The organism is Pseudomonas umsongensis (genome assembly GCF_012647205.1).
In the GTDB taxonomy this organism is placed as follows: Bacteria; Pseudomonadota; Gammaproteobacteria; order Pseudomonadales; family Pseudomonadaceae; genus Aquipseudomonas; species Aquipseudomonas umsongensis.
The window spans coordinates 4,399,505-4,454,375 of the sequence record NZ_CP051487.1 but is presented as its reverse complement, the minus strand read 5'-3'; the positions used below and the strand labels follow the sequence as shown (position 1 = coordinate 4,454,375).

Annotated in this window: 59 protein-coding genes (2 of these 59 cut by a window edge); 22 read left to right on the top strand and 37 right to left on the bottom strand. The window is 61.6% G+C overall.

The window, feature by feature from the left end; genetic code table 11:
• From HGP31_RS20065 to HGP31_RS20055, 3 genes are all read left to right on the top strand, one after another.
• On the top strand, nt 1-609 hold the end of the coding sequence (locus tag HGP31_RS20065) for a purine-cytosine permease family protein (RefSeq protein ID WP_033043508.1). The gene continues 891 nt to the left of window position 1, outside the view; the window shows 609 of its 1,500 coding nt (coding positions 892-1,500); the start codon falls outside the window, past its left edge; its stop codon occupies nt 607-609.
• Nucleotides 606-1,487 carry a nitrilase-related carbon-nitrogen hydrolase gene (locus HGP31_RS20060; protein WP_168758529.1) on the top strand — a complete coding sequence of 294 codons (882 nt, stop codon included), beginning with the start codon at nt 606-608 and terminating at the stop codon, nt 1,485-1,487. Before HGP31_RS20065 ends, HGP31_RS20060 begins: the two co-directional genes overlap by 4 nt.
• A 107-nt stretch (nt 1,488-1,594) precedes the next feature.
• A complete protein-coding gene (locus HGP31_RS20055; protein WP_083349374.1) occupies nt 1,595-2,698 on the top strand; it encodes a sterol desaturase family protein in 1,104 nt (367 codons plus the stop codon).
• Here HGP31_RS20055 and HGP31_RS20050 read toward each other — a convergent pair.
• The 8 genes from HGP31_RS20050 to HGP31_RS20015 form a co-directional block, all read right to left on the bottom strand.
• Complete coding sequence (locus HGP31_RS20050; RefSeq protein WP_168758528.1) at nt 2,601-3,323, bottom strand: L,D-transpeptidase family protein; 723 nt, start codon at nt 3,321-3,323, stop codon at nt 2,601-2,603. The genes HGP31_RS20055 and HGP31_RS20050 overlap by 98 nt on opposite strands.
• Nucleotides 3,320-4,081 (bottom strand): M15 family metallopeptidase, encoded by a 762-nt coding sequence (locus HGP31_RS20045; RefSeq protein WP_033043506.1) that lies wholly within the window; start codon nt 4,079-4,081, stop codon nt 3,320-3,322. Before HGP31_RS20045 ends, HGP31_RS20050 begins: the two co-directional genes overlap by 4 nt.
• A 38-nt stretch (nt 4,082-4,119) precedes the next feature.
• The gene (gene lipA, locus HGP31_RS20040) at nt 4,120-5,076 is read right to left on the bottom strand and encodes a lipoyl synthase (RefSeq protein WP_168758527.1); all 957 of its coding nucleotides are present in this window, start codon (nt 5,074-5,076) and stop codon (nt 4,120-4,122) included.
• Nucleotides 5,077-5,231: 155 nt separating this feature from the next.
• Entirely contained in the window at nt 5,232-6,500 is a 1,269-nt protein-coding gene (glyA, locus tag HGP31_RS20035; RefSeq protein WP_168758526.1) for a serine hydroxymethyltransferase, read from the bottom strand.
• A 129-nt stretch (nt 6,501-6,629) separates the two neighbouring features.
• Entirely contained in the window at nt 6,630-9,479 is a 2,850-nt protein-coding gene (gene gcvP / locus HGP31_RS20030; protein ID WP_168758525.1) for an aminomethyl-transferring glycine dehydrogenase, read from the bottom strand.
• Nucleotides 9,480-9,488: 9 nt separating this feature from the next.
• On the bottom strand, nt 9,489-9,872 hold the full coding sequence (gcvH, locus tag HGP31_RS20025; RefSeq protein WP_020796885.1) for a glycine cleavage system protein GcvH: 384 nt from the start codon (nt 9,870-9,872) through the stop codon (nt 9,489-9,491).
• A gap of 347 nt (nt 9,873-10,219) precedes the next feature.
• Nucleotides 10,220-11,728, bottom strand: coding sequence for a sigma-54-dependent transcriptional regulator (locus tag HGP31_RS20020; RefSeq protein WP_151142734.1), 1,509 nt, complete (start codon nt 11,726-11,728; stop codon nt 10,220-10,222).
• A gap of 69 nt (nt 11,729-11,797) precedes the next feature.
• Nucleotides 11,798-12,712, bottom strand: coding sequence for a LysR family transcriptional regulator (locus tag HGP31_RS20015; protein ID WP_020796887.1), 915 nt, complete (start codon nt 12,710-12,712; stop codon nt 11,798-11,800).
• Nucleotides 12,713-12,864: 152 nt separating this feature from the next.
• Between HGP31_RS20015 and speB the strand changes: the two genes are divergently transcribed.
• From speB to HGP31_RS19990, 5 genes are all read left to right on the top strand, one after another.
• Nucleotides 12,865-13,863 (top strand): agmatinase, encoded by a 999-nt coding sequence (gene speB, locus HGP31_RS20010; protein WP_020796888.1) that lies wholly within the window; start codon nt 12,865-12,867, stop codon nt 13,861-13,863.
• 71 nt (nt 13,864-13,934) lie between these two features.
• On the top strand, nt 13,935-15,446 hold the full coding sequence (locus HGP31_RS20005; protein ID WP_168758524.1) for an aldehyde dehydrogenase family protein: 1,512 nt from the start codon (nt 13,935-13,937) through the stop codon (nt 15,444-15,446).
• Nucleotides 15,447-15,628: 182 nt separating this feature from the next.
• On the top strand, nt 15,629-17,203 hold the full coding sequence (locus tag HGP31_RS20000) for a purine-cytosine permease family protein (protein ID WP_020796890.1): 1,575 nt from the start codon (nt 15,629-15,631) through the stop codon (nt 17,201-17,203).
• 17 nt (nt 17,204-17,220) lie between these two features.
• Nucleotides 17,221-18,909, top strand: a complete 1,689-nt coding sequence (betA, locus tag HGP31_RS19995) for a choline dehydrogenase (protein WP_168759201.1) — start codon at nt 17,221-17,223, stop codon at nt 18,907-18,909.
• Nucleotides 18,910-19,068: 159 nt separating this feature from the next.
• Nucleotides 19,069-19,527: a GNAT family N-acetyltransferase gene (locus tag HGP31_RS19990; protein WP_168758523.1), complete on the top strand. Its 459-nt coding sequence runs from the start codon at nt 19,069-19,071 to the stop codon at nt 19,525-19,527.
• Between the two features lies 1 nt (nt 19,528).
• Here HGP31_RS19990 and HGP31_RS19985 read toward each other — a convergent pair whose 3' ends face one another.
• Nucleotides 19,529-19,846 (bottom strand): NIPSNAP family protein, encoded by a 318-nt coding sequence (locus HGP31_RS19985; RefSeq protein WP_151144103.1) that lies wholly within the window; start codon nt 19,844-19,846, stop codon nt 19,529-19,531.
• Nucleotides 19,847-20,178: 332 nt separating this feature from the next.
• Entirely contained in the window at nt 20,179-21,084 is a 906-nt protein-coding gene (locus HGP31_RS19975; RefSeq protein ID WP_168758522.1) for a LysR family transcriptional regulator, read from the bottom strand.
• 130 nt (nt 21,085-21,214) lie between these two features.
• Here HGP31_RS19975 and HGP31_RS19970 point away from each other — a divergent pair, with 130 nt between their 5' ends.
• Nucleotides 21,215-22,045 carry an oxidoreductase gene (locus tag HGP31_RS19970; protein WP_083349367.1) on the top strand — a complete coding sequence of 277 codons (831 nt, stop codon included), beginning with the start codon at nt 21,215-21,217 and terminating at the stop codon, nt 22,043-22,045.
• Between the two features lie 189 nt (nt 22,046-22,234).
• On the opposite strand, the gene HGP31_RS19965 is transcribed toward HGP31_RS19970, so the two are convergent.
• From HGP31_RS19965 to HGP31_RS19955, 3 genes are all read right to left on the bottom strand, one after another.
• Nucleotides 22,235-22,717, bottom strand: coding sequence for a hypothetical protein (locus HGP31_RS19965; RefSeq protein WP_240963496.1), 483 nt, complete (start codon nt 22,715-22,717; stop codon nt 22,235-22,237).
• 186 nt (nt 22,718-22,903) lie between these two features.
• A complete protein-coding gene (locus HGP31_RS19960; protein ID WP_020796902.1) occupies nt 22,904-23,308 on the bottom strand; it encodes a cupin domain-containing protein in 405 nt (134 codons plus the stop codon).
• Nucleotides 23,309-23,363: 55 nt separating this feature from the next.
• Nucleotides 23,364-24,113: an SDR family oxidoreductase gene (locus HGP31_RS19955; protein ID WP_033045137.1), complete on the bottom strand. Its 750-nt coding sequence runs from the start codon at nt 24,111-24,113 to the stop codon at nt 23,364-23,366.
• 207 nt (nt 24,114-24,320) lie between these two features.
• On the opposite strand from HGP31_RS19955, the gene HGP31_RS19950 reads away from it, so the two are divergent.
• Nucleotides 24,321-24,710, top strand: coding sequence for a c-type cytochrome (locus HGP31_RS19950; protein WP_020796904.1), 390 nt, complete (start codon nt 24,321-24,323; stop codon nt 24,708-24,710).
• A gap of 120 nt (nt 24,711-24,830) precedes the next feature.
• On the opposite strand, the gene HGP31_RS19945 is transcribed toward HGP31_RS19950, so the two are convergent.
• The 12 genes from HGP31_RS19945 to HGP31_RS19890 form a co-directional block, all read right to left on the bottom strand.
• Nucleotides 24,831-25,715 carry a ChaN family lipoprotein gene (locus tag HGP31_RS19945; protein ID WP_168758521.1) on the bottom strand — a complete coding sequence of 295 codons (885 nt, stop codon included), beginning with the start codon at nt 25,713-25,715 and terminating at the stop codon, nt 24,831-24,833.
• Between the two features lie 26 nt (nt 25,716-25,741).
• Nucleotides 25,742-26,509 carry a heme ABC transporter ATP-binding protein gene (locus HGP31_RS19940; RefSeq protein WP_168758520.1) on the bottom strand — a complete coding sequence of 256 codons (768 nt, stop codon included), beginning with the start codon at nt 26,507-26,509 and terminating at the stop codon, nt 25,742-25,744.
• The gene (locus HGP31_RS19935; protein ID WP_168759199.1) at nt 26,509-27,492 is read right to left on the bottom strand and encodes a FecCD family ABC transporter permease; all 984 of its coding nucleotides are present in this window, start codon (nt 27,490-27,492) and stop codon (nt 26,509-26,511) included. The genes HGP31_RS19940 and HGP31_RS19935 overlap by 1 nt, the downstream gene beginning before the upstream one ends.
• Nucleotides 27,493-28,012: 520 nt before the next feature.
• A complete protein-coding gene (locus HGP31_RS19930) occupies nt 28,013-28,273 on the bottom strand; it encodes a transmembrane sensor/regulator PpyR (RefSeq protein ID WP_083349361.1) in 261 nt (86 codons plus the stop codon).
• Nucleotides 28,274-28,325: 52 nt separating this feature from the next.
• A complete protein-coding gene (locus HGP31_RS19925; RefSeq protein ID WP_020796911.1) occupies nt 28,326-29,528 on the bottom strand; it encodes an NAD(P)/FAD-dependent oxidoreductase in 1,203 nt (400 codons plus the stop codon).
• A 153-nt stretch (nt 29,529-29,681) separates the two neighbouring features.
• Complete coding sequence (locus tag HGP31_RS19920) at nt 29,682-30,056, bottom strand: response regulator transcription factor (RefSeq protein WP_033043392.1); 375 nt, start codon at nt 30,054-30,056, stop codon at nt 29,682-29,684.
• A gap of 98 nt (nt 30,057-30,154) precedes the next feature.
• The gene (locus HGP31_RS19915; RefSeq protein WP_083349358.1) at nt 30,155-30,808 is read right to left on the bottom strand and encodes a response regulator transcription factor; all 654 of its coding nucleotides are present in this window, start codon (nt 30,806-30,808) and stop codon (nt 30,155-30,157) included.
• Nucleotides 30,805-31,566, bottom strand: coding sequence for a sensor histidine kinase (locus HGP31_RS19910; RefSeq protein ID WP_083349357.1), 762 nt, complete (start codon nt 31,564-31,566; stop codon nt 30,805-30,807). The genes HGP31_RS19915 and HGP31_RS19910 overlap by 4 nt, the downstream gene beginning before the upstream one ends.
• 120 nt (nt 31,567-31,686) lie before the next feature.
• Nucleotides 31,687-32,115: a nuclear transport factor 2 family protein gene (locus HGP31_RS19905; RefSeq protein ID WP_033043395.1), complete on the bottom strand. Its 429-nt coding sequence runs from the start codon at nt 32,113-32,115 to the stop codon at nt 31,687-31,689.
• Nucleotides 32,116-32,296: 181 nt separating this feature from the next.
• On the bottom strand, nt 32,297-32,866 hold the full coding sequence (locus HGP31_RS19900; RefSeq protein ID WP_168758519.1) for a chorismate mutase: 570 nt from the start codon (nt 32,864-32,866) through the stop codon (nt 32,297-32,299).
• A gap of 103 nt (nt 32,867-32,969) precedes the next feature.
• Nucleotides 32,970-33,254, bottom strand: coding sequence for a DUF7693 family protein (locus tag HGP31_RS19895; RefSeq protein ID WP_168758518.1), 285 nt, complete (start codon nt 33,252-33,254; stop codon nt 32,970-32,972).
• A 138-nt stretch (nt 33,255-33,392) separates the two neighbouring features.
• Complete coding sequence (locus tag HGP31_RS19890; RefSeq protein WP_168757556.1) at nt 33,393-33,833, bottom strand: hypothetical protein; 441 nt, start codon at nt 33,831-33,833, stop codon at nt 33,393-33,395.
• Nucleotides 33,834-34,070: 237 nt separating this feature from the next.
• On the opposite strand from HGP31_RS19890, the gene HGP31_RS19885 reads away from it, so the two are divergent.
• Nucleotides 34,071-35,744, top strand: coding sequence for a tetratricopeptide repeat protein (locus HGP31_RS19885; protein WP_168758517.1), 1,674 nt, complete (start codon nt 34,071-34,073; stop codon nt 35,742-35,744).
• A 14-nt stretch (nt 35,745-35,758) separates the two neighbouring features.
• On the opposite strand, the gene HGP31_RS19880 is transcribed toward HGP31_RS19885, so the two are convergent.
• Nucleotides 35,759-36,451: an RES family NAD+ phosphorylase gene (locus tag HGP31_RS19880; RefSeq protein ID WP_083349353.1), complete on the bottom strand. Its 693-nt coding sequence runs from the start codon at nt 36,449-36,451 to the stop codon at nt 35,759-35,761.
• Nucleotides 36,445-36,849: an antitoxin Xre-like helix-turn-helix domain-containing protein gene (locus HGP31_RS19875; protein ID WP_033043897.1), complete on the bottom strand. Its 405-nt coding sequence runs from the start codon at nt 36,847-36,849 to the stop codon at nt 36,445-36,447. Before HGP31_RS19875 ends, HGP31_RS19880 begins: the two co-directional genes overlap by 7 nt.
• A 269-nt stretch (nt 36,850-37,118) precedes the next feature.
• Between HGP31_RS19875 and HGP31_RS19870 the strand changes: the two genes are divergently transcribed.
• Nucleotides 37,119-37,562 carry a hypothetical protein gene (locus HGP31_RS19870; RefSeq protein WP_083349352.1) on the top strand — a complete coding sequence of 148 codons (444 nt, stop codon included), beginning with the start codon at nt 37,119-37,121 and terminating at the stop codon, nt 37,560-37,562.
• 64 nt (nt 37,563-37,626) lie between these two features.
• Here HGP31_RS19870 and HGP31_RS19865 read toward each other — a convergent pair whose 3' ends face one another.
• Nucleotides 37,627-38,055: an MAPEG family protein gene (locus tag HGP31_RS19865; RefSeq protein ID WP_168758516.1), complete on the bottom strand. Its 429-nt coding sequence runs from the start codon at nt 38,053-38,055 to the stop codon at nt 37,627-37,629.
• A 15-nt stretch (nt 38,056-38,070) separates the two neighbouring features.
• A complete protein-coding gene (locus HGP31_RS19860; RefSeq protein WP_168758515.1) occupies nt 38,071-39,024 on the bottom strand; it encodes a diiron oxygenase in 954 nt (317 codons plus the stop codon).
• A gap of 183 nt (nt 39,025-39,207) precedes the next feature.
• Here HGP31_RS19860 and HGP31_RS19855 point away from each other — a divergent pair, with 183 nt between their 5' ends.
• Both HGP31_RS19855 and HGP31_RS19850 read left to right on the top strand, forming a co-directional pair.
• On the top strand, nt 39,208-40,164 hold the full coding sequence (locus tag HGP31_RS19855; protein WP_168758514.1) for an AraC family transcriptional regulator: 957 nt from the start codon (nt 39,208-39,210) through the stop codon (nt 40,162-40,164).
• Between the two features lie 95 nt (nt 40,165-40,259).
• Complete coding sequence (locus HGP31_RS19850; RefSeq protein ID WP_168758513.1) at nt 40,260-41,123, top strand: sensor domain-containing diguanylate cyclase; 864 nt, start codon at nt 40,260-40,262, stop codon at nt 41,121-41,123.
• A gap of 30 nt (nt 41,124-41,153) precedes the next feature.
• Here the strand turns inward: HGP31_RS19850 and HGP31_RS19845 are convergent, their stop codons facing one another.
• Nucleotides 41,154-42,071, bottom strand: coding sequence for a LysR family transcriptional regulator (locus tag HGP31_RS19845; RefSeq protein ID WP_020800698.1), 918 nt, complete (start codon nt 42,069-42,071; stop codon nt 41,154-41,156).
• Nucleotides 42,072-42,204: 133 nt separating this feature from the next.
• Between HGP31_RS19845 and HGP31_RS19840 the strand changes: the two genes are divergently transcribed.
• The 6 genes from HGP31_RS19840 (at nt 42,205) to HGP31_RS19815 (ending at nt 47,973) form a co-directional block, all read left to right on the top strand.
• Nucleotides 42,205-42,963, top strand: a complete 759-nt coding sequence (locus HGP31_RS19840) for a 5-oxoprolinase subunit PxpA (RefSeq protein WP_168758512.1) — start codon at nt 42,205-42,207, stop codon at nt 42,961-42,963.
• Between the two features lie 101 nt (nt 42,964-43,064).
• Nucleotides 43,065-43,310, top strand: a complete 246-nt coding sequence (locus HGP31_RS19835) for an acetyl-CoA carboxylase (RefSeq protein WP_020800700.1) — start codon at nt 43,065-43,067, stop codon at nt 43,308-43,310.
• A 15-nt stretch (nt 43,311-43,325) separates the two neighbouring features.
• Complete coding sequence (locus tag HGP31_RS19830; RefSeq protein ID WP_168758511.1) at nt 43,326-44,699, top strand: acetyl-CoA carboxylase biotin carboxylase subunit; 1,374 nt, start codon at nt 43,326-43,328, stop codon at nt 44,697-44,699.
• A complete protein-coding gene (locus tag HGP31_RS19825) occupies nt 44,696-45,568 on the top strand; it encodes a 5-oxoprolinase subunit B family protein (RefSeq protein WP_020800702.1) in 873 nt (290 codons plus the stop codon). The genes HGP31_RS19830 and HGP31_RS19825 overlap by 4 nt, the downstream gene beginning before the upstream one ends.
• Entirely contained in the window at nt 45,565-46,539 is a 975-nt protein-coding gene (locus HGP31_RS19820) for a 5-oxoprolinase subunit C family protein (RefSeq protein ID WP_033043893.1), read from the top strand. Before HGP31_RS19825 ends, HGP31_RS19820 begins: the two co-directional genes overlap by 4 nt.
• Before the next feature lie 111 nt (nt 46,540-46,650).
• A complete protein-coding gene (locus HGP31_RS19815) occupies nt 46,651-47,973 on the top strand; it encodes a purine-cytosine permease family protein (protein ID WP_168758510.1) in 1,323 nt (440 codons plus the stop codon).
• 66 nt (nt 47,974-48,039) lie between these two features.
• Here the strand turns inward: HGP31_RS19815 and HGP31_RS19810 are convergent, their stop codons facing one another.
• Complete coding sequence (locus HGP31_RS19810; protein WP_033043890.1) at nt 48,040-48,465, bottom strand: hypothetical protein; 426 nt, start codon at nt 48,463-48,465, stop codon at nt 48,040-48,042.
• Nucleotides 48,466-48,623: 158 nt separating this feature from the next.
• Between HGP31_RS19810 and HGP31_RS19805 the strand changes: the two genes are divergently transcribed.
• Nucleotides 48,624-49,274: a TetR/AcrR family transcriptional regulator gene (locus tag HGP31_RS19805; RefSeq protein ID WP_168758509.1), complete on the top strand. Its 651-nt coding sequence runs from the start codon at nt 48,624-48,626 to the stop codon at nt 49,272-49,274.
• A 266-nt stretch (nt 49,275-49,540) separates the two neighbouring features.
• Here HGP31_RS19805 and HGP31_RS19800 read toward each other — a convergent pair whose 3' ends face one another.
• The 3 genes from HGP31_RS19800 to HGP31_RS19790 form a co-directional block, all read right to left on the bottom strand.
• Nucleotides 49,541-50,425 carry a DUF2950 domain-containing protein gene (locus HGP31_RS19800; protein WP_168758508.1) on the bottom strand — a complete coding sequence of 295 codons (885 nt, stop codon included), beginning with the start codon at nt 50,423-50,425 and terminating at the stop codon, nt 49,541-49,543.
• 38 nt (nt 50,426-50,463) lie between these two features.
• Complete coding sequence (locus HGP31_RS19795) at nt 50,464-51,990, bottom strand: DUF3300 domain-containing protein (RefSeq protein WP_168758507.1); 1,527 nt, start codon at nt 51,988-51,990, stop codon at nt 50,464-50,466.
• A gap of 246 nt (nt 51,991-52,236) precedes the next feature.
• Nucleotides 52,237-52,638, bottom strand: coding sequence for a hypothetical protein (locus tag HGP31_RS19790; RefSeq protein ID WP_083349355.1), 402 nt, complete (start codon nt 52,636-52,638; stop codon nt 52,237-52,239).
• 264 nt (nt 52,639-52,902) lie between these two features.
• On the opposite strand from HGP31_RS19790, the gene HGP31_RS19785 reads away from it, so the two are divergent.
• Nucleotides 52,903-53,385, top strand: coding sequence for a cupin domain-containing protein (locus tag HGP31_RS19785; RefSeq protein ID WP_168758506.1), 483 nt, complete (start codon nt 52,903-52,905; stop codon nt 53,383-53,385).
• A gap of 138 nt (nt 53,386-53,523) precedes the next feature.
• Here the strand turns inward: HGP31_RS19785 and HGP31_RS19780 are convergent, their stop codons facing one another.
• The 3 genes from HGP31_RS19780 to HGP31_RS19770 form a co-directional block, all read right to left on the bottom strand.
• Complete coding sequence (locus HGP31_RS19780) at nt 53,524-53,844, bottom strand: isochorismate lyase (RefSeq protein ID WP_168758505.1); 321 nt, start codon at nt 53,842-53,844, stop codon at nt 53,524-53,526.
• 255 nt (nt 53,845-54,099) lie between these two features.
• Nucleotides 54,100-54,528, bottom strand: coding sequence for a GFA family protein (locus HGP31_RS19775; RefSeq protein WP_110754947.1), 429 nt, complete (start codon nt 54,526-54,528; stop codon nt 54,100-54,102).
• 55 nt (nt 54,529-54,583) lie between these two features.
• A protein-coding gene (locus tag HGP31_RS19770; protein WP_020800717.1) for a carbon-nitrogen hydrolase family protein crosses the window boundary here: on the bottom strand, nt 54,584-54,871 show its final stretch. Its footprint extends 654 nt past the window's final position; only the last 288 of its 942 coding nucleotides appear in the window; the start codon falls outside the window, past its right edge; its stop codon occupies nt 54,584-54,586.

The following is a 54,871-nucleotide window of genomic DNA, read 5'->3' as shown; positions in this document are numbered from 1 at the left end:
GTGTCGGTGGCGGGCTTCCTGCCGATCATTGCGCTGAACACCTACAGCGCCATGCTGACGCTGCTGACCGGTGTCGATTCGATCAGCAAGATCACCCCCACACCCCGCGCCCGGGTGCTGTCGATCAGTGCCATCAGCATCATCCTGCTGACCTGCGTGCTGTCGATCAAGGGTGACGGCATCGCGCTGCTGAACACCTTCCTCGTGTTGCTGTTGTACTTCCTCGTGCCTTGGACCGCCGTCAACCTGGTGGACTATTTCTTCGTGCGCAAGGGCGGCTACGCGATCCCGCATTTTTTCACGCCGAAGGGCATCTACGGCGCGTGGCAGTTTCGCGGCATCGTGGCCTACCTGATCGGCTTTGCCGCCATGGTGCCGTTCTTCTACATCTACGATGCCGCCGCCAGCAAGGAAGTCTTCGTCGGTCCTATGGCACGGGTGCTGGAAGGCGTGGACATCGCCTGGCTGGTGGGCCTGCTGGTTTCGGGCCTGACCTATTACCTGCTCAGCCGCTCCCTCGACCTGGCCGCCGAGCGCCGGGTCATCGAGGCGATCAGTGAAAACGAGATTATCGCCATGACCCATTCATCCACGGAGTCGGTGCGTTGAACACGGCAAAGAATATCCGGGTCGCCTGCTGCCAATTGGCGCCGAAAATCGGCGACCTCGCGTACAACCGCACGCTTACCGAACGCGCGATCCGTTCGGCGGCCCTGCAGGGTGCCCAGGTGGTGGTGTTGCCGGAGCTGGTGCAGAGCGGCTACCTGTTTGCCGACCGCGCGGAAGCACTGGCCCTCGCGGAAACCGCCGAGGGGCCGACGTTGCGCCTGTGGCAGGCGCTGGCCAGTGAATTGAACATGGTCATCGTCGGTGGATTCTGCGAGCGTCTGGCCGGGGATGAGCTGGCCAACAGCGCGGCACTGATCGATACCCGGGGTTTGCGCGCGGTGTACCGCAAGGCGCACCTGTGGGATGCGGAGAAAGAAGTTTTCACAGCCGGCACTGCCGCACCGCCGGTGATCGAAACGGTCCACGGGCGCATCGGCATGCTGATCTGCTACGACCTGGAGTTCCCCGAATGGGTGCGCCTGCCGGCGCTGGCCGGTGCCGACCTGCTCTGTGCGCCGGTCAACTGGCCCGACGGCCCGCGACCGCAATCCGAGCGCCCGGCGGAAGTCTTGCGGGTGCAGGCCAATGCCTCGGTCAACCGCATGTTCATCGCCGCCTGTGACCGTCATGGCGTTGAGCGCGGGGTGAGTTGGGTGCAAGGTTCGGTGATCGTCGACGCCGACGGTTATCCGGTGGCCGGTCCGGCGGAGCAGGGTGGAGAACAGATGCTGCTGGCCAACCTGAACCTGGCCGAGGCCCGCAACAAGCGCATCAGTGAGCGCAATGACCTGCACCGGGACCGACGGCCGCAGCTGTATGGCTTGAGCAGTGAAGTGACGTTTGGCCCAGAGGTTGCCGAAATCCCAAGACCTGAATAAGATACATCCGCAATAATGTCCCGCAGGAGCCGGCCCGCCGTGTTCCTGCGACCCGCGTTTTTCCATCCCACACACAACGCTCTACTTTCAGCAGGGGGCAGCCTTTCATGGATGTTCTCGCACTGATCGAGCAATACCTGTCCAGGTGGGTATTTATACCTGTCAGCAACCAGTTCCTCGGGCTCTTCGACCTCAATGGCCGTCTCTGCGTCGCCTTTCTTTTCATCTCCTACTCCGTTGCCTACGGCCTGTTCCGCTGGCGCCGAGCTCGCGGGCTGACGGACGCGCACAGCTTCTGGCAGTTCATCGGCGGCAACCGTGTGCATTTTCATCCCTCCGCGCTGCTCGATTACCGCTACTACTTCGTGCGCGCGATCCTCAAGGTCGTGCTGGTGGTGCCCATCGTCGGGCTAGTGGACCCCTATGTGTTGCGTTCCGGTGACTACATCCGCTTTTTCACTCAGCTGTGGGGTGCACGGGTGCAGGTCGAGGAGCACTTGGTCCTGACCTTGCTCTATGGCCTGGGTGTGTTCCTGCTGCAGGACTTCATCCATTATTGGGCCCACCGCGCTTACCATTCGCGCTACCTGTGGGCGTTCCACAAAGTCCATCATTCGGCGACAGTGCTGGTCCCGGCCACGGCCAGTCGGGTGCATTTCCTCGAGAAAGTGGTCGAGCGGTTGACTGACCTCGTGTTCATCAGCGCCTTTGCCGGACTCTTCTGGTACGCCTGTGGCGGGGAGATCAGCCGCTACACGCTGTTCGGCGTGACCTACATGGTGTTCATCCTCAATGCCTTGGCGGCCAATCTGCGCCATAGCCATGTCTGGCTGTCCTTCGGGCCTGTGGTCGAGCATGTGCTGAACAGCCCCGCCCAGCACCAGGTCCACCACAGCGATGCGCCGCGGCACTTCAACAAGAACTTCGGGGTCAACCTGTCACTCTGGGACTGGATGTTCGGCACGCTGTACGTCACCCAAACGCAACCGGAGCCCATCCGCTTCGGCACCTGCGAAGCGGATCATGGCCGTTACCTGACCGTCTACAGCCTGATCATCACGCCCTTTGTCGAAACGCTGGGCAAGATCCGCCTGGCCAGGCGCTCGCTTGCGGTCAGCGCGCAGGCAGGTTCCAGCGTTCGCGCAACTGCTCGTACTGCGTCTCGGGCAGTTGCACCAGCAGCGGGGACTGGCGTGGGTCCAGCCAACTGAGCAGGCGTGCGATATCCATCGGGTCCATCGCGGTGCAGCCCCGCGTCGGTAGTGTGGGGCCACGCCAGATGTGGAAGAAAATGCAGGAACCGGCGGCGGGGGATGCGGGTGTGTTGTGCTCGATGAAAATGCCCTGGCGGTACAAGTCATCATGGCGACGCATGCGTTCAGAGCTGTTCCAGTCTTGGGCCATCGTGGCGCCGTCGACCAATTCGTTGTAATGAGCGGACCGGCTGTCATCCACGCATTCGATGGTCGAGGTCAGTGCGAGGTAGGGCAGGCGGGTTTCACTTGGAGCGTCGTAGCCAAAAGCGCTGCCGAGTTTGAACATCCCGGCGGGTGCCTTTCCATCGCCTTCCTGTTTCACCGGCCCCTGAAGTTGCCCGGTGTCGAGCAGTCCCTTGCCCCAGCCCATGCCATTTTTTCCCAGCACGACGGCAAACGGCGCTTCGACTTTCTGGAAGCTGTCCCCGTGCCGTTCATAACGCTGGGCGCTGCCCTGGATGTCGTCCCAGTGCTTGCTGGTGACCACGATCAACTGGCCACTACCGTCGAGCCCTTGGGCCATTGCGGCACAGGGCAGCAACAGGATCAGCAACGCGCAGATTCTGCCAAGGCTGTTCATGGTGCCAGCGGGGTGATGGGGAAGTTCATGACGGTGTTCAATGTCGCATCCCGGGTATAGGTGAAGTGCCACCACTCGGCGGAGTAACCGGTGAATCCCTCCTGCGCCATGGCGCGGGTCAGTCGCTGGCGATTTTCCATGGCCGTCGCCGTGATCGACGTCGAATCGGTATGGGCGCGCTCGTCGAAGCAATCAAAACCGGTGCCCATGTCGACTGCGCCGTCGTGCCAACGCTGCCCATAAGGCGCCGTGCAATCGACTGGCGTGGCAGATGGCGTCCAGGTGTCGGCGGGCAGGGCGTCCGGTCCCGTCATGCTCAGGTCGACGGTGCTGCCTTTGGAGTGATTCGATACGCGCGCCACATAGCCCAGGCGCCAGAAGTCTTGCTTATCCACCCGTGGATAGAATTCGGCCTTAAGCGGATCGCCCGGCTCAGTGGCGAAGCGCCCCATGTCCGCGACCGCGCGACTGGGGCGATAGCAATCGAACACCTTCAGGCCATAGCCTTGCGCCCGCAGTGCCGTTTGTACCCGGGCGAGGGCTTTGGCGGCATCCTGCGACAGCAAGCACTCGGGCGCTTCATAACCCTCGAGCGGGTGCCCGGTGAAGTTGTGGGCGCTGGCATAACGAATGTCCTGTTCGATACCCGGATCGATCGTGCGTAAATACACCATGTGCTCGGGCCTGGGCTCGGCAGCGGCGACACCCGACAAGGCGAGACTGAGGAGCGGGAGCAATGTTCGAACGACAAATGGCATCGGGTCGGGCCTGTGTAATGGCAAGACAAGTCACTTCATCATGGCTTGAAATCGGCGGCACCTCCATGAAGTTGTTGATCGGCGTGATAGGACGAGCGCACCAATGGCCCGGACGCGACGTTCTTGAAGCCCATGCGCGCGCCTTCCTCGGCGAACCAGGCAAATACGTCCGGGTGCACGAAACGCTGGACCGGCAAGTGGCTGCGCGAAGGTTGCAGGTATTGGCCGAGGGTGAGCATGTCGACATCGTGCTCGCGCAGGCGCTGCATGACGTCGATCACTTCTTCGTCGGTTTCTCCCAGGCCCAGCATCAGCCCGGATTTGGTGGGGACCTGTGGCACCCGCTGCTTGAAGTTTTGCAGCAGATCCAGCGACCACTCGAAATCTGAGCCGGGTCGTGCGGCCTTGTACAGGCGCGGAACGGTTTCCAGGTTGTGGTTGAACACATCGGGCGGCTCAAGGGCGGTGATCGCCAAGGCGACGTCCATCCGTCCGCGATAGTCCGGCACCAGGGTTTCCAGTTGAATGCCCGGCGATAGCTTGCGGATTTCGCGCAGGCAGTCGACGAAGTGTTGGGCGCCGCCATCGCGCAAGTCGTCGCGGTCCACCGAGGTGATCACCACGTATTTGAGGCGCAGTTCGGCGATGGCCACGGCGAGGTTGGACGGTTCATCCACATCCAGCGGCTTCGGGCGCCCGTGGCCGACATCGCAGAACGGGCAGCGACGGGTGCAGATGTCACCCATGATCATGAATGTCGCAGTCCCCCCGGAAAAACACTCGCCCAGGTTCGGGCACGAGGCTTCTTCGCAGACGCTGTGCAGCTTGTGTTTGCGCAGCAATTGCTTGATCCGGTCGACCTCGGGGGAGGCCGGCATGCGTACCCGGATCCAGTCGGGTTTGCGCGGGAGGTCCTCGGTGGGGATGATTTTCACTGGAATACGCGCGACTTTTTCCGCGCCGCGCAGTTTTGTGCCGACTTGCACTGTGTTCATAGATGCTCCCAAGGTATGTCAGACAAGAACCGGAACTGTGGGAGCGAGCCTGCTCGCGAAGATGGTGGAACATCCAGCACAGATGTCGACTGACACTCCGCCTTCGCGAGCAGGCTCGCTCCCACAGGTTTTTCACAGGGGTTTGTGTTGTGTGATCAGTCGCGGTACACCGGGAAGTCCGCACACAGAGCGGCAGCCTGGCGGGCGACCTGGGCCTCGACATCGGCATCGCCGAGGTGATCGAGGATGTCGCAGATCCAGCCTGCCAGCTCGATGCTTTGGGCTTCCTTGAAACCACGGCTGGTGATTGCCGGCGTGCCGATGCGCAGGCCTGAGGTTACGAACGGCGACTGCGGATCGTTGGGCACCGCGTTCTTGTTCACGGTGATGCCGGCACGGCCCAGGGCGGCGTCAGCGTCCTTGCCGGTCAAGCCCTGGCGGATCAGGCTGACCAGGAACAGGTGGTTGTCGGTACCACCGGACACCACGTCATAGCCCCGTTCGATAAACACCTGCGCCATCGCCTGGGCGTTGCGGATCACTTGTGCCTGGTAAGTCTTGAACGCCGGCTCCAGCGCTTCCTTGAAGCACACGGCCTTGGCGGCGATCACATGCATCAGCGGACCGCCCTGGCCACCGGGGAATACGGCAGCGTTGAGCTTTTTTTCCAGTTCCGGATTGGCCCTGGCCAGGATCAGGCCACCGCGCGGACCGCGCAGGGTCTTGTGGGTCGTGGTGGTGACCACGTCGGCGTAGGGCAGCGGGTTCGGGTACAGACCGGTGGCCACCAGCCCGGCGACGTGGGCCATGTCGACGAACAGCCAGGCACCGACCTTGTTGGCGATCTCACGGAAACGCGGAAAATCCAGGGTCTTGGAGTAAGCGGAGAATCCGGCGATGATCATTTTCGGCTGGTGCTCGACGGCCAGGCGTTCGACTTCGTCGTAGTCGATCAACCCTGTCGCGGTGTCGATGCCGTATTGCACGGCGTTGTAGAGCTTGCCGGAAAAACTCACCTTGGCCCCGTGGGTCAGGTGACCGCCATGGGCCAGGCTCATGCCCAGCACGGTGTCGCCAGCCTGCAGCAACGCCAGGTACACGGCCGCGTTGGCCTGGCTGCCGGAGTGCGGCTGGACGTTGGCGTAGTCGGCGCCGAACAATTGTTTTGCGCGGTCGATGGCCAGTTGCTCGACCACGTCGACATACTCGCAACCGCCGTAATAGCGCTTGCCCGGATAGCCTTCGGCGTACTTGTTGGTCAGGCCGCTGCCTTGCGCCTCCATGACCCGTTGGCTGGTGTAATTCTCCGAAGCGATCAGCTCGATGTGGTGCTCCTGCCGCGCATCCTCGGCATTCATCGCCGCCAGCAGTTCGTCGTCGTAGCCTTTGATCTGGTCCTGCTTGCTAAAAAGGGTGCTGAACATGGTGAAAGTCCTCTGTTGTTCTCGAAATGGGGGGCACCTGTAGGAGCTGACGAGTGCAACGAGGCTGCGATCTTTTGATTTTTTAAAGCCAGATCAAAAGATCGCAGCCTGCGGCAGCTCCTACGGGGGTTATGCGTAGTCTTCGATGGATGGGCACGCGCAGATCAGGTTGCGATCGCCGAACACGTTGTCGACACGGCCGACCGGCGGCCAGTACTTGCCTTCGATCAGCGAGGCAACCGGATAAACCGCCTGCTCACGGCTGTAAGGATGCGACCACTCGCCGACCAACTCCGCCGCGGTGTGCGGGGCGTTTTTCAGTGGGTTGTCGTCCTTGTCCAGGGTGCCGTTTTCCACCGCGCGGATTTCTTCGCGGATGCGGATCATGGCGTCGCAGAAGTGGTCCAGTTCTTCCTTGGATTCGCTTTCGGTCGGCTCGATCATCAGGGTGCCGGCCACCGGGAAGGACATGGTCGGGGCATGGAAGCCGAAGTCGATCAGGCGCTTGGCCACGTCGTCGACGCTGATGCCGCTGCTGTCTTTCAGCGGGCGCAGGTCGAGGATGCATTCGTGCGCCACCAGGCCGTTGCTGCCGGTGTACAGCACCGGGTAGTGCTCTTCCAGGCGACGGGAAATGTAGTTGGCGTTGAGGATCGCCAGCTGCGAGGCGCGCTTGAGGCCGGCGCCGCCCATCATGCGGATGTACATCCAGGTGATCGGCAAAATGCTCGCGCTGCCGAACGGCGCGGCGCACACCGCGCCTTCCTTGCGCGCCATGTGCGCGTGGCCCGGCAGGAATGGCGCCAGGTGCGATTTCACACCAATCGGGCCGACGCCCGGGCCGCCACCGCCGTGGGGGATGCAGAAGGTCTTGTGCAGGTTCAGGTGCGACACGTCGCCGCCGAACTTGCCCGGGGCGCAGAGGCCGACCATGGCGTTCATGTTGGCGCCGTCGATGTACACCTGGCCGCCGTGCTCGTGGATGATGCCGCAGATTTCGCGGATGCCTTCCTCGAACACGCCGTGGGTCGACGGGTAGGTGATCATCAGCGCGGCGAGGTGCTCGCGGTGCTCGATGGCCTTGGCGCGCAGGTCTTCGATGTCGACGTTGCCGCGGGCGTCGCAGGCGGTGACCACCACGCGCATGCCGGCCATCTGTGCGGTGGCCGGGTTGGTGCCGTGGGCCGAGGACGGGATCAGGCAGATGTCGCGACGGTCTTCGCCACGGCTCTGGTGGTAGGCGCGGATGGCCAGCAGGCCGGCATATTCACCTTGCGAACCGGCGTTCGGCTGCAGCGAGATCGAGTCGTAGCCGGTGGCGGCGCAGAGCATCGCTTCCAGTTCATCGGTCAGCTGCTGGTAGCCGGCGCTTTGTTCGGCCGGGGCGAACGGGTGCAGGGCGCCGAATTCGGCCCAGGTCACCGGGATCATTTCGCTGGCGGCGTTGAGTTTCATGGTGCACGAGCCCAGCGGGATCATGGTGCGGTCCAGCGCCAGGTCCTTGTCCGCCAGCTTGCGCAGGTAGCGCATCAGCTCGGTTTCCGAGTGGTAGCGGTTGAACACCGGGTGGCTGAGGATCGGCGACTGGCGCAGCAGCGCGGCCGGGAGGGTCGCTTGCGTGGCGGCGGCGAGGGCGGCGAAGTCCGGCAGGCTCTGGCCCGCGGCGAACAGCGCCCACAGGGTTTCGACGTCAGCCTGGGTGCTGGTTTCATCCAGGGACAGGCCCAGACGTTCAGCGTCGACCACGCGCAGGTTGATCTGCTGGGCGCGGGCCCGCTCGTGCAGTTTCGCGGTGTCAGCGCCGGTCTTGATGGACAGGGTGTCGAAGAAGCTGTCCTGCTCAACCTTCAGGCCCAGAGCGTTCAAGCCCTTGGCCAGGATCGCGGTCAACTGGTGCACACGCTGGGCGATCTGCGTCAGGCCCTGCGGACCGTGGTACACGGCGTACATGCTGGCGATGTTGGCCAGCAGCACCTGGGCGGTGCAGATGTTGGACGTGGCCTTCTCGCGGCGGATGTGCTGCTCGCGGGTCTGCATCGCCAGGCGCAGGGCCGGCTTGCCGAAACGGTCCACCGAGACGCCGACCAGACGGCCCGGCATGTCGCGCTTGAACGCATCCTTGGTGGAGAAGTACGCCGCGTGCGGGCCACCGAAGCCCAGCGGCACGCCGAAGCGTTGCGCGCTGCCGATGGCCACGTCGGCACCGAATTCGCCCGGCGGGGTCAGCAGGGTCAGGGCCAGCAGGTCGGCGGCCACGGCCACCAGGGCGTTGGCGGCGTGCAGGCGCTCGGTCAGTTCGCGGTAGTCGAACACGTCACCGTTGCTCGCCGGGTACTGCAGCAGGGCGCCGAAGAACGGCGACACGTCGCTCAGTTCGCGCTCGTCACCGACCACCACCTCGATGCCCAGCGGCTCGGCACGGGTGCGTAGCACGTCAAGGGTCTGCGGGTGGCAATGCACGGAGGCGAAGAACTGGTGGCTGCCCTTGTTCTTGCTCAGGCGCTTGCAGAAGGTCATGGCTTCGGCGGCGGCGGTGGCTTCGTCGAGCAGGGAGGCGTTGGCGATCGGCAGGCCGGTGAGGTCGCTGATCAGGGTCTGGAAGTTCAGCAGGGCTTCAAGGCGACCCTGGGAAATCTCCGGCTGGTAGGGGGTATAGGCGGTGTACCAGGCCGGGTTTTCCAGGAGGTTGCGCAGGATCGGCGACGGCGTGTGGGTGCCGTAGTAGCCCTGGCCGATGAAGGTCTTGAACAGTTGGTTCTTGCCGGCGATGCCTTTGATCATCGCCAGGGCGTCGGCTTCGCTCAGGCCGTCTTCCAGGCCGAGCACGCTGGTGCCCTTGATGCTGTCGGGAATGACGCTGGCGCTCAGGGCTTCGAGGGAGTCGAAGCCGAGGGTGTTGAGCATGGCCTGCTCGTCACCGGCGCGGGGGCCGATGTGGCGGGCGATGAATTCGTCATGTGTGTCGAGGAGGGCGGTCATGGGCAGTCCTCAGGCGTCGATCTGGTCTTGGATCAGGCGGTCGTAGGCGGCCTGATCCAGCAGTTGGCCGAGCGCGGCAGCGTCAGCGGGCTGGAAACGGAAGAACCAGCCTTCGCCCAGCGGGTCTTCGTTGACCAGCTCCGGGTTGCTGTCCAGTTCCGAATTCACGTGCAGCACCTCACCGTCCAACGGCATGCCGATGCTGCTGGCGGCTTTCACCGATTCCACGACCGACACTTCGGCTCCGGCGTCGAAGCTGCCCAACTCAGGCACCTGAACGAATACCACATCCCCCAATGCCTGTTGGGCAAACGCCGTGATGCCAACGGTGACAGTGCCGTCAGCTTCGGTGCGCAGCCATTCGTGTTCGACGGTAAAACGCAATTCGCTCATATCAACTCCTCATTGTTCAGACTCATCCGCTGCAGGTGGCGGAGGCGATGGGCAGGCTCGGGTGTGGGTAGCGAGCTTGGCTGGAGGAGAGATAGCAAGGGTGGTGCCAAGGTTGATTAGTTGTTTTAAATCAATGGCTTAGTGATTTATTGGGCAAATTGATGCGCGGTTGCCGTATTGAAATCAAGACAGGCACGGGAAGGGAAGGGGCCGAAGTCCGGTGTAGACAGGTTGAGAAGGTTTTGTCTTGATTTCGATACGCTGTATCGATTTGCACACAGCATCAAAGTGGTACTCAGTCCCTGTGGGAGCGAGCAAGCCCGCTCCCACATTTGACCGAGGTGGTCTTACGACTTGTTGGGTATGCCGTACTTGCGCAACCGAATGGCAATCGCACTATGGGACGTTTGCAGGCGCGCCGCGAGTAGCCGGCTGGATGGATAACTTTGGTAAAGCTGCTCCAGCAAATTCCTTTCAAACCCCTCGACAGCCTCCTCAAGGCTGCCCACCTCGCCATCGTTCCGGCGCTCCACAGCGGTGCGCGCAATGTCCAGGTCGTCAATGTCCACCAACGGGTTCTCGCAGATCGCCGCCGCGCGAAAGATCACGTTTTGCAGTTGCCGCACATTACCCGGCCAGCGGTTTCCAAGCAGGGCGGGAAAGGTGCTGGGCGCCAGGCGACAGACCGGGCGCTGGATCTGCGCGCAAGCCTGCTGCATGAAGTGCTGGGCCATCAACAGGATGTCGTGGCCACGTTCGCGCAGTGGCGGCACCTGCAGGTTGAGGACATTGAGGCGGTAGAACAGGTCTTCGCGAAAGTGCCCTTCGGCGACCATTTTTTCCAGGTCGCGGTGGGTCGCGCTGAGGATCCGCACATTGACCTTGACCTCGCGATCGCCCCCGACCCGGCGGAAGCAGCCATCACTCAAAAAACGCAGCAGCTTGGCTTGCAGGTACGGCGACATCTCGCCGACTTCGTCGAGAAATACCGTGCCCTGGTCAGCCAGTTCCAGCAGCCCGAGCTTGCCACCCCGTTGTGCCCCGGTGAACGCTCCGGGGGCGTAGCCGAACAGTTCGCTTTCGGCCAGGCTCTCGGGCAGCGCCGCGCAATTGAGGGCCAGGAACGGCTTGTCACGGCGACCGCTGATTGCGTGACAGGCGCGGGCCACCAGTTCCTTGCCGGTGCCGGTTTCTCCCTGGATCAACAGCGGTGCGTCGAGGGCCGCCACCCGTTGCGCGCGGGCCTTGAGCGAGCGGATCGGCGGCGACTCGCCGAGCAGCGCATCGAAACCTTCGGCGTGATCATGGTGTAGCGCCGAGAGGCGTTCACCAATGCGATTCGGCTGATAGAGGGTGAGCAGGGCGCCAGCGTCGGTAATCGGCATGGCGTCGAGCAGCAACGTGTGGCCACCAAGACTGACCTCGTGCATGGGCAGGCGGAAATGCTGGGCGATCAAGGTGCGTTGCAAATCGGCATCGTCGAACAGCGCGCTCAGAGATTCACCGGCCGGTTCGCGACCGCACAGGGCGATCAATGCCGGGTTGGCCAGCAGCACGTGCCCACGATCATCGACCGCCAGCACCGGGTCGGAACTGGCGGCCAGCAAGGCGTCCAGTTGCAGGCGCCGACGTTGCCCCGGAAGGATGTCGACCAGGGTCACCGCCTGCACACCGCGCACGCCGAACAGTGCCTCGCGCAACTCTTCCAGTACTTCGGCGCCGAGGGTCGGGGCGTCGATGTAGACGTTCGGCGGCACCATCTCCACGGCGTCCAGATTGAAGCTGCGCCCGCCGAGCAGGGCCAGCACTTCCTGGGTGATGCCGACGCGGTCGATGAAGGTGACGTGGATGCGCATGACAGGCCTGCAAGATGGGCGAACGAAAATCAGTATGCCGGGGCGAATTCGAGTTTGGCGAGCGTCACGTCATCCATTGGCCGTTTTGCGGGTGCTGGCCGCCAGGTCCTCGAGAAACGCCTGCAGGATCGGCGGCGGTGCCACACCGCGCCGGGTGATCACGTCGAACGGTGATTTCAGCCGCAGGCTCGCCGGGCCCAGTTGATGCATTTCGCCTGACTTGAGCCACTGGGCGGCGAAGTGCTCGGGCAGAAAACCCATGTAGGCGCCGGAGATGATCAGGATCGCCGAGGCTTCGATATTGTCCACGGTGGCCGCCGCCTTGCTCACGCCCAAGTGTTCCAGGTCGTATTGCTGCATGTAGCCGCGTACGACGATGCGACCCGCGCCGATTTCTTCGAGCAACTCGGCACCTTCGGCCGTGCTCCCATACAGCGGGTGCCGGCGCCCGCAATACAAGCCCAGCGCTTCCTGATACAGCGGCGATTGCAGCAGGCCCGGTACATGGATCGGAAAATGCCCGATGGCCAGGTGCAGGCGACCGTCGAGCACCCGTTCTTCCAGTTCTGCCGGAGTGCCGACGTACACGTTCAGGTGTACGTCATGCCCGCGCGACACGAAGCGCTGGGTGGTGCGCGGGATCGGCGAATCGGGGTCGGTGATGGTGGTGTCGATGATCCCCAGGTTGAGCTTGCCGCTGATGTGCTGCTTGAGTACGTCGGCGTCCATGCAGAAATTTTCCACCGCCGACAGCAGGCGCTGGGTGGCTTCATGGATCGCCACGCCTTGCTCGGTCAGGCGAAAGCCGCTGCGCCCGCGCTGGCAGAGCTTGACCCCAAGGCGGGTTTCCAAATGGGTCATCTGTTCGCTGATGGTCGACTGCCCGGCGTTCAACGCCGCCTGGGCGGCGGAGAAACCGCCGCAGCGGACAATCGTGGCAAATACCCTGAGCAGTTTCAGGTCGACATCGTGCAGTTGGATCATCGGGAACCTCCGGCATGGGGATGCATCGGGAATGCCGATATGAGTATCTGATGTTTAGCATTTTTTCCACGAAAACCTGCGCTCATAGTCTTTCCAACGGCGGTCGCCTTGCAGTTCCGCCAAGCCGATAACAAGAAGTGGAGAGGCTAGAAATGTCGAACAACGGTTATGAATCCGGTCGTCTGAACCTGCCATTCGTGGGTCATTGCACCTTTGGCAAATCCCCGGTGTGCACCGATTGGGATGCGCTGGATGCCGACGTCGCGGTGCTTGGCGTGCCCAACGACATGGGCACCCAGTGGCGCTCCGGCGCACGCTTCGGACCACGCGGGATTCGTGAAGCATCGACGCTGTTTTCCTTCGGCCACGCCGGGGCCTACGATCACGAAGATGACGTGATGTACCTCACCGCATCGGACGTGCGCATGGTCGACGTCGGTGATGCCGACATCGTCCACACCGACATGGCCACCAGTAACAAGAACACCGAATACGCGGTGCGCAAGATCCTCGATGCCGGTGTGATGCCGGTGGTGCTGGGCGGCGATCACTCGGTGCACGCACCGGTCATCAAGGCCTTCGAAGGGCGCGGCCCGATCCACATCATCCACTTCGATGCACACCTGGACTTCGTCGACGAGCGCCACGGCGTGCGTTACGGCCACGGCAACCCGCTGCGCCGCGCCTCGGAAATGAACCACATTGTCGGCATGACCCAAATGGGCATCCGCAACGTCTCGTCGTCCAACCGCGACGACTACGAAGCGGCTCACGAGGCCGGTTCGAAGATCCTCTCGGTGCGCGATGTGCGTCGCCTTGGCGTCGAAGGTGTACTGGCGCTGATCCCGCAGAACATCAACTACTACATCACCATCGACATCGACGGTTTCGACCCGTCCATCGCCCCCGGCACAGGCACCCCGAGCCACGGCGGCTTCCTCTACTACGAAGTGCTGGAAATCATCCAGGCCCTGGCCAAGCGCAGCAAAGGCAACATCGTTGGCATGGACCTGGTGGAGGTGGCACCGGTGTACGACCCGACCGGCATGACCTCGATCCTTGCTGCGCAGCTGCTGCTGAACAGCATCGGCTTCATCTTCCACGAGCGGGGCTTGGTGCGAGCCGCCGCCGAAAGCGAATCGCTGGCTTAAGAGCTGGCCAGCCTGAATATCGAAACCACGAAGACCCGGCAGGAACTGACTGCCGGGCAGAGAGAATAAAAATGGACACGATCGTCAAAAGTTACCTGCAGAAGTTTGGTGTCAGCGAAGCCACCCAGACCTTCCTTAGCAAAGCGCAGAAGATGTTCATAGGCGGTACCTGGGTCGACGCCAGCGACGGCCAGACGTCCGAAGTCATCGAGCCCTCGACCGAAGGCCTGATCACCCGCATTCCCATGGGCACCACTGAAGACCTGGACCGCGCCGTGCAAGCAGCCCGCGCGCAGTTCGATGGGGGTGAATGGAGCCAGGCAAAACCGGCGCAACGCGAACGCCTGATCCAGCGCCTGGCGGATTTGATCGAACAGAACGCCGACGAGCTGGCGCAAATCGAATCGATCGACATGGGCAAGTCGGTAGCCTTCGCCAAGGACGTCGATATCCAGGGCACTGTCGAAACCCTGCGCTATTTCGCCGGTTGGGCCACCAAGCTCCACGGGCGCACCGTCGAGCCTTCGCTGCCGGGTAATTACCTGGCCTATACCCGCAAGGAAGCGGTAGGGGTGGTCGGCGCCATCGTGCCGTGGAACTTCCCGCTGCAAACCATGGCCTGGAAACTCGGCGCGGCGCTGGCCACCGGTTGCACCGTGGTGGTCAAGCCCGCTGAGCTGACCTCGCTGTCGGCCCTGCGTTTCGCGGAACTGGTGCAGGAAGCGGGCATTCCGGACGGCGTGATCAACATTGTCACTGGTCGCGGCAGCGTGGTCGGCGCGGCCATGACCACCCACCCCGGCATCGACAAATTGACCTTCACCGGTTCCACCCCGGTGGGCCTTACCGTTGGCCGCGCGGCGCTGGACGACATGAAGCGGCTGACCCTCGAACTCGGTGGAAAGTCGCCAGTCATCGTGTTTGCCGATGCCGACATTCCGGCCGCGGCACAAGCGGTCGCCAATGGCGTATTTTTCAACTCCGGGCAGGTATGCGATGCCGGTACGCGGGCTTATATTCATAGCAGCGTCCATGACGAATTCCTGCGTGAGCTGATCGCCTATACACGCACCCTGAAAATGGCCCCGGGCCTGGACCCGGACTGCTTCATCGGCCCACTGGTGTCGGCCCTGCAAAAGCAGCGCGTTACCGAGTACATCGAGACCGGCAAGGCCGAAGGCGCCGAACTGGTGTACGGCGGCCAACCTGTCGATGGTCCGGGGTTCTTCGTCGAGCCGACCATCTTCGCCAACTGCCGAAACGACATGCGCATCGTCCAGGAAGAAATCTTCGGTCCGGTGCTGGTGACAGCAAAGTTCGATGATGATGAAGAGGCCCTGGCCCTGGCCAATGACTCAGCTTTTGGCTTGGCGGCTGCCCTGTACTCCAACGACCTGGGCAAGGTGCATCGCCTGATACCACGCCTCAAGGCCGGCTCGGTCTACGTCAACGCCCACGGCACCCTCGACCCGTCGATGCCGTTCGGTGGCTACAAGCAGTCCGGGTTCGGCAAGGACCTGGGCGCCGAGCAGCTCGATTACTTGCTCGAAACCAAGGCGGTGTGGATCACCTTGCCTGGCTGACGCCAGCCCCCTGTAGGAGCGAGCATGCTCGCGATGGTCGCCAACGATAACGCTGGCAACCTGACACCCCGTGGTGTTCCTGGGCTCATCGCGAGCAGGCTCGCTCCTACAGGTCAATCGGCACGGACGCGCGAAAAGAACGCGGTTATCTCGTCATGATCTTCCAACAATAAGAGTCCATCATGAACACTAACGCCAAGTCCGCCACGAGTGTGTCTTCCCTCGACGACAAATCCGTTGTCGAGGGGCATTCGATTGACTTCATCCCCGAGAACGAGCGCACCGACAAACTGTCGAGCCAGGGCCCGTTCTGGTTCCTCGGCAATTTCACCTTCTTCACCATGACCATCGGCTTCGTCGGCCCAAGCGTCGGCCTGACCGCGCTCTGGACCACACTCGCCGGCACCCTGGGCATCATGTTTGGCACGCTGTTCATGGCGTTTCACGGTTCGCAAGGCCCGCACCTCGGCTTGCCACAGATGATCCAGTCCCGCGCGCAGTTCGGTTACCGTGGGGTGATCCTGGTGCTGCTGGCGACGCTGTTCGTGTTCGCCGGGTTCAACATCGTCAACCTGGTGCTGATGATGCAGGGCCTGCACACGCTGTTCGGTTTCAGCCCCGCGGTGATCGCGGTGGCGGTGACCCTCCCGGCGGCGGTGTTGGCGATCCTCGGCCATGACTGGATGCACCGCAGCTTCAAATGGGCGTTGTGCCTGTCGCTGCCGCTGTACGGCCTGGTGACCCTGGCGGTGTTGATGGGCTGGGTACCGGATGCCGTGTTGCCGGCGCTGGCCGAGGGCGAAGCGGCCCCCGCACCGCTGGGCTTCAACTGGACCGGTTTCATCGCGCAGTTCGCGGCCGCGGCGAGTTACAACATCGCCTATGCCCCCTACGTGTCGGACTACTCGCGTTACCTGCCAAAGAACACCTCCAGCGGCAAGCTGATCGCCGTGGTGTTTCTCGGCGCTTCGTTGTCCGGAGCGTGGATGATTTCCGTCGGTGGCTGGCTGGCCGATCACCTGCACTCCACGGATGTGCTGGTGGCCCTGGGTCAAGTCGGCAACACCGTGTCGCCACTGATGGGCACCGCGGTCGTGGTGGTGACCATCCTGGCGTTCCTGCCGGTGATCGCGATGAACATCTACAGCGCCAAGCTGACTACCCTGACCTGTGTCGATTCGATCAGGCACATCGAGCCGACCCGCAAGGCGCGGATCCTCGCCATCGCGTTCGTGATCCTGCTGCAACTGGGCGTGGCCCTGAGCATCCAGAGTTCCGGCAAAGGCCTGTCGGTGCTCGGCATCTACCTGGTGGTGATGCTGTACTTCCTGGTGCCCTGGACCTCGGTCAACCTCACGGACTATTTCTTCGTGCGCAAGGGCCGCTACGCCATCCCGCACTTCTTCATGCCCCACGGCAACATCTACGGCAACTGGGGCCTGCGTGGCATCGCCGCCTATGCCATCGGCTTTATCTCGATGATTCCGTTCTTCTACATCTACGACGGCGTCGAGCAACGCGAAGTGTATGTCGGCCCGCTGGCCAAGGCCCTGGGCAGCATCGACATCGCCTGGCTGGTGGGGCTGATCGTCTCGGGCCTGGCGTACTACTGGCTGAGCCGTTCGATCGACCTTGCGCGCGAAGAGGCCGTTATCCAGCAGGTCGAAATAACCTCCCCGCAATACACCACTGGCGACACGCTGACCCATAAACAGCAACCACGGCCGGTATTCACTCAAACGACGGTCGGGAGATAGCCATGACCACGCAAAGAATGACCACGCAAAAATACGACTACATCATCATTGGCGCAGGCTCGGCAGGTTGTGTGTTGGCCAACCGCCTGAGCGAAGACCCGGCCACCTCGGTGCTGGTCCTGGAATTCGGCGGCAGCGACAAGAGCGTGGTGATCCAGATGCCCAGTGCGTTCTCGATCCCGATGAACACCAAGAAGTACAACTGGCGCTACGAAACCGAGCCGGAAACCTACCTCAACGGCCGGCGCATTCATTGCCCGCGGGGCAAGGTGCTGGGTGGTTCGTCGTCGATCAATGGCCTGGTGTACATTCGCGGCCACGCCCTGGATTTCGACGAATGGGAATCCCTCGGCGCCCAGGGCTGGGGCTACAAGAATTGCCTGCCGTACTTCAAGCGCGCCGAAAGCTACGAGTCCGGTGGCGACAGCTATCGCGGGCAGACCGGACCACTGCACACCACCAACGGCAATCACATGAAAAATCCGTTGTACGGGGCCTGGGTCGAAGCCGGCGCGGAGGCGGGCTACATCAAGACCGAAGATTGCAACGGCTACATGCAGGAAGGTTTCGGTGCGATGCACATGACCGTGAAAAATGGCGTGCGCTGCTCCACGGCCAACGCCTACTTGCGTCCGGCCATGGGCCGTCCGAACCTGACGGTGATTACCCATGCGATGACGCGCCAGGTCATCCTCGAAGGCAAGCGTGCAGTCGGGGTGATGTATGACCACGGGGGTCAGACCCACCAGGTTTATTGCAACCGCGAAGTCCTGATCTCGTCCGGGCCGATTGGTTCGCCGCACCTGCTGCAACGCTCCGGCATCGGCCCGGCCGAGGTCCTGCGCAAGGCCGGGATCGGCGTGCGCCATGACCTGCCGGGCGTAGGGGAGAACCTGCAGGATCACGCCGAGGTGTACATCCAGTTCGGCTGCAAGGAACCGGTGACGCTCAACAGCAAGATGGACCCGCTGAGCAAATTGATGATCGGTTTGCGCTGGCTGCTGTTCAAGGACGGCCTGGGCGCCACCAACCACTTCGAGGCCGGTGGTTTCATTCGCTCCGAGAAGGGCCTGCGCTGGCCGGACATCCAGTTCCACTTCCTGCCGGCAGCTATGCGCTACGACGGCAACAAGCCGATCAAGGGCCACGGTTTCATGGTGCTCACAGGGCCAAACAAACCGAAAAGCCGTGGCTATGTGCGCGTGCGGTCGGCCGATCCGTACGAACACCCGGAGATTCGCTTCAACTACCTGGAGCGCGAAGAGGACCGCGAAGGCTTCCGCCGCTGCATCCGCCTGACCCGGGAGATCATCGGCCAGAAAGCCATGGACCGTTTCCGCGACGGCGAAATCGCCCCCGGAGCGCTGGTGACCAGCGATGAAGACCTCGACGCCTTTGTCCGTGACAACCTCGAAAGCACTTACCACCCCTGTGGTTCGTGCCGCATGGGCGAGGACGACATGGCGGTAGTGGATTCCGAGCTGCGGGTGCATGGCATCAAGGGCTTGCGGGTCATCGACTCTTCGGTGTTCCCGACCGAACCGAACGGCAACCTCAATGCGCCGACCATCATGCTCGCCGAACGGGCTTCGGACCTGGTTCGCGGGGTGAAGATGTTGCCAGAGTCGGATGTGCCGGTGGGGCTGGTAGAGAATTGGGAAAACAGCCAGCGCACGACCTTGCCAGGACGTAACGTGCGCGTTTAAGCAAATCCTGTGTGGGAGCGAGCCTGCTCGCGAAAGCGATGGACCAGTCAACATCAATGTTGAATGTCATGGCCCCTTCGCGAGCAGGCTCGCTCCCACAGGAAAAATTCGATTGCCATTGCTAGGCTCAAACTCCCAAGACCGCAATGGAGCACCCTCATGGCTATCCTGGCCCTTCGCGCCGACGCCTCCCACATCGACACGATCGCGCCGTTATTCGACGCTTATCGTGGCTTCTACGGCCAGCCGTCGAACCTGCCCCAGTCCCGCGACTTCATCGCCGAACGCATTGCCCGCGACGAGTCGGTGATCTTCTTCGCCGAGGACACCGTCGGCCAGGCGCTGGGTTTCGTGCAGATGTTCCCAACCTTTTCCTCCATCGACGCGCACCGCACCTGGCTGCTCGGCGACCTGTTCACCACGCCCGCCGCCCGGGGCAAAGGCGTTGGTACGCTGCTGATGAATACCGCCCGCGACTTTGCGCGGTTGATGGGAGCCAAGGGCATGACCCTGGAAACCGCCACCGACAACTGCAGTGCCCAGCGCCTGTATGAGTCACTGGGCTATGTGCGCGATCCGGGCTACTTCACCTATTGCCTGGACCTGCGCCAAGACTGAATCAGCGATCCCGGTCGCCGAACACCGGCCGCAGAAAGCTCCGCTCATAGTTGAGGATGAACTTTTTATCTTCGGCGAGTTTGAAGGCGGCAATGCACTCTGGGTCGCTCATCGATTGTTGGCGGTAACTTTCGTAGGCCGCCAGGCTTGGAAAGGTGAACATCGCCATGGCGATGTTGTTGGCGCCTTCGGATGGCAGGAAATAGCCGTGATGCTGGCCACCGAATTTTTCTACCAGGGGGATCCACAATTTTCCGTAATGCTCGAAGGCCTCGAGCTGGTAGGGGTCGATAACGTATTTCAGGTAGCAGGTGATCATCGGTGCTCTCTTGGGGTAAAAATTTTCAGCAGATTGTACGACCCGCGCCGTCAGCGGCGGCACGTCTTCGCCTGTTTCACAGCCATCGCGCTTGAGCCATTCGGCCGGGGGCAAACCCACCACATTGAGGAAGGTTCGGGAAAACGAGGCTTGCGAACTGTAGCAGACCGCCCCGGTGGTTGAGGCCGGCTGCACCCGATTTATTGTAGGAGCGAGCATGTTCCGGGCCGTGTTCCGACGATGGTCGTCAACGATGATGCGGGGAGCCTGGCACCCCGCGGTGCCCTCAGGTTTTTCGCGAGCATGCTCGCTCCTACAGGTTCCAAAAAAACCTATCGTGGAGCGACCTCCCGTGCCGCTCGCGCAAATTCGATGAAAGCCTTGAGCGTTGCCGGCACATGCCGTCGGCTTGGGTAGTACAGATGCAGGCCGGGGTAGTAGGGACACCAGTCGCCCAGCACCTGGATCAGGCTGCCGTCCGCAATCTGCGCCTTGACCATGTCTTCGAAGATGTAGGCCACGCCGACGCCTTGCAACGCCGGGCCGACCATCAGGCTGACGTCGCCCAGGGTCAGCGGGCCGTCTATCTCGATTTCCTGGGCGATTGCACCCCGTTCGAACTCCCAGCGATACATAGCGCCACTGGGGAAACGATGGCGGATGCACGGCAGGCCATGCAAATCCTCGGGTTTTTGCGGAACGGGATGTCTGCGGAAAAACTCCGCCGAGCCCACGACCACCGAGCGCATGTGGCTGCCAATCGGCAGGGAGACCATGTCCGCCTCCAACCGAGCGCCGAAGCGTACGCCGGCGTCAAAACCCTGCGCCACCACATCGACCAGCGCGTCGTCTGTCACGATCTCCAGTTTGACGTCCGGATAGGCTTCGAGGAACTTGCTGGCCAGTGGCAGCAACACCAGTTCGGCGGCCTGGCGACCCGCGGTGATTCTCAGGTTGCCCGAGGGTTTTTCGCGATAATGGTTCAGGTCTTCCAGGGCATCGTCGATATCACGAAAGGCCGGTTTGAGTCGGGCAAAGAGACGCTCGCCGGCTTCGGTCAGGCCGACGCTGCGGGTGGTGCGATTGAACAGCCTGACACCCAGTCGGTTCTCCAGGGTGCGCACCGCATGGCTCAAAGCAGAAGGGGTCAGCCCCAGTTCGACCGCTGCGCGGCTGAAGTTCAGGTGATTGGCCACGCACAGGAAGGTCGAGAGGTCAGCGGCCGAAGGCGCTTTCATATGTGAATACCTTTCACAAAGTCATGCAATATTGCTGGGATTATCACATCAGTAAGGCAGTTTTAAAGTAGCGTCAACTCATCAAGAAGGCCCGGCAATAACGCTCGGGTCGCTGAGAGGAGGAGTTGAAATGCGTACTTGGTTCATTACTGGGGCTTCCCGTGGTTTTGGTACTCTCATCGCAGAACGTGCTCTGCGTGCCGGCGACGCGGTGATTGCCACGGCCCGTAAGCCCGAAGAAATAGCTGCCAGGCTCGGCGATCATCCCAACCTGTTGGCCGTGCGCCTGGACGTGACCCGCGAGGAGCAAGCGCATCAGGCCGTCGCAGAAGGCATCAAGCGTTTCGGCCGCATCGATGTGCTGATCAACAATGCCGGGTTCGGCGTGCTGGGCGCGGTGGAAGAAACCAGCGCCAGCGAGACCGAGCGTCTGTTCGCCACCAACGTCTTCGGCGTGCTCAACGTGACCCGGGCGGTACTGCCGCACATGCGTCGCCAGCGCAGCGGACATGTGATCAACATTTCTTCCATCGGCGGCTACCACGCCTACATGGGCTGGGGTGTCTACGGTTCCACCAAGTTTGCGGTAGAAGGTATTACCGAAGCGCTACACCAGGAACTGGCGCCGCTAGGGATACATGCCACGGTGGTCGAGCCGGGCTTCTTCCGCACCGACTTCCTCGACGAGCAATCGCTGGTGAAGACCGCGCTGGAACTGTCGGACTACGATGAAACCGTCGGCGCCATGCGCAAGCATGCCGAAGCCGCCAACCATGCCCAGCCGGGCGATCCGGTGAAGTTCGCCGACGCCATGCTGGCCCTGGTCAATGCACCGAAGCCGCCACAACGGCTGGCACTGGGCAGCGATACCATCGCGCGCATCGAAGCGAAAAACCGCTTTGTCGCCCAGGAATTGGCGCAATGGAACGAGCTGGCACTGTCCACCGATTTCAAGGACTAACTACACGCGCACCAAAAAATCCGGACCCATTCACAGGACTCCGGATTTTTTTGTGCATGAGATTTACCCTTGTAGGAGCGAGCATGCTCGCGAGAAACCCACGGGCGCCGCTGGGCATCTGGTTCTACGCGTTATCGTTCACGACCATCGTCGGAACGCCACCCGGAACATGCTCGCTCCTACAGGAGATCAGCGGCATTCCATGCAGAAATAGGGCATGACGTCGGAGCTGGCATCGTAGCCATTGCTGCCATCGGCGTAATGATTGTGCCGCAGGCGGTCGGAGCCACCTTCTGCCACCCTTGTCCCGCGCATCGAGTTGTATCCGCCTGCGGCAACGTTTTTTTGCTTCAGTCGATCGGAACCGTCCGATGCCAGTTGCCGCTCGCGCAGGCGATCGGCGCCACCTTCGGCGACCTGATTTTGCTTGAGCTGCCGTTCTCTCAGGCGATCGGCGCCACCTTCAGCCACCTGATTCTGCTTGAGACGCTGCGCACCATCGGCAGCCAGTTGTGGTTCCTTGGTGCGGTCTGCACCCCCCTCGGCAGCGTTATGCACGGCCGTGTGGGCGCCGGACGTTCCGGCTCCCGCTTCGACGGCCTGTGCGTTGGCGGTGAGTAAAGCGAGGGCTGAAAGGAGGGCAAGTCCTGATGCAAGGCGGGGGGTGTTCATCATGTTCACCTAATGAGTCACGGGATTGTTCAAGCAACAAGTGGGCAGGCAGGAATGCCGGCTATTGCAGCCCTGACATTCGATGCCTGCATCTTAATTGCCTGAAAAACCCCGTCACTCATGCATAGGTTGTCAAGATCAACATCCAGGTATTAGCCACTCATACGCGAGTATGCCGGGCGATGATCAATCGGCAGGCAACACCGGCGGCTTACCCTGGTCCTTCAATAGAAAGACGACAAACTTCGCCGGCTTGTCCTTGCTGGCATTGCGGCCCACCGTGTGAATATCGTTGGGGCCTTCATGGAAGCTCTGTCCGGGCATCAACGTGACTTCCTTGCCACCCTTGACCCCCATGACGATCGAGCCTTCGAGCACATAGATGAAACCGTGGGCGTCGTGTCGATGAACCGGGTCGGCACCGCCCGGCGGGTATTCGACGGTGAGCATCAGCACTTCCTTGCCGGGGTAATCGGGCAGCGCCGTGACCGACACTTCCTTGACGTCCGGAGGCGGCGCTTCGGCGGCCAGTGCCGTTGCGGTAGTGGTGAAGGACAGGGTAAACAGGGCGAGAAGCATGGGGGTTCGCATGGGATGCTCCTGATGAGAATAGTAGGCGGGTGCCAGTGTCTGACCGACTGGCTTGTCAGGCGCTGGTGCTCTTGAGCCATTGATCGAAGTGAATCTTGCCGAGGATGGGATTGGCGCCAGGGGTCAGTGACTGGTCGTTGATGATCGCGCCGTAATATCCGGCGTTGTCGTCGGTAATCACTTCACGCTGATCCTTGGTGTGTTGCAGGTAGGTTTTTGCGAACGACACCAGAGGTTGTTTGTCAGGGCCAGCCACTTCCTCGATTTTGCCGGTGGGCGCCGCCACGGCAATTTTGGCCAGTGCCGCGGCGACATCGGCCGAGGCGATCGGCTGCAGGGCGGCCGATGTCAGGCGAATGGTGTCGCCTTGTGCGCCTGATTGTGCAATGGCGCCGATGAACTCGAAGAACTGCGTAGCGCGCAGAATCGAGTAGGGCACTCCCGCGTTCTTGATCAATTCCTCCTGGGCCATCTTGGCGCGAAAGTAGCCGCTTTCGAGCATTCGCTCCGTGCCCACTACCGAAAGCGCGACGTGATGCTTGACCCCGGCGGCCTCCTCGGCGGCGGCAAGGTTGCGCCCGGATTTTTCGAAGAATTCCAGCACGGCGGCATCTTCGAACGAAGGTGAATTGGCGACGTCGACCACCACGTCGGCGCCTTGCAGCGCGGCCTTCAAGCCTTCTCCGGTGACTGCGTTGACGCCGGTACTCGGCGTGGCGGGCACCACATCATGTCCGCCTTCGCGCAGGAGTTTGCACAGTTGTGTTCCAATCAAGCCGGTACCGCCGATGACAACAATTTTCATGATTGAGTCTCCGTAAGTTGGTGTGGGGGTGGCGGCTGTACATGCCACTCACGTTGTGAGTAGCTAGTCTAGGCGGGCAAAAGCGCAGCGAGGCTTGGCGGGATGGACGGCACGCTTGGGCCTTGTACATGCGAAAAGCTTCGGCCATGGGCCCTGGTCATGCTCAAATGGCGGCCATTTTTTTTTCGCTGCAGGCGGGAGCTGGAAATGAACAAAGCGGCCGTGATGACCCTCGTCCTGACCCTCGGTACAGGCCTGTTCGCCACGCAAGCGAACGCGCAGGGCGATGCCGAGGCGGGCGGTAAACTGTTCAAGCGGGTGTGTGGTGGCTGCCATCAGATCGGCGAGTCGGCGCGGGCGTTTTTTGGTCCGCAACTCAACGGTGTTGTCGGACGGGTTGCCGGCAGCACCACGGACTATCAGTACTCCGACGCGATGAAATCGTCGGGCATTGTCTGGACGCGGGAAAAACTGGCGGCGTACATCGAGGACCCGAAAGCCGTGGTGTCGGGCACACGGATGATTTTCTGGGGGATCAGCGATCGAGAGAAGATCGATGATTTGCTGGCTTACATCCAGACCTTCCCGGCACCCTGAAAACTGGCAGATGTACCTCGACCTGTAGGAGCTGCCGCAGGCTGCGATCTTTTGATCTTGCTTTGGCCCTGGAAAAATCAAAAGATCGCAGCCTGCGGCAGCTCCTACAGGGGTGCATTTTTAGCGACGCAGTTCAGCGCAATGGTCCTGCTCCGGCTGCGCTGCCGTATACCACACATAATCCGCGCTGTCGGCGCTCACGGTCTTGCCCACTTCAGCCAGCACCAGCACTGCGTTACCTTCGCCAGCGCCGAGGTCCTGCAGGTGCAACGGCACCCCCAGATCCTTGCGCACATGGAACGCCCCGGCCAGCAATAGCGCAGGCGTCGGTGCCGCCAGCAGGCGTTCGGCCATGCGCCGGTCACGCTGTTGCTGCACAGCGAGCATCGCCGGCATTTGCGCTTCGGGCAGCAAGCCGCAATGGGACTCGCGGATATCGTCCAGCAATGTCGCTTGTACCCTTTGGGTAGTGGACGCTTCACCGCTGAGCGTCGGGCGCTGTTTGTAGATCTGCATGATCTGCGCCCGGTCCAGGTTGGCCGACAGCAGTGGGTAGGGTTGGCGCAGGGCGTAGGTGACCAGTGGGCCGTAGATGCCCCAATCCCAGTTGGCCTGCCAGGACAGCGCCTGGTAAGCGTCGGCTGGTGGTTGGCCGGCACGGGTCGCGGCCTGGGCCGCATCGACTTTTGCCTGTTGGTCGGGGTTGAGCATTTCCATCAACAGGCTGCCTTGCGGGCGCTGCGCCGCCAGTTGGCGCAGCAACCACAGTTGCAAGGCATGGTGATCGGGGTTGTCGTGTTGCTCGCCGACCAGCACCCGTGGCGCAACCGCCAGGCGCTCGACCAGCTCCTGCGGGGTGAGGGCGCGTCCGCTGGCGAGTTCGCGGATCAACCCGAGATCGGCGTGATCTCGCCCTTGCGGGGCGATCGCTGGTGGCGGCGCTGCGACGTAATGGGTTTGGCAGGCAGCCAGCAGGCTGACCAGGAATAACAGCACAATGCGCATCGGTTTTCCTTTTAGAACGGCGGGGATCAGCGCGCGATAATCAACGGATGACCGCGTTCCGGATGCCGCTGAATCAGCACTTGCAGCCCGTACACTGCTTCCAGCGCCTGGGCGTTCAGGACTTCATCCGGTGGACCATAGGCGTGCGGGCGACCCTCCTGCAACAGCAACAATTGATCGCAATAACGGGCAGCCAGGTTCAGGTCGTGCAGGATCACCAGTACCGCCGCACCGCGCCCGGCGAAATCGCGCACCGCTTGCAGGATGGTGTGCTGGTGCAGCGGATCGAGCATTGAGGTCGGCTCATCGAGCAGCAGGGTCTGACCCTCGGCACCCGGCCACAATTGTGCGAGCACGCGCGCCAGGTGCACACGCTGGCGTTCGCCACCGGACAGGGCCAGATAACTGCGTCCCGCCAGGTGCAGGGCGTCGGCGGCACTCAGGGCCTGGGCGACAATTTGCGCATCGCGCACGCGCCCGCTGGCATGGGGCAGGCGACCCATGCCCACCACTTCATTGACTGAGAAGGCAAAGTTCAGGCTCGAACTCTGGGGCAAGACCGCCAGGCGTCTGGCTCGCTCCTGGCCCGGCCAGTCGGCGAGTGCACGTTCGTCTAGGCTGACCGTGCCTGCGTTGGCCGGCAGCTCATCGCACAAGGCGGCCAGCAGCGTGCTTTTACCGGCGCCGTTGGGGCCCAGCACGCCGAGGACTTGACCCGGATGCAGCTCGATGTCGATGTCCGCCAGTACCGTGCGATTGCCGCGTCGCACCATTAAATTGTTGGCCCGTAGCATCAGGAACGCCCCCGTACCAGCAGATAAAGGAAGAAGGGCGCACCGATAAGCGCGGTGACGATGCCGATCGGCAACTCGGCCGGCGCCAGCAGCAAACGCGCGACCAGATCGGCCAGCAACAACAGGCTGGCGCCGGCCAGCAATGAAGCTGGCAGCAACACCCGATGATCGGGACCGACCAGCAGTCGCATCAGGTGCGGTACCACCAGGCCGATAAAGCCGATCAGGCCGGCCGCCGCCACTGCGGCCCCCACACCCAGCGCGGTGCACAGCACCAGCTCAAGCTTGATCCGCTCGACATTGAAGCCCAGGTGGCGGGCTTCGGACTCCCCCAACAGCAGCGCGTTGAGCGCCGCCGCGCGCCGCGGCAACCACAACGCCACGCCGACTGCCACGATCAGCAGCGGCCACAGGCGCGGGTAACTGGCGCCGTTGAGGCTGCCCAGGTTCCAGAAGGTCAGGGTGCGCAGCGTGGCGTCATCGGCCAGGTAGGTAAACAGGCCGACCCCGGCCCCGGCCATGGCGGTCATCGCCACGCCCGCCAACAACATGGTGGCGACGTTGGTCTGGCCGTCGCTGCGGCCAAAGCGATACACCACCGCCGTGACGATCAGGCCACCGGCGAATGCGCATACCGACAACAGGTACGGCTCGATGGCCGGCGGCAAACCGCCCAGCAGATTGCCACCGACGATGGCGACAGCCGCGCCCAGCGCCGCGCCGCCGGACACTCCGACCAGCCCCGGGTCTGCCAGCGGATTGCGAAATAACCCTTGCATGGCCACGCCGGACAACGCGAGCACCGCTCCCACCGCGATGCCGAGCAAACTGCGCGGCAGGCGAATCTGGCCGAGGATCAGCTGCGCCTGTTGGCTGTCGTCTCCCTCCACCGGCAATCCGAGCAGCCGCAACCCGGCCAGCAATGTTTCGCCCAGCGGCAGGCTGACCGGCCCCAGGGCCAGGGACAGCCAGAACACCAGCAGCAATAACAGACCCAGGGTAATCAGCATCGGCCGTGGCCGAACGATGGCCGTCATCGGGTGCTCTCTGTTGCCTGGCGCTCGGCAGCCTGCACCTGTGGCAGGGTGCCAGCCACGGCCATTTGGCTCGGGAGCATGCCGGCGCACGCTAGCAGTGATTTGATACGCATCAGGGCGCTTCCTTAGTCGATCAGGGCGGTGGCGGTTTCGGCCAGGGCATGCCGAACAGCTGGGTGAACCGTTCACCGTCGACATCGAAACCTTCAAAGCGGGTGATGATGCCATCGACGCACAGTTTGCGCACACGCCCCTATTAAGTTCTGCGTTGTGAACCTGAGGTGGCGGGAGGTAGCAGATAGACCATGGCGCCGGGTTCGCCGGTAAGTTGGATCGCCGCACCGCTAGCTCTTACGGGTTTACTGGCTGGAGAAAAAACGCCCGCCAGAAAACCAGTGGCGGGCGCTTGGGAAAGGTCCCGGTCCAGCAAGGAGTGGGCTGGCCGGGATTCAGGCGAAATTTCACATCACCCGGCGAGGCCAGGCGGTTGGCTCAGTGGCTGGCAGCGCAGGCGATTGAGCGTCAGCAAGCGCATCACATAACCGAGCTTGATGGCGGTCGGGCCGAGTATCGTCATGGCATGGGCCATCACCAGGCTGGGTAGCGACAGATATTGATCCAGGCCATAGGCCAGGATGGCCCCGGCGACCAGTGCAATCAGCCCGCCGATCAACATGACGTGGGACAACGTCAAGACCCGATACGGATGCTCGAAAAAACCATACATGTCGGTTACCTGCGACTGGCAGTGACAGGGGGCACGGCCGTATTAATCGTCTTCAGGCCACCGGGATCAACGGATCGGCCGCCGCCAGCGCCACGGCACGATCAGCCGCCGGCGGATAGATCCACAGGGTGTTGATCTGGGTCTTGAGTTCCTTGGCTTCGTGCTTGACCAGCTTGACCTCGCGCTCCCAGCCCTCAGTGAACACCGCGCCCCAGGCGCCCAGGTCCAGGCAGGTGACATACTTGGGTTGGCTGTAGGCCATCGGCTCCACACCCAGCAGCTCCGCGGCGACGTTGTTTCCGGCATAGCGCCCCAGGGCGATGGCATGCTGGCAGGACATTGCCGCGAAGTTACCCTGGTCATCGGTGGCAGCGTAGGCCACGTCGCCGCTGGCGTACACATCGGCGTGGCCTCGCACCTTGAGGTGCTGATCGACATGCAGGCGGCCCTGATGATCGCGAGTACCTTGCACTTGTTCGGTCAGCGAGTTGGCACGGAAACCGACGGTCCAGATCACGGTGTTGGATTCGATGCGCTGGCCATCGGCAAGGATGACGCCATTGGCATCGACCGCGGCAACGGTAGCGTTGAGAACCCACTCGATGCCCAGGTGCTGCGAGGCTTCGACGATCGAGGGGCGGATCCCATCGCCCAGAGCAGCGGCGACTTGCGGGGCACGGTCAACCACGATGACCCGGATGTCGACGTTTTCACCGAGGACGGCACGCAGGCGTGCCGGCATTTCGGTCGCGGTTTCAATCCCGGTGAAACCACCGCCAGCCACCACCACGGTATTGCGGGCGGCGCTGACCGGCTTGTCCTTCAGTGACTTGATGTGAGCTTCCAGGCGAGTGGCGGATTCGATCTCGTCGACATCGAAGGCGTGCTCCAGCATGCCTTCGACCGGCGGACGCATCAGCTTGCTGCCGGCGGCCAGCACCAGGCGATCATAGGTCAGCGTGCCCTGGATGCCCGCGGCGTTGGTGTAGCGGACCTGTTTGTTGTGCTCGTCGATGACCTCGGCCGAACCCTTGACGAATTTTACTCCCACGGCGTCGAACAGTTCGTGCAGCGGTGCAGTCATGGTGTGCACGTCAGGCTCGTAGAAGCGCGGGCGGATGCGCAACTCGGCCTGAGGAGCCAACACGGTGATCTCGACGTCGTTTCGATCGTGCTTGTCCAACAGGCGGGCAGCGCTCAACGCGCTCCAGACCCCACCGAACCCTGCACCAATAATCAAGATTTGCTGTTTCATTGTTTAGCTCCTGAAGAACAATCGAGTGCCGCTTAATCTTGAGCAGATGTTATTCGAGGGGTTTAACGCTGACACTGCTACATAGGGTAAGCCCGGGTATGACTAAGTATTAACGGGCTATACCAAAGTGTTAGTGGCTTGAATGACCAGAGTTCAGTGGCGTCGCTCAAGTACTGTTTTGATACAGTCGAGCAACTTTTCGATGGGGAAGGGCTTGGGGAAAAAGGCAATCGGCTGCATGGCTTGAGACCCCGGCGGACGCTGCGCGCAGGGATTTCCGGTGATGAAGATGACCGGGATATGCATGCCCCTGGTCGCCAGTTCTTCATACATCGTGATTCCGTCCATCTCCGGCATTTGTATATCGCAGATCAGGCAAGATGTAATAAGCGGGCCGTCGGAGTTGAGATATTCATACGGCCCCACGTAGGTTCGCACCGTATAGCCACTGGATCGCAATAAAGTATCCAGCGCCATTCGAAGCGAATCATCGTTATCGACGACGGCAATCATTGCCTCGTTGTGCATAGTGAAGTCCTGCGTAGTCACGCAGAGCAATTAGAGGCACTGCGCTATTATTGCAAGATACGCCGTCCTGAAAGGGTGCACAGTATACGTGGGTATAGTTATCGGCTGGCGGGCCGGGCCGAGAGCACCTCGGCCATGCGCACCAGGTCGGCAAAGGAGCGTGCGCCCATCTTGCGCATGGCCTGGCCGCGGTGGATTTTCACGGTGATTTCGCTCAGGCCGATTTCCCCGGCTATCTGCTTGTTCATCAAGCCCGAAGTCGCCAGCGTCATCACGGTTTGTTCCCGCGCGGTCAACGTCTGGTGGCGCGCTTGCAATTGCTCGGCGTGGCGCTCGGACTCGCGACGCTGTTTATCACGACCATGGGCGGCGCACACCGCATCGATCAGGTCCTGTTCACGAAACGGCTTGGTCAGGAAATCCACCGCGCCAGCTTTCATCGCTCGCACTGTCATGGCGATGTCGCCGTACCCGGTGATGAACACGATGGGTACCTTGATGCCGGCGACGGCCAGTTCGTTTTGAAAGTCCAGGCCGCTGCTGCCTTGTAACCGTACATCCAGCACCAGGCAACTGTCGGTGTCCGGGCGCTGGTACTGCATGAAGTCGGCGACTGAGCCGAACAGCTCGACCCGTAGGCCGATGGAGCGCAGCAGGCTGCCGAGGGATTCGCGCAGCGGCGCATCGTCGTCGACGATGAACACCATGGACTCGGTGTGATTGATCTGGTTGAGCGACTGCCGTTCGTTCATGTTTGATTCCCCAAGGGCTCAATGGCGGCCCGTATCGGCAGGGCAACCAGAAACGAACTGCCCTGGCCCACAGTGCTGGTGGCCCAGATCCGGCCAGCGTGGAAATCAATGATCGAGCGGCAGATGCAAAGCCCCATGCCCAGGCCGTTTTCCTTGGTGGTGAAGAACGGCGTGAACAACTGCGGCAAGACCTCGGGGGCAATCCCCGGACCCTGGTCGGCCACCTCCAGCACGGCCTCGTTGTCCTTCACCCAGGTACGAATCAGCAGTGACCGTTGTGTGGCGTCGACCGCATCCATGGCCTGGCAGGCGTTGATGATCAGGTTGATGATGACTTGCTGCAGTTGCACGCGGTCGGCACTGACCTGGGGGTTGAATGTACCCAACTCGATTTTCGGACTGATCTGGTGATGGGCAAGTTCACAGCGGACCAGGCTCAAGGTCTCGCTGACAATGTCGTTGAGCGATTCGTTCTGGCGCAGCGGGTCGCATTTGCGCGACAAGGCCCAGACATGGCGGGTGATTTCGCTTGCCCGATGGGCGCTGGCGATGATTTGTTGCAGTGCCTTGCGTGCTTCGACCAGATCGGGCTGCGGGCGGCTCAGCCAGTTGCGGCAGGCTTCGCCGCTGCTGGCGATCGCCGCCAGCGGTTGATTGATTTCATGGGCGATGGACGCTGCCAGTTCGCCCAGGGCTGTCATGCGGGTGACATGGGCGAGTTGGGCGTGGGCAGGATTTTTTGTCCGGGGGTCGAGCATACGCGCCTCGGTTTTCTGGTCGGGCTGGGAGCGGAGAATCGGTCCGGTATCCTAGGAGCACGCGATCTCAGTCCGTTAGGACAAAAAACCCGAAATAAAAGCCAAGGCGCGGTACAACGATCAGGTCTTGCTGGCGGCCAGGTAGGCGCCCAGGCGCCGGCCCATTTCCTCGCCAAGGGCTTGCAAGCCACTCAATGGCCGGACCATCACTTCGAAATCGACGATTTTTCCCTGCTCGTCAAAGCGGATCATGTCGATGCCCTTGAGCTGTTTGTCGCCGACCCTGGCGCTGAATTCCAGAATCACGTTCAAGCCGTCGGCGCTCGCCAGTTCGCGATGATAGGTGAAATCTTCGAACACCTTGGACACCGTGTTGAGAATCATCGAAACCACCGGTGCCCCGGGATACGGCGTGTGGGCCATGGGCGAGCGAAACACCGCTTGCGGGTCCAGCAATGCAGGCAAGGCCTTGAGGTCGCCGGTGCGGATCATCGCGTGCCACAGGCTCAGGGACTCTGCCGCCTTGGGATGCAGTTGCAGTTCAGACATATTCAACTCCTGTTTTTTGTTGTTGTTCAAAACGTGCAGAACACTTCCTGTAGGAGCGAGCACGCTCCGGGCGGCGTTCCGACGAAAAACCTGAGAGCGCCGCGGGGTGTCAGGCTCGCTGCGTTATCGTTGACCTCCATCGCGAGCATGCTCGCTCCTACAGGGGGGAGATTGGTTTCGATCATAGATCCGTGATGCACAGCTCCCCTGTAGCGCGGATCAACGCCTGGCCATGCAGCGCATCCTTGATCAGGTCCGAGCGCTGCGCCGCCAGCCACTGCGGGCATTCCGGATCGACACGATAGGGCACGAAAGCGGCGTATTGCTGCAACAGGCGGGCTTGCAGTTCGTCCTGCTTTGCGCGCAGTTGAGTGAGGTCTGGCCGTGGCAGGTCGGGTGCCTTGTGCGCGGCTTGCCATTGCGCGATCAGTCCGTACTGCACCAGCTTGTTGGCTTCTATCTGCGCGGCGATCAAGTCGGCGGCTTCGTCCGGGTTCACGTTGCAACCGGTTGCCTGCTTCCTGGCGTTGTTGATGAGCAGGGTTTCCCGTGCGGTATCCTGGATCGGTTTGCCACTGTCCCACTTGGCCAGCGCCACCAGGTCGGCAATGTCCAGGCGCTCATTGATGGTGTTCAGCAGTGGCTGCAGCGTTTCGGGTGCCGGGGAGGGCGTGGCGGCATGGGCGACGCTGGCGAGTAAGCCGAACAGCGAGCAAGCCAGGACTTGCGGCAAGCGTGGGCAGCGGAACATAAGCAACCTCTCGGGCACGGGATGCGCATCAGGTCTTATGTATCACAGCTGAGCCAGATGAACGATAGTTCAGCGAGCACTTTCGCAATATCCCGGTTGCGCCTCAGTCGCTGGCCAGCAACCGCTCGATCTGCGCCAGCTCCCAGGTGCTGAGCAAACTCACCGGGTCAGTCCCGAAACGCTGACCACCGTCGAACACGCGGCCATCCGGGCTCTGGCAATGCAGGCAGTGACGCAAGTGAAGGTGGTCGACATCGAGGCTCAAGCGCCAACCTTCGATGTCGATGAATACCGGACCGGCTTGCCCGTCAAGTCGCCGGAGCGGGCGCAGGCCCAAGGCGGCATCGCGCAGTTGCTGGTAAATCTCTCGGGCAGTAAGGGGCGGCACAGGTGTCTCCGGCGGGATGGCGGCATGGCCAGAATCGGGCACACAGGATAGACGATCGCGATCCAGGGGTAGAACCCTGTGACGAAAAAGCCCGGCTGATCAGGCCGGGCTTTTTGTGGGTGCGGTGAAGCGATGGGATCAGGCGACAGTGTTGCCTTGCAGGCGGTCGGAGCCATCGGCGGCGACGGTGTTGCCTTGCAGGCGGTCGGAACCATCGGCAGCGACGGTGTTGCCTTGCAGGCGGTCGGAGCCATCGGCGGCGACGGTGTTGCCTTGCAGGCGGTCAGAGCCATCGGCGGCGACGGTGTTGCCTTGCAGGCGGTCGGAGCCATCGGCGGCGACGGTGTTGCCTTGCAGGCGGTCAGAGCCATCGGCGGCGACAGTGTTGCCTTGCAGGCGATCCGAACCATCGGCAGCGACGCGATTCTCGATCAGGCGATCCGAACCACCCTCGGCCACCCGGCTTTCAATCAGACGATCCGAGCCACCTTCAGCCACGACAGGCTGAACAGAGGTAGCGGCAAAAGCGTTAACTGCGAAAACCGAGAAAGCGATGCTGAGGAGGGTTTGGCGTTTCATGATCGTGTGCTCCGGGGGTGTTGTTGGTTGGTATGGAGCTGATGTTACGCCGTGGAGTTTTTAAGAGAACTTCATTGAGGTGATGGTGAACATCGATGCGATTGATAGAGTCAGTGGCCTGCCTCGTGTAGGCATGATGATAGAGCGCAGCCTGTCGTCGGCTATGACGCCCGGCCAGGTGCACAGGGGTATGCTGGGTTTTCGCAGGTTCCGCACTCTGATCGAGAGGATAAACCGATGCACGACTATTACGACCTGGGCACCTACAGCCGCTCCGTGACGACGAGCTCAGCCCAAACCCAACTCTGGTTCGACCGCGGCCTGATGTGGTGCTACGGCTACAACCACGACGAAGCCATCCGTTGTTTCCAGAAGGCCCTGGAGCACGACCGCAACTGTGCGATGGCCTACTGGGGCATCGCCTATGCCTCGGGACCCAACTACAACAAGCGCTGGGACGCCTTCATCGAACAAGAGCTCAAGGAGGCCGTGGCCCAGGCGCGACTGGCGACACAAATCGCCTTGGTGCACCTCGAAGGTACGACGCCAGTGGAGCAAGCCCTGATCCACGCGTTGCAGCAACGTTACCAGGCCGAGCAGACGAGCAGCGTAGATGAGCTCTTCACCTGGAACGATGCCTATGCGGCGTCCATGCGCGATGTGTACCAGCGATTTCCCGACGATCCAGATGTGGTGGCGCTGTTCGCCGAAGCGCTGATTGACCGCACGCCCTGGCAGTTATGGGACTTGAAAACCGGCCAGCCGGCGGCTGGCGCCGACACCCTGGAAACCGTGGCCGTGCTTGAGCGGGCCCTGCAACGCATGGAGCAACACGGCGAAGCGCCGCACGCCGGCGTACTGCACATGTACGTCCACACCCTGGAAATGTCGCCGTACCCGGAACGGGCCCTGCGCGCGGGCGATATCCTGCGCGACCTGGTACCGGATGCCGGACACCTGCGCCATATGCCGTCGCACATCGACGTGCTCTGCGGCGATTATCGCGGGGCCATGATCACCAATCAGCGGGCAATCGAGGCCGACAGTCTCTATCTGGCCAAGGAAGGGCCAATCAACTTCTACACCCTGTACCGCAGCCACAATTACCATTTCAAACTCTACTCGGCGATGTTCCTCGGCCAGTATCAGCCGGCCCTGGAAGCCGCCGAGCAACTGGCCGAAACCATCAAGGAAGACCTCCTGCGGGTGGAAACACCGCCCATGGCCGACTGGCTCGAAAGCTTCGTCTCGATGAAGGCCCACGTGCAGATCCGCTTCGGCAAATGGCAAGACATCCTCGCCACACCATTGCCCCAGGACCCGACGCTGTACTGCGTGACCACGGCCATGCTGCACTACGCCAAAGGCGTGGCCTTTGCGGCTTGCGGGCAAGTCGCCAACGCCGAAACCGAGCATCACCTGTTCCTTGAGGCCTGGGCCCGGGTGCCGGACACGCGCTACCTCTTCAACAACAAATGCAACGATATCCTGGCGGTGGCCGCGGGCATGCTGCGCGGCGAAATCGAGTACCGCAAAGGTAACTTCGACGAAGCTTTCGCTCACCTGCGCGAGGCGCAATCGCTGGACGATCACCTGCCTTACGACGAGCCCTGGGGCTGGATGCAACCGGTGCGCCACGCACTGGGCGCGCTGTTGCTGGAACAGGGCAGGGTGGAAGAAGCCCTGCACGCCTATCGTGCCGACCTGGGCCTGGACAACACCCTCAGTCGCGCGTCCTGGCACCTGGACAACGTGTGGAGCCTGCACGGCTACGTGGAATGCTTGAAGCGCCTGGGTCGCGATGGCGAAGCGGCCGCTGCGCAGGTTCGTCTCAACCTGGCCATGGCCCGGGCGGATGTGGACATTTCGGCATCGTGTTTTTGCCGCAACGGCAAGCTTTGCTGCCACTAGGTGCGAGTTTTGCCTCAAGCCTCGTTGATCTGGCTGACACTGGTGATCTGACCGTTCCAGACCATCTCGTAGTGAGCGGTCTGGATGATCGAAGAGACAGGCCTTGGCGTCATCAACGCCCAGCAATCACTGCCTGGCAGGCGCACCGAGCGATAACGCAGGCCCGGGTAGCCAGCTTTCCTGATTGCCCGGCCCAGTGCGTGGGAATGGCTGTAATCGTCAGGCGCATACACCGGGTCGTTGATCGGCAGGGCGGTGGCGTCTTTCATCCCCGTATCCATGAATGAACACGACAGTCCCCTGAACACAAACCGCTCATAGTTCAGGCCCGATACCTTCGACCAGTACAGGCCCTGGTGATACCGCACCTCGGCCAGTGCGGTTTCCATCGAATCCGCCAGGTACAACACCCCATAGCTGCCATCGCTGAACCGCGAGCCCGCCGGATTGATGTGAGTGAAAGGCGCGGTGGCGTACGAGCAGCCAGCAATCCCGAACGGGATTTCGCTCCGTGGGATCAACTCAAGCTCACCGACCTCATTCTTCAGTCGGGGATTGGTCAGCGCCTGAATCTCGAACAGCACCTCGAATTCATCCGCGCTCGCCACGTCGTCGAACAATGCAATCGGCGGAAACTTAGAGTTGACCAGCCGGTAAGCCTGCAATGCCTGCCCGGCAAACACCGCCAGCTCGCTCAACGTCACCATTGCGCGCCCCGCAGCATATCGATGCGCCGAAAGGTCTCGTACAGGGAAATCATGTCGCCCTGGGCCATGATCACCAGCGGCGAGCGCCCATTGAAAAACTCGTTGTCATTGGCCATCGAGACGAAGCCATAGACGTTGTCCGGATTGTCGAACACCAGGCGCAACGTGGCGTGAATGTTCAACACAAGACTGATGCGCTGCATCTGGTCCGCATCCAGCGCCACCGCCCAGTCAGGATCATGCTGGCGCGCGCGGGTGTAGGTGCTGCGGGAAATGCGCAGGATACGACAGGCCTGCTCGCTGCTGGCGTGCCACTTTTCCAGAATGCCCACCGCAGCGCGCAGGCCGGTGACGCATTGGTTTTTGCTGAAAGATTGGGGTTGGGAAGCGACGGCCATGTGCATTACCTGTCTTTGAGTCCTTGGAATCAAACATAAGTATATTGAGTCTACAGAACAAGCGGCTCTCGACCAGCGGCAGCCTGCAGGAAACAGCGATACGGCGAACCAGGCGCTGTGGTGTCTTTTCTGCACCGCGTCATCATTCTTCGCCGGCCCTGGCCCCTACGGCCCGATGACCACCCATCAGCCAGATCCCGCTTGCGGGGGGGACCACTAGACTTCACAGGGGGGATGAAGTCTACGCAACTCAACTCAGGAGACCTGTGATGAACAGTGCATCTTGGCTGGCGTTGGTAGTGGCGGCAGGGGCGATTTCGGGCTGCGCGAGCAGAAACGAAATTGTCGATGTCCCCCTCAATGCTACCCCGCAAAACGCAGAGCATATCGCTCGAGCCACCCTCAGCCCGGTGGGCGATCAAACCAGTATCTGGCTCACCGTCGGTGGAGTCCCCCACGATATGGCTGTTTCCAGCCGTCTCGACACTGCAATCTACGCAGGCTCGTGCCAGCAATTGGGTACGCAACCGGCGTACAGGACCCGTCAGGCCAATAGCGTCGACTACCCATCGCTGGCCCCGCGTACCCAACATTGGGCCCAGGCACCGGTGGCGCTGAGCGATTTGACCAAGGGTAGCTATGCCTTGCTGGTTCGCAGCAGTCCGGCAGACGGTAGCCGCCCACTTTTCTGCGGAAACATCAGCGCTGGCTAGGGGCGCATCAGGCAAGCCGTTCGGTACTGTGGCCTGCGCAAGTAGCGCAGGCCATGGCCTGGGTTCAGAAGATTGTGCCGTACCCGGCGGCCATCACGATGAGCGTGAGAAAACAGGCCAACTGAACGAAAAAGAAGCTAAACCGAACTGCCACGAACGCATTGGTTTGTTCATGGCAGACATGCACCAGCGACTGACACACCCGGGCAACCAGAATGAGTATCGACAAGTAGTTTACCGAAGGTCCTTCAACGCCAAGGGCGGAAATCAACCACACGATGACGCCAAACACAGGCAGGTTTTCCACGCAGTTGGCGTGTGCCCTTACCCCGCGCCGATACCAGTCCTCGCCCTCGAGCCGATCGCTTCGGAAAGAGGCAATCGGCGCATTCGAGAACAGTATCCTGGCCCAGCGATAGACCCCGACGGTGGCCATTAACAGCAGTAACGTCCAGGTCGCGAACCCAAGCAGCATCCACATCGGTATTGTCATGGCGGCCAGCCTCGATCAATGGCCCATGATGGGTGACAGTGCGGTGTTGATCCGCGACATCTGGGCTGGCGTTGTCATGCGCGTCAGCAGCCGGGCAAAGTGTGGATGCTGCACGCCCGAGATAATGTATTGCCAGCGGTAGGCGTCCAGCATGCAGGCGTTGATGCGTGCCGCTTCGTCGACACTGAATGATCGTGAAGCATGGCGCGTGAAGTACTCGGCATCGGCTGTCGATTGTGCCTGCAGGATGGCGTCGACGGCCGCCACCAGTGCTATCAGGTCGTTCACTGCCTGGTCGCATTCGGCGGGCGACAGTTTTGCGTGCTCGGCCTTCCACTCCAGTTCATCGAGCACGACGTGTCGGCTTTCATCCTTCCAGTGAAACTTGAAGACGTCCTTGAACAGCGGGCATAGCTCTTCGTGCGGGGCGATGCTTTGTGCGTAGTGGGATTGAACGAACAACTCGATATGACAGGTCAGCGCCAGCACCGACCAGGTGCTGGATGCCAGCACCACGCGCGCCACGTCGTTTGGATCGGCCACTTGACGATATCCCGCCGGCAGTTGCGAGCCAATCATTGTCTCGATGCGCCGGAACAGCTCCTGATGCTTGATCTCGTCATTGGAGAAGCGCACCAGCGCTTCGAGTGCGAGCTGATCGTCGAATACATGGGCGCGACCCTGATCGAGCATTTTGGCACTGATAAAGCGCTCGACCAGGCCAAAGAGGTACGCGTAGGTCCGGCCTTGAATCTGGCTGAGCAGGCGCGCCTCGTGCGCGTCAAGAAAGGTCAGGCGGTCGACCAGCGACAGTGAGTCGGGCAGGAATTTGCGCGAGAAGTCGAAATGCCGGTCCTGCAGCAGATCGCGATCGATCTGCCATTCGGCTTTCTTCGATGACCTGACCAGTTGCGCGTAACGGGCGGCGTTGCGCGAATCAGGGATGGGGAGGGTCGCGAAGGTGTTCATATCGATCTCCAATTTTCCAGGTCGAGCCACAATGGGGCGGAGCCAATGACCCTGGATAAAGCCTCTGGGGAGAGTGCTGATCGCTGGGTCCGCGTTGGTGCTAATCTAGGCCTCGCCGTCCGGGTGAAGAATGACCGCTGCGCCTGATTACTTGCTCCAGACTCCGTAAAGGAGGGGTGGCAAATGCTCGATGCGCTTTCCGATGTGTTGCGTGTGATCCGGCTGTCTGGGGGAGTGTTCCTCGAGGCAGAGTTCTCTGCGCCCTGGTGCATGAGCGGCAGAATCTCTGCCGACGATTGCAAACCGTTCGTGGCGGCGCCTCGACATATCATTGCCTCGCATTTTGTCGCGGCGGGGAACATGCACTTGCGCGTCGACGATGGCGCCCCCCTCGACGTGCGCGCAGGCGAATTGATCCTGCTACCTCGCAATGATGTTCATACGTTTGGCAGTGACCTGGGCTTTACACCCATGTCGGCGCGCGACGTCATTACGCCGCCGTCAGTCGGCGGCATTTCACGCATCAAGTGCGGCGGGGATGGGGAGACCACACAGCTGTTGTGCGGTTTCCTCGGCTCTGAAACCCCCTTCAGTCCGTTGCTTTCATCGCTGCCATCGGTACTCAAACTGGACATGCGCGCGACGGCTTCGGGGGCCTGGATTGAAAGCTCGTTCCGTTTCGCGGTGAGCGAGACAGCGGCAGGACGCGTCGGCTCAACGGCAGTCATTGCCAAACTGTCTGAATTGCTTTTCGTCGAAGCCGTCAGCCAGTACGTCGCGAGCCTCCCGGCAGAGCGGCGCGGGTGGTTGGCGGGTTTGCGCGATCCGCATATCGGGCGCGCACTGGCACTGCTCCATGCGCGTCCGACCGAGGGCTGGACCGCTGAAACCCTGGCGCTCGAGGTGGGCATGTCGCGCTCGGTATTCGCCCAGCGCTTCACCGCATTGGTCGGACAGCCACCGATGCAATACCTGACGCTCTGGCGCATGCACGTGGCGGCTCAACACTTGCGAGAAGGGCGGGGGAATGTGGCGCAAATCGGCTTTTCAGTCGGCTACGAATCCGAAGCGGCGTTCAGTCGCGCCTTCAAGCGCCAGTTCGGTACATCGCCCGGCACCTGGCGCAGGCAATCCGCTTGAGTCGGCATTGGGCCAGCAAAACCTTGCCGCACGCCTAGCCGCCTCCCTTCGTGATCAGGCATGATCAGGCTACATGAACCGGGACTCGCTGACCTATGCCCGTTGACCTGCAAGCGCTCTACCCCAAACTGATCCATCTGATGCTGGACACGGTCTTCGTGGTCGACAGGGATAACCAGATCGTATTTGTCAGTGATGCCTGTCAGGCGCTGCTCGGTTACCGTGCGGACGAGTTGACCGGCACCCCGATCACCGACTACATGCATCCTGACGACTTGGCGAAAACGCGAGCCTCCATTGTCCGGGTCATGAATGGCCAGCCGCACTTCGATTTCCGCAACCGTTATATCCGCAAGGATGGCGGTATCGTGCACATCCTGTGGGCCGCCTTCTGGTCCGAGGAGGTGGGGGCGCGGATCGGTGTGGCGCGCAACGTCACCGCCCTCTGGCAGGCGGAGGAGGAATTGCGCTTCCTCGCCCATCATGACCCGCTGACGGGGCTGGCCAACCGGGCGCTGTTCAATGATCGGCTGGATGCGGCCCTGCGCGCGGCACGGTGCCACGACAGCAGCCTGGCCTTGCTGTTTCTCGATATCAACGACTTCAAGGGCATCAACGATGTCCATGGCCATGCAGCGGGCGATCAGGTACTCCGCATGATTGCCCGTCGGCTGCAAGGCTGCGTGCGCGAGACGGACACGGTGGCCCGGATGGGCGGTGATGAATTCACGGTACTGTTGACCGATATCCAGTCCCAGGGCGATGTGTGCGAGAAAGTGGCGCAGATTCTCGCGGTCATGGCCGAGCCACCGGATGCCGACTCTTCCGTACTCACAATGCCGTCCTGCAGTATCGGTATCGCCTGTTATCCCGCGGACGGAGAGGATGCCGATACGCTGCTCAGCCATGCGGACGACGATATGTACCGCATAAAAAGGCAACGTTCCGCGGCCGGATGACGAACCTGGAACACAGCTTCGACGGGTGAACTAGCGCCGTGCCGACAGTTGTTGCGGCGCCAGGAATGCATCGTGGAAATAGTTACGAAACGCTTGCATGGCCGGGCTGAAATCGCGCTCGCGATGCCAGGCCAGGCCTACGCTCATGGGGGTTACCTTGTCAGTGACGGTCAGGGTTTCGATGCGTTTGCCCTCCAGCGACCAGGGACGGTGCACCAGGTCCGAGAGGATCGCCACGCCGCTGCCATTGGCGACCATGCTGCGCACCGCTTCGACTGAACTGGTGCGTATCCGTACGTTTGGCTGCTGGTGCGCGTGTTCCCAGTAACGCTTGGCGCTCTGTTCGGCTTCGTCGACGGTCAACAGGATAAAGGGCTCTTGCGCAACGTCAGCCAGGCTGACGGCGGAGCGTTCGAGCAGGGGGTGATGGCTGGGCAGCCATAACCGGCGTTCGGAGTTGAAGAGGGTTTCCGAAACGATGTCCGGGTGAGTGAGGTTCGCGGTCAGCACCACCGCCATGTCGAATTTTCCTTCCAGCAGGCCTTGCTCGATGGCCGTGCGCTCTTGTTCGTGGACCTCGATGGCTACGTCCGGGTGCCAGTGTTCAAGCCGTTGCAGGTGGTGCGGCAGAAAGTAGCCGATCACCGTGTAGCTCGCGGCCAAACGTAACAGGCCACTGGCGCGGACGTCCGGCAGCGGGCTATTCAGCGCGTCGTCGACGCTGCGCAAAATCACATAGGCACGGTTGAGAAAATGCCGCCCGGCATCGGTCAGGCTCATGCCCTGGGCCGAGCGCTGGAACAACAGCGTGCCGAGCATGGCTTCCAGCTCCTTGATCGCGGTGGTCACCGCGGACTGGGAAATGTTCAGGTGAATGGCCGCTTGGGAAATTTGCCCGATCTCCGCGGTGGCGACGAAATAGCGGACCTGGCGCAGGGTCAGTGACATGGGCGCTCCATTGTCTGTTTTTCAGGGTTATCTGTTTTTCAGAAGATGGCCCCTCTGATAATAGATCTTCCCAAGGGGTTGGCGGGAATTTAACGTGGCCTGCATGAAGTCACAAGCGTCAGGAGCAAGCGTCATGCAGGCAGTAGATTTCAATTCGGACATGGGCGAAGGCTTTGGCCCATGGACCATCGGCGATGGCGTTGACAATGAGCTGATGGGCTTCATCAGCACCGCCAACATCGCCACCGGTTTCCACGCCGGCGACCCAAGCACCATGCGCCGCACCGTCGAACGGGCGAAGCAGCTGGGCGTGGCCATCGGCGCGCATCCGGGGTTCCGCGACCTGGTCGGCTTCGGCCGCCGGCACATCAATGCACCGGCCCAGGAACTGGTCGACGACATGCTTTACCAGTTGGGTGCGCTGCGTGAACTCGCCCGGGTTCAGGGCGTGGCGCTGCAACACATCAAACCTCACGGCGCCCTGTACATGCACCTGGCCCGCGACGAGCAAGCTGCGCGTTTGCTGGTGGAAAATCTCCAGCGCCTGGAGCCGGAGTTGCTGCTGTATTGCATGCCCAACTCAGTGATCTGGCACGTCGCCCGGGAACTCGGCCAACCGGTGATCCGCGAGTTCTACGCCGACCGCGAGTACGACCTCAGCGGCTCCATCGTCTTTACCCGCAACGTACGTGTCTACGACCCGACCCAAGTGGCGGCGCGGGTGCTGCGTGCCTGCCAGGAAGGTGTGGTGCGCACCGTCGAAGGCGAAGACCTGGCCATCGAATTCGATTCCATCTGTTTGCACAGCGATACACCGGGTGCCCTGGCGTTGGTCGAGGCCACACGCAAGGCGCTGGATGACGCGGGGATCAAGGTTCGCGCACCGCGCTGAGTCCTGGAGCACAACGAAACACCAGGCACAGAGACGCCAGGGTTCAAACACCGATCCATTTTTATGCCTGCCTTTCTACAACTATTCCAAGAGGAACAGACATGGCCGAACAAACCGTTATTACCCCGTTGCCGGGCACCTTCTACCGTAAAGCCACACCGGACTCGCCGAACTACGTCGAGCCGGGCGCAGAGGTCAGCGCCGACACCGTGATTGGCCTGATCGAGGTCATGAAGCAGTTTTCCGAACTGACCGCCGGGACGGCCGGTCGCCTCAGTGCCTTCCTGGTCGAAGACGGTGATCCGGTGGAACCGGGTCAGGTCATCGCAACGCTCGATGGCCATTGAGGGTAGGGGGCGATCATGACTCAAGGTATTCGTAAATTACTCATCGCCAACCGTGGCGAAATCGCTGTGCGGATTATCCGCGCCGCCAAAGCGCTGGGGATTCCCACCGTTGCCGCCTGCAGCGAAGCGGACGTCGACTCCCAGGCAGCGCGCATGGCCGACGAGGTCCATATCCTTGGCCCCGCCCGCGCTGACAAGAGTTACCTGAACGTCGAGGCATTGCTCGGCGCCCTGAAAGCCACCGGTGCGAATGCGGTACACCCGGGTTACGGTTTTCTCTCGGAGAACGCCGATTTTGCGCAAGCGGTTGTCGCCGCCGGCGCGATCTTCGTCGGGCCCGGCGCCGAGACGATCCGGCGCATGGGCGACAAGGCCGAAGCCCGGCGCACCGCGCAAGCGGCTGGCGTGCCGGTGGTGCCCGGTTCCCCCGGTGAGCTGTTCGACGTCGAGTCGGCGCTCAAGGCTGCCGAATCCGTAGGCTTCCCGTTGCTGATCAAGGCTTCGGCCGGTGGTGGCGGACGTGGTATTCGCCTGGCGGAAAACGCCCAGCAACTGAGCGAAGAGTTTCCCCGTTCCCAGCGCGAAGCCCAGGCCGCATTCGGTAACGGTGCGGTGTATCTGGAACGGTTTATCGGCAAGGCCCGGCACATCGAAGTGCAGGTGTTGGGCGATGGCCAGCACGCGGTGCACCTGTTCGAGCGCGAGTGCTCGCTGCAACGTCGGCGGCAGAAGATCTTCGAAGAGGCACCGTCGCCGGTCCTCAACCCACAACAGCGCGAGACGCTTTGCGCCAGTGCCGTGCGCCTGACCGAGGCCCTTGGCTACAAGGGCGCCGGCACCCTGGAGTACCTGTACGACGACGCCACCGGCGAGTTTTTCTTTATCGAGATGAACACGCGGATCCAGGTGGAACACCCGGTCAGCGAACTCATTACCGGTATCGATCTGGTCCAGGCCATGCTGCGCATTGCCGGTGGCGAGCCGCTGGGCTTCAAGCAAAGCGACATTCAGCTCAATGGCGCCGCCTTGCAAATGCGCCTGAATGCCGAAGACCCGGCGCGGGATTTCTTCCCCAGCCCAGGCCTGGTCGAATCACTGATCTGGCCGCAAGGGGAGGGTGTGCGGGTCGACAGCCATCTCTACCAAGGCTACCGCGTGCCACCGTACTATGATTCGCTGTTGGCCAAGCTGATTGTGCATGGCCGCGACCGCAACGAAGCGTTGGCCCGTGCGCGAGTCGCCGTCGCGCAGACCACGCTCACCGGCATGGCCAGCACCTTGTCGCTGCACGGTGAGCTCCTGGAACAACCGTGGCTGCACAGCGCCGACTTCCACACTGGCACCCTGGAAACCTGGCTGGCCGAGCGCCGCAGCGGAGGTGAAGCATGAGTACCGCAATCCGCTACAGCTTTGGCGCCGACGAGCATTTGTTCGCCGAAGTCAGCGACAGCATGTCCCTTGAAGCGTTTTTCAAGGGCATGGCCGTGACCCGCGCCGTGGAGCGACTGGCGCTGGATGGCGTGCTCGATGTGTGCCTGGCCAATGCCTCGTTCCAGATCCGTTTCGACCCCGACCGTATCGCGCCTCACACCTTGCTCGAAGCGGTAAAGGGCGCAGAAGCCGAGGCCGTGGCCGAGCGCACGTTGCAGACCCGGATCATCGAGATTCCGGTGCTCTATAACGATCCCTGGACCCATGAAACCTTGATGCGTTTTCGTGACCGCCACCAGGACCCGAGTGCGACAGACCTGGAATACGCTGCGCGGATCAACGGCCTGGCGGACGTCGAGGCGTTCATCGCCGCGCACAGTGGCGCGCCATGGTTTGTCTCGATGGTCGGTTTCGTCGCGGGGTTGCCGTTCATGTTCCAGATGGTCGAGCGCGAGCGTCAGTTGCAGGTGCCCAAGTACCTGCGGCCGCGCACCGATACACCCAAATTGACCCTGGGTCATGGCGGATGCTTCGGCTGCATCTACTCCGTGCGCGGCGCCGGTGGTTATCAGATGTTCGGCGTCACGCCGGCACCGATCTACGACCCGCAGCAGAACCTGGCCTACCTCAAGGAACACATGGTGTTCTTCCGCCCGGGCGACATCGTGCAATTCAAGCCGATGGACCGGGAGGCCTATGACGTTGCCGTGGCCGAAGTGGAAGCCGGACGTTTCGATCTGCGGATTCGTCCGGTGGAGTTTTCCCTGGATGCTTTCCTGGCTGACCCCGTCGGCTATCCCAAGTCGCTGCAGGAGGTGCTGGCATGATCAAGGTACTCAAACCCGGTCTGGCGACCTCGGTACAGGACCTGGGCCGCGAAGGCTACTACCACCTCGGCATTCCGCCTTCCGGGGCGCTCGACCAATACGCGTTGAGCGCAGCCAACCAGTTGGTCGGCAATCCGCCGGGTGCGGCGGCGCTTGAATGCACGTTGCTCGGTCCGGAACTGGAATTTGCGCAAGACGCGTTGGTGGCCGTGTGCGGTGCGCACATGACGCCAAAGGTCGATGGTGTGGACATGCATCTCGACACCGCCTTCACGGTCAAGGCCGGGCAAGTGCTGCGCTTCGATTTTCCCAAGGCCGGCGCACGGGCTTATCTGGCAGTGGCTGGCGGTATCGATGTGCCGGTGGTCCTCGGCAGTCGTTCCACCTACGCGCTGGGCGCCCTCGGTGGCTTCCAGGGCCGTCGCCTGATTGCCGGAGATGAATTGCCGATGGGTGTTGCCAGCGGCAAGGGCCGCGCCGGGGCCAGTCTGCCCATGGCGTTGCGTCAATCCCTGGGTGGCGAAATCACCCTGCGCGTGGTGCCGGGGCTGTACTACGACCGGTTGACCCCAGCGGCGGCGGACAGCTTTTTCGCCGAGGCCTGGACCGTCGGCTCGGAAGCGGACCGTATCGGCTATCGCTTCAAGGGCGGCAGCCCGCTGAGCTTTCAGCCGCGCGAGCAACCCTTCGGTGCCGGCTCCGATCCGTCGAACATCGTCGACAGTTGCTACCCGATCGGCTCGATCCAGGTCCCCGCGGGGCTCGAACCCATCGTGTTGCACCGTGATGCGGTGTCCGGTGGTGGCTACGCGATGATCGGTACGGTGATCAGCGCCGACCTCGACCTGATCGGCCAGATGCAACCCAACCAGAAAGCCCGTTTCGTGGCGGTGACCCTCGAAGAAGCGCTGGAAGCGCGACGTTCCTATAAGAAAAAACTCAGCTGCCTGAGCAAGCTGTTCCCTTCCTGACGCTGCCCGCCGCACTGCGCGGGTAAAGCCAAACGGCAAGCCAACGCCGCACTACGGTGCGGTGGCGGCTGCCCGCGCTTCAACCTTCGACTGGTTCTGGAGTTCACGCATATGGCTGCTTTATCGCAATCGAGTCAAACCGGGCAGGACCCGGCCAATCACCCCGTTCCAGCGCAAGCGCGCATGGGCCGCTTATCACTGACCATGGCCTGGTGGGCGGTGTGCAGTGCGATGTTCTACATCGTGGTGGGCGCTTCCCTGGCGCTGTCTTATGGCGCGCGCAATGCGCTGATCGGCATGGTCCTGTCGGTGATCAGTTACGGATTGGTCAACAGTGTGCTCAGTCGCTTCGCGATTCGCAGCGGCTTGTCGGTGGCACTGTTTTCGCGGCTGTTGTTCGGCAGCACCGGAGCATGCCTGGCCACCCTGATCTTCTTTTCCACGGCGATCTATTACGCGGTGTTCGAAGGTTCGGTGATCGCCGTGGCGCTCAATCACCTGTACCCGGAACTGGTCTATCCACTGGCCGCGTTGCTGGTGGTGCTGTACAGCGTGCCGATGATATTGGGCAGCGTGCAGCATTGGCTGGACAAGCTCAATGGCGTGCTGCTGCCAGTCTACCTCGGAGGATTGCTGGTGGCGGTGGGGCTGTCGATCAGCCGGTATGGCTACCAACCGCAATGGCTGGATTTCGGCCCGGCAACCCCCAGCGCCTTCGGCTGGTGGGACTGCTTTGTCGCCTACATGGGGGTTTGGGTGCTGATGCTGTTCACCTTCGACTACGCCCGGTTTGGCAAGGAAGAAGACGCCGGGTATCACGGTCGCTGGAACTTCGGCATGCCGTTCTACGCGGTGACGTTTTTGCTCAACGGCGCAGCGGGCATCTATCTGGTCAGCAGGATTCCCCATGAAGGCGCGTTGAACGAAGTGTCGGTGGTCATGGCGATCCTGCAGTTGATGGGCTTGTGGGGGTTGTTGTTTGTCTGGGCCACGCAAACCCGGATCAATACCGCCAATTACTACCTGGCGACGCTCAACATGCAGGCATTCTTTGCCCGTTTCGGAGTGCGTGGTGCGTACTGGGCGTGGGCCCTGGCGGTGGGGGTGATCGTGTACGGCTTGATGCTCGCCGATGTGTTTGCCTATTTGCTCAAGGCGTTGGCCTACCAGGGCATTTTTGTGGTGGCCTGGGTCGGCGTGGCGTTGGCGCAGATTCTTTATGGGCGCAGTGACGTGGCGGCGCTGGAACGCGTGGCTGCATTCAACCCGGTGGGCCTGACAGCGTGGTTTGGCGCCACGGCAGCGGGCCTTGCCCTGATGTATGGCGGTGGTGGCCTGGGCAGCTTTTCAGCGCCCTCGACCGTGATCCTGGCGTTCGCGTTGCAGGCTGGCTTGTCACGTCGAAGCCGGTTGCGCCTGCAGGTGGCGCAGTAAAGGAGTAGTCGTATATCTCGCTACGGGTGCCTTGTCCTTACGGCACCCGCGGCAGCAGCTACCGGGTCACGACAGGCGTGATTCGCCTGTCGTACGGCTCAAGTACCCGGCAACAACGCCGATGCGCGAGAATACCAGCCAGGCAAACAGCAGCACACTCACGCCAATCAGGATCGATGCGACGCCAATCAGTGGCTCGATCGACGCGAAGCCCTTCAGCCGCAGGGTCAGCGCGCCGAGCATCACCGGCACACCCAGGTTGTACGTCCAGAACTGCACGGCAGCCGCGCGACCTTCGGTCATGCTCGGGTGCAATGCGCCGATGACGCCGAACAGTGCCATCGATACCCATCCCAACAGATTGATGTGGGCATGTACGGCGAAGAGTGAATGGTCGCCAGAGGCACCCATCGTCACCCCCAGCATCACGCCAATGGCAAAGTAGAGGGCAGCAAGTCGAAACCAGGTCCGCGAACGGGGAGTGTGATTCATGGCATTCACCTCAAGCGCCCTGAGGCGCGCTCAGTTGCTGGAAAATCCCTGAAATCGTGATGCCCGCAGATGCCGTGCACAGGGGCGGTGGCAGATCCGCTGCCGTACGTCTATTATGAGACTTATGTCTCATTACAAGACAAGGTATCATTTATTCCATGTCCAATCCCAAGTCAAGCCCGTCGATCGGTGAGGGTGATGCACAAGGTCGCGTCAACCAGAAACTGCGCACCCGCAAGGCGCTGATCGAGGCCGCCATCGCCTTGCGCGACGAAGGTCATCAGCCCACGGTGGCGCAAGCGGCTGAGCGCGCCAGGGTGTCGCGCGCCACGGCCTATCGCTATTTTCCCACGGTCGAGGCGTTGCTCAGCGAGACAGCGGCCGATCGTGACATGCCGCCGCTGGAACGCATCTGGCAGCCGGGGGACGATCCGGTCAAGGGTATGGGCCTGGCGGCGAACACGTTGAACAAACTGCTGATCGACGACGAGATCGGCCTGCACGTGATGGAGCGCTCGTTCATGACCGTATGGCTCGAAAGCGAGTCCCACGAGCCCCTGCGACCGGGCCGCCGCCTGAGCTACATCGAGCCGATTGTCGACTCGATGAAAGACGTACTGTCACCCAAGGCGCGCAAGCGCCTGAAGCAGGCGCTGTCGATCGTCATGGGCACAGAGGCATTGATTGCCGTGCGCGATATCGGTGGCGCGAGCGTCGAAGAATCACTCGCCACCACCGCCTGGGCGGCGCGGGCGCTGGTTCGCCAGGCACTGGATGAGGATGAAAAAAACCGTCGAAAGCGAGGCTGATCTGCGAGATGGTAAGTGCGCGTACACCTGATCGTTCCCACGCTCTGCGTGGGAATGCCGCCAGGGACGCTCCGCGTTCCGCTAGCAACGCAGGGCTGGAGTCCGCGCTAAGCGAAACGGCCGGCTAGCCTGATTCTGGATCTGTTTGCGTACACCTGATCGTTCCCACGCTCTGCGTGGGAATGCCGCCAGGGACGCTCCGCGTTCCGATAGCAACGCAAGGCTGGGGTTCGCGCAGTGGTGACGCAGAGCGTCACGGGTTCGAGTCAGTCCGCCTTCTCTTCATCGGCCGGCACTTCAGTCCAGCTGTCATCCGGATCAAAGCGCTTCATCGCCTGCGCCAGCTTTTCGCTACCAGGCCCCAGGTCTTTTTCGAAGACCTGTCCCTCATGGCTGATCATGAAGCTCATCACCCCGGTTTCACCGTATTTCGCCGGCCAGGCGATCAGTGCAAAGCCCCGGCTCATCTTGTCCCCGATGAGGTAGCTGTAGGCCCCGCCCGGTGCGGAAGGCCCCTGGCCCAGCAGGATGCGGAAGCGGTAGCCATGCCAGGGTTGGCCGGCTATGGTTTTGCCGAACTCGGGCCCCAACGGGCTGATCTGTCCGCTATCGTCGTCCGCCCAATAGAGTCCGTCGTGCTTGCCGGCGGTACTGAAGATTTTCTGCGCGTATTCGAGGGCGCCGTCACCGTCGCGATCCACCGAGGCGTAGTCCATCTGGGCATCGTGATAGGCCAGCGCCGATTGCACCGCGGCCAGCTCGTTGCGGCCAATTTGCCGGGTACGAAGCTCCGCACTGCCGGCCTTGATGTCGAAACGCCAACCCTTCGCGCCTTTTACGATGGGGATAGGCAGTGTCCAGTGCTCACTGCCCACCGACAGGATCGCCTTGTTGTCGCCGGTTTTTTCAATCTGGTGTTGCTCGTGGTATTGCTTCAAAAACGCCTCCACGTCTTCGCGCTCGGCACCGTCGCGAGGGATGAAACTGCGCCAGTCTTCACCCAGCAACTCGGCCAGGCGTTTCTGATCGGCGTTTTTCGTACCCAATGCTTCGACGAATGCTTCAGCGGCCTTTTCCGGCGTTGCAAATTCCTGCTGCGCCGTCGCCATGCACGACCAGGCCATGGCGACTGTGAGCGCCAGGGCATGCATAAGCATACTCTTGCGTGCTTTTACTCGAGGATGGTTATTCAACGGCGGCCCCCCCTTGAACGCGCTGCGCCGGATGGCCGACTGATCTGATGACCGGCTGCCCTCGAGGCGTTGGGGCGCTGGAAGGAAGCCTGGCTGGCCCGGCCACGATTGGCTTGCAGGTTGGCCTGGGACGGCGAACGCGCACCGGCGAAGGCATTGTTGCGGGCACTGCCTCTATTGACGGCCGGCGAGGCCTGGCGGTTTTGCGCCGCCTGGCGCGTCTGTGCACGTTGATTCGTCTGGTTGGCCTGATTCCTCGGTTGCTGAACTCTCGATTGCTGATTCTCCCGAGTATTTCTGGCGGCATTTTGGCTCCGGTCAGCAGCCCTCGGCCTATCGGCCGCTTTCGGCCTGTCTGCTTCGGCTTGCATCCGATTGCCGGCCGAGGCCCTGGACTGGGCTTCGCGCGCCCGATCACGGGCCTCAAGGTTGCTGGTGGCAGGTCGTTCGATACCGTGCCGGTCCATCGAGCTACGGGCATTTTCACGCGCCTGGGCGCGCTGGGCATTGTCCCCTCGATAGGCCTGGCGCTGACTGGCACCTCCCAGTTGCCGGCCGTACTGTTCGCGGCTCCTGTTGTCCCGATAGGGCACGCCATTGCGATGCGCGGCGTTATGCTGCCACTTGTTCTGATTGTTGGTGATGCGGTTGTTGGCATTGATGTTGTTGTAGCGATTGACGTCGATGTCGACGTCGTTATTACCCCAGTCACATTCACCCCACAGCGCACCGACGATGGCCACACCGGTGCCAAACGCCAGCCCGGCCATCAGCGCCTGACCGGGGTAATAAGCGGGCGGCGGCGGATAGTAGGCAGGTGGCGATGCGGGATAGGCCCAGGTGCCGTAGGTGGTTGTCGGGTTGTAGGTGGGGACGTACACCACCTGCGGATCGGCCGGCTGAATGATGATGGTGGAGCTGCTGCTGGCGGGGGCCTGGGCCGGAGCCTGCGTTGTGGTCGTGGCGGTCGATGCGGGGGCGGGTGGCGCAGCGTTCTGGATCGTTACGTTCTGATATTGGTTGCTCTGCAGGTTACCGGCTGCCTGGGCCTGGCGACGCAAGCGTTGTACGCCATTCATGAGGTCGTCGGGCTGCGCCAGGAAGGCGTCACCCAGGCGTTGGACCCAGACCGGATCCTGCCCCAGTGTTGCCAAGACCTGCGGGAAGGCAACCAGCGCCTGCACACTCGGGTCCCAGGGCTGGTTCGCCACTTGCTTGACCGCGTCATCGCCCTTGGCGTCCGGGTGAGCCTTCGACCAGGTGACTGCCTCGGCGACTTCCCCGGGGTAGGTGGACGCCATCAGCACCTGTGCCAGCAGCGGGTCCGGGTAGAGCGCGATGGGGGCGAGCATTTGATCCAGCTGTTCCTGGGTAAACACCGGGTCTTTGGCGGGTATCGTGGTCGCTGCCGTATTGGCAGGGCTGGCTGTCGGGGTGGGGGCTGTATCCGCCGCCTGCGCCACGAGGGGCGGGCTGCTCAGAAAAAACATCGCTGACAACACGTAGAAAAATGGGGTACGCATCACAGCTCCCTGTGGTCAGGCAGATTTGAAATGAGTGGATCAATGCCAGGTAAATGCAAACCGACTGTGCAAACCCGGACCTCAACTTCGACGCCGTCCATTGATAGTAGCAAACATAAAAATTCTGCCCGAAATACCTTCGGTTCCCGGACCAATAGCAGTCGATGGATGCCGCTCAGTGCAGTGAACACGAAAAAGCCCGGCTGATCAGGCCGGGCTTTTTGCGGGTGCGGTGCAGCGATGGGGTCAGGCGACGGTGTTGCCTTGCAGGCGGTCGGAGCCATCGGCGGCGACGGTGTTGCCTTGCAGGCGGTCGGAGCCATCGGCGGCGACGGTGTTGCCTTGCAGGCGGTCGGAGCCATCGGCGGCGACGGTGTTGCCTTGCAGGCGGTCGGAACCATCGGCGGCGACGGTGTTGCCTTGCAGGCGGTCGGAACCATCGGCGGCGACGGTGTTGCCTTGCAGGCGATCCGAACCATCGGCTGCGACGCGATTCTCGATCAAGCGATCCGAACCACCCTCGGCCACCCGGCTTTCAATCAGACGATCCGAGCCACCTTCAGCCACCACAGGCTGAACAGAGGTAGCGGCAAAAGCGTTAACTGCGAAAACCGAGAAAGCGATGCTGAGGAGGGTTTGGCGTTTCATGATCGTGTGCTCCGGGGTGTTGTTGGTTGGTATGGAGCTGATGTTACGCCGTGGATTTTTTTAGAGAACTTCATTGAAGTGATGGTGAACATCGATGTGATTGATAGGGGCCGCTCGCGACCCCTTGTTAGCGTGATGATGCGGCACCGGGCATTGATTACATTGCGTATCAACTGTAATGCCCAATCACATCGTTATCATCAACGCCAATCGCCCATAGAGTCAGCCTGACGATTTGTTTATGGCGTAGTCAAGGTGACTCTCATGGTTCAACGCATTATGAAAACAACTGCCCTGGCAGCACTTCTTGTTGCAAGCGCAATCATGCCGTCCACTCAGGCACAACCCTTGCCACTCGATAAAACCGCTTCCTTGCATAATGAGGACGTGGAATGGCGCAGCTTCCCCGCCTTCCCCAAAGAGGTAAAACTGGCTGTTATCGCCGGCGACCCGAGCAAGCCAGCACCCTACGTGGTACGAGTCAAAGTGCCCAACGGCACCCAATTAATGCCCCATACTCATCCTGAAGATCGTATCTACACCGTCATGTCCGGTGTTTTCTATATTGGCTTCGGAACGGTTTTCGATCCGGACAAGCTGGTTGCCTACGGGCCGGGCAGCGTCGTGATACTCCCGGCCAATACGCCGCACTTCCATTGGGCAAAATCAGGTGAGTACATCTCGCAGGTCTACGGGACGGGTCCGTTGGGGCTTGAGTATGTGGATAGCCATGACGATCCTCGCTAATCCTGTAGGAGCCGGCTTGCTGGCGATCGCGGACGTGCAGTCGACACTAATGTCGCCTGATGAACTGCGATCGCCAGCAAGCCGGCTCCTACAGCGCATATCCAGGTTGCAAGGGGTTGGACATGCAAAGCACCGGGGTCAGGTCTCGGACAATTGCGCCGACCAGTGCTTCATCTCCTCGGCAATAAAATGTTTAACCAGATCGCTATACATTTTTTCGATTGCGTCCGGGCTCAGGCCCTCGGCCTCGGCCCATTCTCGACGTGTTGCCAGCATGGTAGTGAAGCGCTCCTGAGCACGCACCGAGGCCGCAGAGGTCTTGAATTTCGAAGCCGCAAGCACGTACTGGAATCGCCTGCCTAACAACTTGATAACGGCCTGGTCGAGGGCATCGATCTCACGTCTGATGTCCTCCATTCCTTTGCATTGCGCGGGTTGCAACTGGCTGAAAACTTCCATGTAGGTAACTCCGTTATTTTTCAGTCCATCGTCGAAGCGCCGCCGAAGCATGCTTCGCATTAAATCTCACATTAGCACTCGTTGCATGATTCCAATTTCATTGGGTTCGAGGCAATTGCATGGCACCGGCTTTCTTGATTGCCTTCAACTTTGTGCCCATTGTTGTCCCGAGCGGCGTACCGACGAAAGACCGTACGCCGTGGGGTGCCAAGTTTACAGCGGTATCGTTAACGACCGTCGCGAGCATGCTCGCTCCTACATGCTAATGCCGGATCCTCCCAATTCTTTCGGCACATCCTTGAACTTCGGCAATCCATCTTCAATACGCAACACCGACTCCTGATAATGCACATGAACCCCTGGCGTGTACTCAAGATCCGGGATGAGCGCAGCATACACATCGATGAGTCCCATCCCCGGGTGCTCGGTGAAGAGATGTCCGCCGCACGTCTTGCACCACTTGCGGTAACTCTGTGGTGTCTTGTTGTAGGTGCCGATGTTGTCGGCGCCCCGAGTCACTTGCACCGCCTCCGGTTTCCACAGGGTGAAGGCATTGACCGGCCCCGCCGACCAGTGCCGGCACGACTCGCAATGGCAATAGCCCATCGCGGCCGGCTCACCGCTGACGGTGAACTCGACCGCACCGCAAAAACAACTGCCTTTGTAAGACTGTTCAATGTTCATGGCATGACTCCTTGATCAATGGTCAGGCGATAGCTCGCACAAACGTTACCTGTCTTCACCCGTCGATGTAGCGCACCGCTGTCGCCGGCGTGCGTCGCACCTGCAGGTCGAAAATGTCCGGGCGTGCATAGTGCCCGGTGACGTCGAGCGCCCGCCGTGCAGGGGCCACGAGTGAGACGTCGATGTCCGCATACAGAATGCCCGCCTCTCGGTGCAATGGGCCGGCCACGATCCGGCCTTGGGGATTGACCACCACCGAGTCGCCGTCGTTGATCCATTCGTCTGGATCGGCAAACAGTTGCGCACGGGACGGGAAGTCGTCAGGGACGTCGCTGCCGCGCAG

Bases quoted from the DNA above. Each gene is read 5' to 3' on its own strand.
- HGP31_RS20055 (WP_083349374.1), top strand. From the start codon at position 1,595: ATGGATGTTCTCGCACTGATCGAGCAATACCTGTCCAGGTGGGTATTT.
- HGP31_RS20050 (WP_168758528.1), bottom strand. From the start codon at position 3,323: ATGAACAGCCTTGGCAGAATCTGCGCGTTGCTGATCCTGTTGCTGCCC.
- HGP31_RS20045 (WP_033043506.1), bottom strand. From the start codon at position 4,081: ATGCCATTTGTCGTTCGAACATTGCTCCCGCTCCTCAGTCTCGCCTTG.
- lipA (WP_168758527.1), bottom strand. From the start codon at position 5,076: ATGAACACAGTGCAAGTCGGCACAAAACTGCGCGGCGCGGAAAAAGTC.
- glyA (WP_168758526.1), bottom strand. From the start codon at position 6,500: ATGTTCAGCACCCTTTTTAGCAAGCAGGACCAGATCAAAGGCTACGAC.
- gcvP (WP_168758525.1), bottom strand. From the start codon at position 9,479: ATGACCGCCCTCCTCGACACACATGACGAATTCATCGCCCGCCACATC.
- gcvH (WP_020796885.1), bottom strand. From the start codon at position 9,872: ATGAGCGAATTGCGTTTTACCGTCGAACACGAATGGCTGCGCACCGAA.
- HGP31_RS20020 (WP_151142734.1), bottom strand. From the start codon at position 11,728: ATGCGCATCCACGTCACCTTCATCGACCGCGTCGGCATCACCCAGGAA.
- HGP31_RS20015 (WP_020796887.1), bottom strand. From the start codon at position 12,712: ATGATCCAACTGCACGATGTCGACCTGAAACTGCTCAGGGTATTTGCC.
- speB (WP_020796888.1), top strand. From the start codon at position 12,865: ATGTCGAACAACGGTTATGAATCCGGTCGTCTGAACCTGCCATTCGTG.
- HGP31_RS20005 (WP_168758524.1), top strand. From the start codon at position 13,935: ATGGACACGATCGTCAAAAGTTACCTGCAGAAGTTTGGTGTCAGCGAA.
- HGP31_RS20000 (WP_020796890.1), top strand. From the start codon at position 15,629: ATGAACACTAACGCCAAGTCCGCCACGAGTGTGTCTTCCCTCGACGAC.
- betA (WP_168759201.1), top strand. From the start codon at position 17,221: ATGACCACGCAAAAATACGACTACATCATCATTGGCGCAGGCTCGGCA.
- HGP31_RS19990 (WP_168758523.1), top strand. From the start codon at position 19,069: ATGGCTATCCTGGCCCTTCGCGCCGACGCCTCCCACATCGACACGATC.
- HGP31_RS19985 (WP_151144103.1), bottom strand. From the start codon at position 19,846: ATGATCACCTGCTACCTGAAATACGTTATCGACCCCTACCAGCTCGAG.
- HGP31_RS19975 (WP_168758522.1), bottom strand. From the start codon at position 21,084: ATGAAAGCGCCTTCGGCCGCTGACCTCTCGACCTTCCTGTGCGTGGCC.
- HGP31_RS19970 (WP_083349367.1), top strand. From the start codon at position 21,215: ATGCGTACTTGGTTCATTACTGGGGCTTCCCGTGGTTTTGGTACTCTC.
- HGP31_RS19965 (WP_240963496.1), bottom strand. From the start codon at position 22,717: ATGAACACCCCCCGCCTTGCATCAGGACTTGCCCTCCTTTCAGCCCTC.
- HGP31_RS19960 (WP_020796902.1), bottom strand. From the start codon at position 23,308: ATGCGAACCCCCATGCTTCTCGCCCTGTTTACCCTGTCCTTCACCACT.
- HGP31_RS19955 (WP_033045137.1), bottom strand. From the start codon at position 24,113: ATGAAAATTGTTGTCATCGGCGGTACCGGCTTGATTGGAACACAACTG.
- HGP31_RS19950 (WP_020796904.1), top strand. From the start codon at position 24,321: ATGAACAAAGCGGCCGTGATGACCCTCGTCCTGACCCTCGGTACAGGC.
- HGP31_RS19945 (WP_168758521.1), bottom strand. From the start codon at position 25,715: ATGCGCATTGTGCTGTTATTCCTGGTCAGCCTGCTGGCTGCCTGCCAA.
- HGP31_RS19940 (WP_168758520.1), bottom strand. From the start codon at position 26,509: ATGCTACGGGCCAACAATTTAATGGTGCGACGCGGCAATCGCACGGTA.
- HGP31_RS19930 (WP_083349361.1), bottom strand. From the start codon at position 28,273: ATGTATGGTTTTTTCGAGCATCCGTATCGGGTCTTGACGTTGTCCCAC.
- HGP31_RS19925 (WP_020796911.1), bottom strand. From the start codon at position 29,528: ATGAAACAGCAAATCTTGATTATTGGTGCAGGGTTCGGTGGGGTCTGG.
- HGP31_RS19920 (WP_033043392.1), bottom strand. From the start codon at position 30,056: ATGCACAACGAGGCAATGATTGCCGTCGTCGATAACGATGATTCGCTT.
- HGP31_RS19915 (WP_083349358.1), bottom strand. From the start codon at position 30,808: ATGAACGAACGGCAGTCGCTCAACCAGATCAATCACACCGAGTCCATG.
- HGP31_RS19910 (WP_083349357.1), bottom strand. From the start codon at position 31,566: ATGCTCGACCCCCGGACAAAAAATCCTGCCCACGCCCAACTCGCCCAT.
- HGP31_RS19905 (WP_033043395.1), bottom strand. From the start codon at position 32,115: ATGTCTGAACTGCAACTGCATCCCAAGGCGGCAGAGTCCCTGAGCCTG.
- HGP31_RS19900 (WP_168758519.1), bottom strand. From the start codon at position 32,866: ATGTTCCGCTGCCCACGCTTGCCGCAAGTCCTGGCTTGCTCGCTGTTC.
- HGP31_RS19890 (WP_168757556.1), bottom strand. From the start codon at position 33,833: ATGAAACGCCAAACCCTCCTCAGCATCGCTTTCTCGGTTTTCGCAGTT.
- HGP31_RS19885 (WP_168758517.1), top strand. From the start codon at position 34,071: ATGCACGACTATTACGACCTGGGCACCTACAGCCGCTCCGTGACGACG.
- HGP31_RS19880 (WP_083349353.1), bottom strand. From the start codon at position 36,451: ATGGTGACGTTGAGCGAGCTGGCGGTGTTTGCCGGGCAGGCATTGCAG.
- HGP31_RS19875 (WP_033043897.1), bottom strand. From the start codon at position 36,849: ATGGCCGTCGCTTCCCAACCCCAATCTTTCAGCAAAAACCAATGCGTC.
- HGP31_RS19870 (WP_083349352.1), top strand. From the start codon at position 37,119: ATGAACAGTGCATCTTGGCTGGCGTTGGTAGTGGCGGCAGGGGCGATT.
- HGP31_RS19865 (WP_168758516.1), bottom strand. From the start codon at position 38,055: ATGACAATACCGATGTGGATGCTGCTTGGGTTCGCGACCTGGACGTTA.
- HGP31_RS19860 (WP_168758515.1), bottom strand. From the start codon at position 39,024: ATGAACACCTTCGCGACCCTCCCCATCCCTGATTCGCGCAACGCCGCC.
- HGP31_RS19855 (WP_168758514.1), top strand. From the start codon at position 39,208: ATGCTCGATGCGCTTTCCGATGTGTTGCGTGTGATCCGGCTGTCTGGG.
- HGP31_RS19850 (WP_168758513.1), top strand. From the start codon at position 40,260: ATGCCCGTTGACCTGCAAGCGCTCTACCCCAAACTGATCCATCTGATG.
- HGP31_RS19845 (WP_020800698.1), bottom strand. From the start codon at position 42,071: ATGTCACTGACCCTGCGCCAGGTCCGCTATTTCGTCGCCACCGCGGAG.
- HGP31_RS19840 (WP_168758512.1), top strand. From the start codon at position 42,205: ATGCAGGCAGTAGATTTCAATTCGGACATGGGCGAAGGCTTTGGCCCA.
- HGP31_RS19835 (WP_020800700.1), top strand. From the start codon at position 43,065: ATGGCCGAACAAACCGTTATTACCCCGTTGCCGGGCACCTTCTACCGT.
- HGP31_RS19830 (WP_168758511.1), top strand. From the start codon at position 43,326: ATGACTCAAGGTATTCGTAAATTACTCATCGCCAACCGTGGCGAAATC.
- HGP31_RS19825 (WP_020800702.1), top strand. From the start codon at position 44,696: ATGAGTACCGCAATCCGCTACAGCTTTGGCGCCGACGAGCATTTGTTC.
- HGP31_RS19820 (WP_033043893.1), top strand. From the start codon at position 45,565: ATGATCAAGGTACTCAAACCCGGTCTGGCGACCTCGGTACAGGACCTG.
- HGP31_RS19815 (WP_168758510.1), top strand. From the start codon at position 46,651: ATGGCTGCTTTATCGCAATCGAGTCAAACCGGGCAGGACCCGGCCAAT.
- HGP31_RS19810 (WP_033043890.1), bottom strand. From the start codon at position 48,465: ATGAATCACACTCCCCGTTCGCGGACCTGGTTTCGACTTGCTGCCCTC.
- HGP31_RS19805 (WP_168758509.1), top strand. From the start codon at position 48,624: ATGTCCAATCCCAAGTCAAGCCCGTCGATCGGTGAGGGTGATGCACAA.
- HGP31_RS19800 (WP_168758508.1), bottom strand. From the start codon at position 50,425: ATGCATGCCCTGGCGCTCACAGTCGCCATGGCCTGGTCGTGCATGGCG.
- HGP31_RS19795 (WP_168758507.1), bottom strand. From the start codon at position 51,990: ATGCGTACCCCATTTTTCTACGTGTTGTCAGCGATGTTTTTTCTGAGC.
- HGP31_RS19790 (WP_083349355.1), bottom strand. From the start codon at position 52,638: ATGAAACGCCAAACCCTCCTCAGCATCGCTTTCTCGGTTTTCGCAGTT.
- HGP31_RS19785 (WP_168758506.1), top strand. From the start codon at position 52,903: ATGGTTCAACGCATTATGAAAACAACTGCCCTGGCAGCACTTCTTGTT.
- HGP31_RS19780 (WP_168758505.1), bottom strand. From the start codon at position 53,844: ATGGAAGTTTTCAGCCAGTTGCAACCCGCGCAATGCAAAGGAATGGAG.
- HGP31_RS19775 (WP_110754947.1), bottom strand. From the start codon at position 54,528: ATGAACATTGAACAGTCTTACAAAGGCAGTTGTTTTTGCGGTGCGGTC.